The sequence below is a fragment of the Marinomonas sp. BSi20584 genome, from assembly GCF_002792415.1.
GTDB classification, from domain to species: Bacteria; Pseudomonadota; Gammaproteobacteria; order Pseudomonadales; family Marinomonadaceae; genus Marinomonas; species Marinomonas polaris.
In genome coordinates this window covers 1-57,671 of record NZ_KZ454881.1, presented here as the reverse complement: position 1 = coordinate 57,671, position 57,671 = coordinate 1, and the positions used below count along the sequence as shown (strand labels likewise).

The 57,671-nt window shown below is 42.2% G+C and carries 57 protein-coding genes and 1 pseudogene (1 of these 58 running past the window's edge); 21 read left to right on the top strand and 37 right to left on the bottom strand.

The window, feature by feature from the left end; translation table 11 throughout:
• The 4 genes from TY87_RS13195 to TY87_RS13180 all read left to right on the top strand — a co-directional run.
• Window positions 1–705 carry the 3' portion of a response regulator gene (locus TY87_RS13195; protein WP_100187427.1) on the top strand. It extends 546 nt beyond the left edge of the window, so only the last 705 of its 1,251 coding nucleotides appear in the window; its start codon lies beyond the left edge, outside the window; the stop codon is at window positions 703–705.
• A 281-nt stretch (window positions 706–986) separates the two neighbouring features.
• Window positions 987–2,252, top strand: a complete 1,266-nt coding sequence (locus tag TY87_RS13190; protein WP_100187426.1) for a response regulator — start codon at window positions 987–989, stop codon at window positions 2,250–2,252.
• Window positions 2,253–2,343: 91 nt separating this feature from the next.
• Window positions 2,344–3,345 carry a serine/threonine protein kinase gene (locus TY87_RS13185; protein ID WP_100187425.1) on the top strand — a complete coding sequence of 334 codons (1,002 nt, stop codon included), beginning with the start codon at window positions 2,344–2,346 and terminating at the stop codon, window positions 3,343–3,345.
• Complete coding sequence (locus TY87_RS13180; protein WP_100187424.1) at window positions 3,342–5,297, top strand: RecQ family ATP-dependent DNA helicase; 1,956 nt, start codon at window positions 3,342–3,344, stop codon at window positions 5,295–5,297. The genes TY87_RS13185 and TY87_RS13180 overlap by 4 nt, the downstream gene beginning before the upstream one ends.
• 47 nt (window positions 5,298–5,344) lie before the next feature.
• Here the strand turns inward: TY87_RS13180 and TY87_RS13175 are convergent, their stop codons facing one another.
• The 5 genes from TY87_RS13175 to TY87_RS13155 all read right to left on the bottom strand — a co-directional run bounded on the left by TY87_RS13175 (window position 5,345) and on the right by TY87_RS13155 (window position 8,236).
• Window positions 5,345–6,469, bottom strand: a complete 1,125-nt coding sequence (locus TY87_RS13175; RefSeq protein ID WP_100187423.1) for a glycosyltransferase family 4 protein — start codon at window positions 6,467–6,469, stop codon at window positions 5,345–5,347.
• A gap of 130 nt (window positions 6,470–6,599) precedes the next feature.
• Window positions 6,600–6,980: a VOC family protein gene (locus TY87_RS13170; RefSeq protein ID WP_100187422.1), complete on the bottom strand. Its 381-nt coding sequence runs from the start codon at window positions 6,978–6,980 to the stop codon at window positions 6,600–6,602.
• A gap of 83 nt (window positions 6,981–7,063) precedes the next feature.
• Window positions 7,064–7,402, bottom strand: a complete 339-nt coding sequence (locus TY87_RS13165) for a GIY-YIG nuclease family protein (RefSeq protein WP_100187421.1) — start codon at window positions 7,400–7,402, stop codon at window positions 7,064–7,066.
• A 22-nt stretch (window positions 7,403–7,424) separates the two neighbouring features.
• Window positions 7,425–8,033 (bottom strand): LysE family translocator, encoded by a 609-nt coding sequence (locus TY87_RS13160; protein ID WP_012069165.1) that lies wholly within the window; start codon window positions 8,031–8,033, stop codon window positions 7,425–7,427.
• Window positions 8,030–8,236, bottom strand: coding sequence for a hypothetical protein (locus TY87_RS13155; protein WP_100187420.1), 207 nt, complete (start codon window positions 8,234–8,236; stop codon window positions 8,030–8,032). The genes TY87_RS13160 and TY87_RS13155 overlap by 4 nt, the downstream gene beginning before the upstream one ends.
• Window positions 8,237–8,482: 246 nt before the next feature.
• Between TY87_RS13155 and TY87_RS13150 the strand changes: the two genes are divergently transcribed.
• From TY87_RS13150 to TY87_RS13135, 4 genes are all read left to right on the top strand, one after another.
• Complete coding sequence (locus TY87_RS13150) at window positions 8,483–9,907, top strand: aminotransferase-like domain-containing protein (RefSeq protein WP_072837788.1); 1,425 nt, start codon at window positions 8,483–8,485, stop codon at window positions 9,905–9,907.
• A 226-nt stretch (window positions 9,908–10,133) separates the two neighbouring features.
• Complete coding sequence (locus TY87_RS13145) at window positions 10,134–11,510, top strand: TolC family protein (protein ID WP_100187419.1); 1,377 nt, start codon at window positions 10,134–10,136, stop codon at window positions 11,508–11,510.
• Window positions 11,510–12,700 (top strand): efflux RND transporter periplasmic adaptor subunit, encoded by a 1,191-nt coding sequence (locus TY87_RS13140; protein WP_100187418.1) that lies wholly within the window; start codon window positions 11,510–11,512, stop codon window positions 12,698–12,700. Before TY87_RS13145 ends, TY87_RS13140 begins: the two co-directional genes overlap by 1 nt.
• Window positions 12,697–15,951: an efflux RND transporter permease subunit gene (locus TY87_RS13135; RefSeq protein WP_100187417.1), complete on the top strand. Its 3,255-nt coding sequence runs from the start codon at window positions 12,697–12,699 to the stop codon at window positions 15,949–15,951. The genes TY87_RS13140 and TY87_RS13135 overlap by 4 nt, the downstream gene beginning before the upstream one ends.
• 63 nt (window positions 15,952–16,014) lie before the next feature.
• Here TY87_RS13135 and TY87_RS13130 read toward each other — a convergent pair whose 3' ends face one another.
• The 3 genes from TY87_RS13130 to TY87_RS13120 form a co-directional block, all read right to left on the bottom strand.
• Complete coding sequence (locus TY87_RS13130; RefSeq protein WP_100187416.1) at window positions 16,015–16,509, bottom strand: DUF1993 family protein; 495 nt, start codon at window positions 16,507–16,509, stop codon at window positions 16,015–16,017.
• 177 nt (window positions 16,510–16,686) lie between these two features.
• Window positions 16,687–17,898: a zinc metallochaperone GTPase ZigA gene (gene zigA, locus TY87_RS13125; RefSeq protein ID WP_100187415.1), complete on the bottom strand. Its 1,212-nt coding sequence runs from the start codon at window positions 17,896–17,898 to the stop codon at window positions 16,687–16,689.
• A 182-nt stretch (window positions 17,899–18,080) separates the two neighbouring features.
• The gene (locus TY87_RS13120) at window positions 18,081–18,947 is read right to left on the bottom strand and encodes a delta-class carbonic anhydrase (protein WP_100187414.1); all 867 of its coding nucleotides are present in this window, start codon (window positions 18,945–18,947) and stop codon (window positions 18,081–18,083) included.
• Window positions 18,948–19,267: 320 nt separating this feature from the next.
• Here TY87_RS13120 and TY87_RS13115 point away from each other — a divergent pair, with 320 nt between their 5' ends.
• Together TY87_RS13115 and TY87_RS13110 are read left to right on the top strand one after the other, a co-directional pair.
• Window positions 19,268–19,738: an Lrp/AsnC family transcriptional regulator gene (locus TY87_RS13115; RefSeq protein WP_100187413.1), complete on the top strand. Its 471-nt coding sequence runs from the start codon at window positions 19,268–19,270 to the stop codon at window positions 19,736–19,738.
• A gap of 46 nt (window positions 19,739–19,784) precedes the next feature.
• Window positions 19,785–21,503: an aminotransferase class V-fold PLP-dependent enzyme gene (locus TY87_RS13110; protein ID WP_100187412.1), complete on the top strand. Its 1,719-nt coding sequence runs from the start codon at window positions 19,785–19,787 to the stop codon at window positions 21,501–21,503.
• A 52-nt stretch (window positions 21,504–21,555) separates the two neighbouring features.
• On the opposite strand, the gene TY87_RS13105 is transcribed toward TY87_RS13110, so the two are convergent.
• The 3 genes and pseudogenes from TY87_RS13105 to TY87_RS22610 form a co-directional block, all read right to left on the bottom strand.
• Window positions 21,556–22,023 carry an MOSC domain-containing protein gene (locus TY87_RS13105; protein WP_100187411.1) on the bottom strand — a complete coding sequence of 156 codons (468 nt, stop codon included), beginning with the start codon at window positions 22,021–22,023 and terminating at the stop codon, window positions 21,556–21,558.
• 125 nt (window positions 22,024–22,148) lie between these two features.
• Window positions 22,149–22,601, bottom strand: a complete 453-nt coding sequence (locus TY87_RS13100) for a VOC family protein (protein WP_100187482.1) — start codon at window positions 22,599–22,601, stop codon at window positions 22,149–22,151.
• Window positions 22,602–22,607: 6 nt separating this feature from the next.
• Window positions 22,608–22,844 (bottom strand): annotated as a pseudogene (locus TY87_RS22610) (DUF6500 family protein); the annotation flags it as partial.
• A gap of 110 nt (window positions 22,845–22,954) precedes the next feature.
• On the opposite strand from TY87_RS22610, the gene TY87_RS13095 reads away from it, so the two are divergent.
• From TY87_RS13095 to bluB, 4 genes are all read left to right on the top strand, one after another.
• The gene (locus tag TY87_RS13095) at window positions 22,955–23,215 is read left to right on the top strand and encodes a DUF4212 domain-containing protein (RefSeq protein ID WP_100187410.1); all 261 of its coding nucleotides are present in this window, start codon (window positions 22,955–22,957) and stop codon (window positions 23,213–23,215) included.
• Window positions 23,216–23,220: 5 nt separating this feature from the next.
• Complete coding sequence (locus TY87_RS13090) at window positions 23,221–24,987, top strand: sodium:solute symporter family protein (protein WP_100187409.1); 1,767 nt, start codon at window positions 23,221–23,223, stop codon at window positions 24,985–24,987.
• 102 nt (window positions 24,988–25,089) lie between these two features.
• On the top strand, window positions 25,090–25,617 hold the full coding sequence (locus TY87_RS13085; protein ID WP_100187408.1) for a hypothetical protein: 528 nt from the start codon (window positions 25,090–25,092) through the stop codon (window positions 25,615–25,617).
• A gap of 91 nt (window positions 25,618–25,708) precedes the next feature.
• The gene (gene bluB / locus TY87_RS13080) at window positions 25,709–26,365 is read left to right on the top strand and encodes a 5,6-dimethylbenzimidazole synthase (RefSeq protein ID WP_100187407.1); all 657 of its coding nucleotides are present in this window, start codon (window positions 25,709–25,711) and stop codon (window positions 26,363–26,365) included.
• A 52-nt stretch (window positions 26,366–26,417) separates the two neighbouring features.
• Here the strand turns inward: bluB and TY87_RS13075 are convergent, their stop codons facing one another.
• Window positions 26,418–27,653, bottom strand: a complete 1,236-nt coding sequence (locus TY87_RS13075; RefSeq protein WP_100187406.1) for an aminotransferase class V-fold PLP-dependent enzyme — start codon at window positions 27,651–27,653, stop codon at window positions 26,418–26,420.
• Window positions 27,654–27,805: 152 nt separating this feature from the next.
• Here TY87_RS13075 and TY87_RS13070 point away from each other — a divergent pair, with 152 nt between their 5' ends.
• Together TY87_RS13070 and TY87_RS13065 are read left to right on the top strand one after the other, a co-directional pair.
• Window positions 27,806–28,279, top strand: a complete 474-nt coding sequence (locus TY87_RS13070; protein WP_100187405.1) for an Lrp/AsnC family transcriptional regulator — start codon at window positions 27,806–27,808, stop codon at window positions 28,277–28,279.
• 193 nt (window positions 28,280–28,472) lie between these two features.
• Window positions 28,473–28,676: an RSP_7527 family protein gene (locus tag TY87_RS13065; RefSeq protein WP_072838057.1), complete on the top strand. Its 204-nt coding sequence runs from the start codon at window positions 28,473–28,475 to the stop codon at window positions 28,674–28,676.
• Window positions 28,677–28,862: 186 nt separating this feature from the next.
• Here the strand turns inward: TY87_RS13065 and TY87_RS13060 are convergent, their stop codons facing one another.
• From TY87_RS13060 to TY87_RS13050, 3 genes are all read right to left on the bottom strand, one after another.
• On the bottom strand, window positions 28,863–29,381 hold the full coding sequence (locus TY87_RS13060; RefSeq protein ID WP_100187403.1) for an Mpo1 family 2-hydroxy fatty acid dioxygenase: 519 nt from the start codon (window positions 29,379–29,381) through the stop codon (window positions 28,863–28,865).
• A gap of 97 nt (window positions 29,382–29,478) precedes the next feature.
• Window positions 29,479–29,727, bottom strand: a complete 249-nt coding sequence (locus tag TY87_RS13055; RefSeq protein WP_100187402.1) for a hypothetical protein — start codon at window positions 29,725–29,727, stop codon at window positions 29,479–29,481.
• Window positions 29,724–30,530, bottom strand: coding sequence for a PhzF family phenazine biosynthesis protein (locus TY87_RS13050; protein ID WP_100187401.1), 807 nt, complete (start codon window positions 30,528–30,530; stop codon window positions 29,724–29,726). Before TY87_RS13050 ends, TY87_RS13055 begins: the two co-directional genes overlap by 4 nt.
• A 159-nt stretch (window positions 30,531–30,689) precedes the next feature.
• Between TY87_RS13050 and TY87_RS13045 the strand changes: the two genes are divergently transcribed.
• Window positions 30,690–31,157 carry a GNAT family N-acetyltransferase gene (locus TY87_RS13045; RefSeq protein WP_100187400.1) on the top strand — a complete coding sequence of 156 codons (468 nt, stop codon included), beginning with the start codon at window positions 30,690–30,692 and terminating at the stop codon, window positions 31,155–31,157.
• Here the strand turns inward: TY87_RS13045 and TY87_RS13040 are convergent.
• The 5 genes from TY87_RS13040 to TY87_RS13020 form a co-directional block, all read right to left on the bottom strand.
• Window positions 31,126–31,752, bottom strand: a complete 627-nt coding sequence (locus TY87_RS13040) for a uracil-DNA glycosylase family protein (protein WP_100187399.1) — start codon at window positions 31,750–31,752, stop codon at window positions 31,126–31,128. The two genes, TY87_RS13045 and TY87_RS13040, sit on opposite strands and share 32 nt — an antisense overlap.
• Before the next feature lie 60 nt (window positions 31,753–31,812).
• Window positions 31,813–32,601 (bottom strand): hypothetical protein, encoded by a 789-nt coding sequence (locus tag TY87_RS13035; RefSeq protein WP_100187398.1) that lies wholly within the window; start codon window positions 32,599–32,601, stop codon window positions 31,813–31,815.
• Window positions 32,602–32,813: 212 nt separating this feature from the next.
• On the bottom strand, window positions 32,814–33,296 hold the full coding sequence (locus TY87_RS13030; protein WP_012069141.1) for an FKBP-type peptidyl-prolyl cis-trans isomerase: 483 nt from the start codon (window positions 33,294–33,296) through the stop codon (window positions 32,814–32,816).
• 300 nt (window positions 33,297–33,596) lie between these two features.
• A complete protein-coding gene (locus TY87_RS13025) occupies window positions 33,597–34,019 on the bottom strand; it encodes a GNAT family N-acetyltransferase (protein WP_100187397.1) in 423 nt (140 codons plus the stop codon).
• A 41-nt stretch (window positions 34,020–34,060) separates the two neighbouring features.
• A complete protein-coding gene (locus TY87_RS13020) occupies window positions 34,061–34,423 on the bottom strand; it encodes a DOPA 4,5-dioxygenase family protein (RefSeq protein ID WP_100187396.1) in 363 nt (120 codons plus the stop codon).
• 263 nt (window positions 34,424–34,686) lie between these two features.
• On the opposite strand from TY87_RS13020, the gene TY87_RS13015 reads away from it, so the two are divergent.
• Complete coding sequence (locus TY87_RS13015; RefSeq protein WP_100187395.1) at window positions 34,687–38,145, top strand: hybrid sensor histidine kinase/response regulator; 3,459 nt, start codon at window positions 34,687–34,689, stop codon at window positions 38,143–38,145.
• A 6-nt stretch (window positions 38,146–38,151) separates the two neighbouring features.
• On the opposite strand, the gene TY87_RS13010 is transcribed toward TY87_RS13015, so the two are convergent.
• The 4 genes from TY87_RS13010 to TY87_RS12995 form a co-directional block, all read right to left on the bottom strand.
• Complete coding sequence (locus TY87_RS13010; RefSeq protein WP_100187394.1) at window positions 38,152–38,781, bottom strand: TetR family transcriptional regulator C-terminal domain-containing protein; 630 nt, start codon at window positions 38,779–38,781, stop codon at window positions 38,152–38,154.
• A gap of 133 nt (window positions 38,782–38,914) precedes the next feature.
• Window positions 38,915–39,283 carry a DUF2750 domain-containing protein gene (locus TY87_RS13005; RefSeq protein WP_100187393.1) on the bottom strand — a complete coding sequence of 123 codons (369 nt, stop codon included), beginning with the start codon at window positions 39,281–39,283 and terminating at the stop codon, window positions 38,915–38,917.
• A gap of 25 nt (window positions 39,284–39,308) precedes the next feature.
• Window positions 39,309–39,998 carry a pseudouridine synthase gene (locus TY87_RS13000; protein WP_100187392.1) on the bottom strand — a complete coding sequence of 230 codons (690 nt, stop codon included), beginning with the start codon at window positions 39,996–39,998 and terminating at the stop codon, window positions 39,309–39,311.
• A 30-nt stretch (window positions 39,999–40,028) separates the two neighbouring features.
• Window positions 40,029–40,559: a GNAT family N-acetyltransferase gene (locus tag TY87_RS12995; protein ID WP_072837761.1), complete on the bottom strand. Its 531-nt coding sequence runs from the start codon at window positions 40,557–40,559 to the stop codon at window positions 40,029–40,031.
• 437 nt (window positions 40,560–40,996) lie between these two features.
• On the opposite strand from TY87_RS12995, the gene TY87_RS12990 reads away from it, so the two are divergent.
• The gene (locus TY87_RS12990) at window positions 40,997–42,301 is read left to right on the top strand and encodes a short-chain fatty acid transporter (RefSeq protein WP_100187391.1); all 1,305 of its coding nucleotides are present in this window, start codon (window positions 40,997–40,999) and stop codon (window positions 42,299–42,301) included.
• Between the two features lie 257 nt (window positions 42,302–42,558).
• On the top strand, window positions 42,559–43,614 hold the full coding sequence (locus TY87_RS12985) for a maleylacetate reductase (protein WP_012069132.1): 1,056 nt from the start codon (window positions 42,559–42,561) through the stop codon (window positions 43,612–43,614).
• A gap of 164 nt (window positions 43,615–43,778) precedes the next feature.
• Here the strand turns inward: TY87_RS12985 and TY87_RS12980 are convergent, their stop codons facing one another.
• The 13 genes from TY87_RS12980 to TY87_RS12920 form a co-directional block, all read right to left on the bottom strand.
• A complete protein-coding gene (locus TY87_RS12980) occupies window positions 43,779–44,399 on the bottom strand; it encodes a YitT family protein (protein ID WP_072837758.1) in 621 nt (206 codons plus the stop codon).
• 138 nt (window positions 44,400–44,537) lie between these two features.
• Window positions 44,538–44,822, bottom strand: coding sequence for a S24/S26 family peptidase (locus TY87_RS12975; protein WP_048813955.1), 285 nt, complete (start codon window positions 44,820–44,822; stop codon window positions 44,538–44,540).
• A 54-nt stretch (window positions 44,823–44,876) separates the two neighbouring features.
• A complete protein-coding gene (sodN, locus tag TY87_RS12970; protein WP_100187390.1) occupies window positions 44,877–45,380 on the bottom strand; it encodes a superoxide dismutase, Ni in 504 nt (167 codons plus the stop codon).
• On the bottom strand, window positions 45,370–45,591 hold the full coding sequence (locus TY87_RS12965) for a hypothetical protein (protein ID WP_072837756.1): 222 nt from the start codon (window positions 45,589–45,591) through the stop codon (window positions 45,370–45,372). The genes sodN and TY87_RS12965 overlap by 11 nt, the downstream gene beginning before the upstream one ends.
• A gap of 30 nt (window positions 45,592–45,621) precedes the next feature.
• Window positions 45,622–46,065: a hypothetical protein gene (locus TY87_RS12960; RefSeq protein WP_072837755.1), complete on the bottom strand. Its 444-nt coding sequence runs from the start codon at window positions 46,063–46,065 to the stop codon at window positions 45,622–45,624.
• 214 nt (window positions 46,066–46,279) lie between these two features.
• Complete coding sequence (cobO, locus tag TY87_RS12955) at window positions 46,280–46,918, bottom strand: cob(I)yrinic acid a,c-diamide adenosyltransferase (RefSeq protein ID WP_100187389.1); 639 nt, start codon at window positions 46,916–46,918, stop codon at window positions 46,280–46,282.
• Window positions 46,919–46,978: 60 nt separating this feature from the next.
• Window positions 46,979–47,593: a trimeric intracellular cation channel family protein gene (locus tag TY87_RS12950; protein ID WP_072837753.1), complete on the bottom strand. Its 615-nt coding sequence runs from the start codon at window positions 47,591–47,593 to the stop codon at window positions 46,979–46,981.
• A gap of 69 nt (window positions 47,594–47,662) precedes the next feature.
• Window positions 47,663–48,256, bottom strand: coding sequence for a histidine phosphatase family protein (locus TY87_RS12945; RefSeq protein ID WP_072838055.1), 594 nt, complete (start codon window positions 48,254–48,256; stop codon window positions 47,663–47,665).
• Window positions 48,253–49,038: an adenosylcobinamide-GDP ribazoletransferase gene (locus TY87_RS12940; RefSeq protein WP_100187388.1), complete on the bottom strand. Its 786-nt coding sequence runs from the start codon at window positions 49,036–49,038 to the stop codon at window positions 48,253–48,255. The genes TY87_RS12945 and TY87_RS12940 overlap by 4 nt, the downstream gene beginning before the upstream one ends.
• Window positions 49,039–49,097: 59 nt before the next feature.
• Window positions 49,098–50,159, bottom strand: coding sequence for a nicotinate-nucleotide--dimethylbenzimidazole phosphoribosyltransferase (gene cobT / locus TY87_RS12935; protein ID WP_100187387.1), 1,062 nt, complete (start codon window positions 50,157–50,159; stop codon window positions 49,098–49,100).
• 13 nt (window positions 50,160–50,172) lie between these two features.
• Window positions 50,173–50,940: a 23S rRNA (guanosine(2251)-2'-O)-methyltransferase RlmB gene (gene rlmB, locus TY87_RS12930; protein WP_100187386.1), complete on the bottom strand. Its 768-nt coding sequence runs from the start codon at window positions 50,938–50,940 to the stop codon at window positions 50,173–50,175.
• 88 nt (window positions 50,941–51,028) lie between these two features.
• Window positions 51,029–53,563 carry a ribonuclease R gene (rnr, locus tag TY87_RS12925; protein WP_442919212.1) on the bottom strand — a complete coding sequence of 845 codons (2,535 nt, stop codon included), beginning with the start codon at window positions 53,561–53,563 and terminating at the stop codon, window positions 51,029–51,031.
• Between the two features lie 450 nt (window positions 53,564–54,013).
• Window positions 54,014–54,853, bottom strand: a complete 840-nt coding sequence (locus TY87_RS12920) for a pyruvate, water dikinase regulatory protein (RefSeq protein ID WP_269777513.1) — start codon at window positions 54,851–54,853, stop codon at window positions 54,014–54,016.
• Window positions 54,854–55,056: 203 nt separating this feature from the next.
• Between TY87_RS12920 and ppsA the strand changes: the two genes are divergently transcribed.
• Window positions 55,057–57,453, top strand: a complete 2,397-nt coding sequence (ppsA, locus tag TY87_RS12915; protein WP_100187384.1) for a phosphoenolpyruvate synthase — start codon at window positions 55,057–55,059, stop codon at window positions 57,451–57,453.
• The last annotated feature ends 218 nt before the right edge of the window (window positions 57,454–57,671 follow it).

Genomic DNA, 57,671 nt, shown 5'->3' with positions numbered 1-57,671 from the left:
GTTATTGGCGAATCATTGCTATCCAGAAAAGAATACAAAGCAGCAAAGATACATTACATGCGAGTACTCAAACACAATCAGGAGACATCTTGGGCTCACTTCGGGATTGCCCAGTGTGATTTAGGCTTAGAACAACCATTATCTGCAGTGAAAAGCTTAGAAAAAACGATCAGCATCACCCGTCATTTTTTACCTGCGTATGACACTCTTGCTAATACACAAGAAAGGCTAGGCAACTTAAAAGAAGCTCAAAAAGCAATGATAGCAAGCCTAGAGATAACTCCTAGATCTCTAGCAAGAACAAAAAAACTTGGAAAGATTAGCGTTCGACTAAAAGATTGGAAAATGGCAGAGCAAGCTTATTCACGAGTCATTCGTTTAACCAAAGACACTCAACATGAGAAAATAGAATATTATTATGAGCATTTAAAATGCCTCATTGCGATACAAGAAAATGACGATCAAGCACCACAAACTGCTGAAAAGCTTAAACGCTCATTGACAAGATTACGTATGTTAGGAAAAGACGACCCTATTGTTGTCTCAAACTCCTTTCGTGTGGAAGTTCAGCAACATCTTCATCGTGAGCGTAAAAATGATGCTATTAAATCATGGAAGCAATGGAAACAATTAATACTATCAGGGAAAGCCTCATCGATTTCGCATGATCAAGAACTCACTTTGAAAAGAAAGCTTGGCCTATAAATAATTGGCGTAAGAAGCTACTGTCGTTTCTTACGCCAACTCTGATGATCACAGAAAAGTTCAATTTCCCAAAAAAGTCTTATTATTAGATAAATGCCCCTTATAAATTACATTCTGTAACAAATCTAAATATCTCTTACCCCATTGATATTAAATAAAAAAAAACGAAAATCTCCAGACTTGAGCTATAAAATTACGATCACTATAAGTTTTTTCGTTTTTCAAGTGATATAAATAAGGCATTAGACTTATTGCAAGTTCATTAAAGTCAGGTAGTACCTTTGACAGATGTAATCGCCCTTGGCGTTGAAAACACAAACGATATCCATCAAGGACTTATCGACCTATCAAAAAAGCGTGTTTTGATCATCGAAGATATCGGTGAGATGCGACTCATGCTGAAGTCCTTAATGACGTCAATGGGCTATTCTAATATAGACGTGGAACCTTCTGGACAATCTGCTATCAAGCGAATTCTAGAAAGACCTTATGATGTCGTGTTGTCAGACTATAATCTTGGCGGCAGCATTGACGGCCAGCAAATTTTAGAGACATCTCGTAAGAACTACTCCCAAGACCATTCTACTATTTTTATCATGATTACTGCCGACACAGCATATGAAAGTGTTGTCAGCGTGCTGGAATATCAACCAGATAGCTATCTTGTTAAACCCTTCCCACCAGCGGCTTTTTTTCGTCGTTTCGAGCGAGTACAAAAACAAAAGAAAACTTTCGAAAGCATTAATACTGCTAGAAAGGAAAATGATTTTGAAAAAATGGAAGCGCAAGCCAAAGCAGTCATGCTGCAATACCCTCATTTTGCTAGTCAATGTTTAAAAATCATTGGCGAATCACTCTATGCTAGAGGTCGATACAAAGATGCCAAAAGCCACTACATGCTTATCATTCAAAAAAGCAAAAACCTAGCTTGGGCACATTACGGCATTGCATTATGTGAACTCAAACTCGGCACAGTTGCTGCCGCTATAAAAAAGCTAGAACACACGATTGCTTTAAGCCGTCATTATTTATCCGCTTATGATTTACTTGCCGACGCACACGAAGATTTAGGCAATCTAGAAGATGCTCAAGCGGCTATGATCAGCGTTTTAGAAGTCTCTCCACGCTCTACAGAACGCGCTCTTCGACTTGCTCAAATCAGTATGCAATTAAACGATTGGCCTACTGCTGAACAAGCGTATTCAAAAGTCATTCGATTAACTCGTGAAACCAGCCATGAAAAGGTCGAATACTATTATGAGTATTTAAAGTGCCTAACTAATATAATGGCAAACAGCTCGGACAACTCAAAGCTAGCAGAGAAGTTTAAACGCACACTTATCCGGCTGCGAACCTTTGGAAAAGCCAACCCTGCAGCGATATCCAACTCTTTTCGTGTAGAAATCCAGCAATACCTTACCCGGGACCATGTTGGTGAAGCTATAAAGTCATGGAAACAATGGAATCGTTTGATTAAATCAGGACAAGCTACGCCCCTTACTGACGCTCAAAAACACACACTTAAAAAACGCCTCGGCTTGCTATAATCCCCCCACACCGTTATGGTCATGCGCTAATTTAAAAATTGACGTTATCGTCACTTACACACGTTTATCCTTTAATATCAGAGCATCCTTTATGACGGCTACTCATTCCTTTTCGTCCCTTATTCCAGATGTCATTTTAGATGCCGTAGAGTCCACTGGTTTGTGGAGCGATTCTCGTATTTACCCTTTAAATAGTTACGAAAATCGGGTCTATCAGATTGGTATTGAAGAGGCATCACCTGTCATTGCAAAATTTTACCGCCCAGAACGCTGGAACGAAGCGCAGATTCGAGAAGAGCACCAAACATTATTAAAGCTCAAAGCGGCGGGCGTTCCCGTTGTCGCTCCATTAGAATTTAATGGTGAGAGTTTGCTTCGCCATAACGACATGTATTTTTGCTTGTCTCCACGTCTAGTTGGGCAACATCCTGAAGCAGACAACCTTGATCAGCTTTATCAAATTGGCGAACTCATTGGCCAGCTACACAAAACACTGCCACCCTTTAAAGAGCGCATCAGTGTCTCTCCTTTATCACAAATGGATGATGCAGCTAATCAGATTTTGACGGGGCGTACTTTATTTGGACAATCAGAACTAGCAGAAGAATTACAGCTGCCTGAAAAGCTCAAGCCTATTTATATAAGACAAATCGCTACGCTGCGAGATATGTGCGAGACCAGCATTAAGAGTTATTGGCCAACTCAGTTGCGCCCGATTCATGGAGACAGCCACCGCAGTAACTTGATGTTGCACGACGACCAATTTCATTTATTAGATTTTGATGATTGCCAAAATGGTGTTGCCGTTCAAGATTTATGGTTACACATTACTCAAACAGAAAATCCAAGACAACAATTAAGCGAAATCATTGAAGGTTACGAGACCTATTTGCCTTTTGAAACTCGTGAATTGGATTTAGTCGATGTTTTTAAATGTGTGCGTGTCATTAGTTACACTGCATGGCTACAAAGCCGTTGGCATGACCCTGCTTTTACCAAAGCTTTTGCTTGGTTTGGCAGTGAAGACTACTGGATAAATCACTTAAACGAGCTAAAAAACTGCGAATTAGAATGGGGACAAATTTCACGATGATGCCTTCAAATACAGCACCATTAGAACACTCGCTTCATTCTTTGTTCGGTTTCAACGAGTTCCGTGAAGGTCAACAGCAAACTATTGAACAGCTTCTGACTGGATACTCATCGCTCGCGGTTTTCCCAACGGGTTCTGGTAAATCATTGTGTTACCAATTCACCGCCACTCAACTCCCTAATTTGACGTTGGTGATCTCACCATTGATTGCCTTGATGCATGATCAATTAGCGTTTTTAACCGCAAAAGACATTCCCGCTGCTTGCTTAGATTCCAGTCAAAGCAAAGATGAAAGCCAAGCTGTTATGTCTGGAGTACAGAGTGGCGCTATTAAGATTTTAATGATCTCGGTTGAACGCTTTAAAAATGAGCGTTTTCGTCGTTTTATCAAGCGCGTTCCGATTTCTATGTTAGTAGTCGACGAAGCTCACTGTATTTCCGAGTGGGGCCATAACTTTAGACCAGACTATCTAAAACTACCCTCTTACCAACAAGAATTAGCCATTCCATTAGTCTTGCTGTTAACCGCCACGGCAACACGTCGAGTACAAAGAGATATGGCACAAAAGTTTGCTATTTACCCTGAACATATAGTGCAAACTGGCTTTTATCGACACAACTTAGATATTGATCTTATACCCGTACAAAGCTATCAAAAGCTAAACGTCTTAAAAAATATTTTCAATGAAATCCAAGGCGCGAGTATCGTTTATGTTACTCAGCAGAAAACGGCCGAAGATGTCGCTCGCGCCCTACAAGCCGATGGCTACTCAGCTGTCGCCTACCATGCAGGCTTAAATAGCGATATTCGCAGCGCTATTCAAGCCGACTTTATGAATAGTAAAACACGCATTATCGTTGCGACCATTGCGTTTGGCATGGGCATCGACAAATCTGATATTCGTTTAGTCGTGCATTTTGATTTACCCAAATCAATCGAAAACTACAGCCAAGAAATTGGCCGTGCGGGGCGAGATAACCAACCAAGCCGATGTGTAATGCTCGCCAGTTTGGAAGGTTTAAGTACCCTAGAAAACTTTGTTTATGGTGACACACCTGAGCCGCAAGACATCGACACTTTACTACGTTGCATTACCGAGCAAACAGTTGAATACGAATGGGAAACACAACTGTACGGATTATCCAATCTCACTAACATTCGCTCTTTACCGCTCAAAACCTTATTGGTGCAGCTCGAATTATTCGGTGCGCTCACGCCAAAATACAGTTTTTACGCGGATATCAAAATTAAATGGGAAGGCGATAGAGTCGCTTTTGCCAACCAAATCCCAACCGAGTGGCAAGCTGCCTACCAAGTGATCCTAAAAGGCATTCAATACAAGAAAATCTGGGGCACACCTGATTTTGATAAGCTATTTAACGAAGCGGGCTTATCACGAGGCGACGTATTACAAGTTTTGGAATTCGCAGCAGATCACAATGTTCTGACGCTAGAAAGCAAAGGCCTGACTGAAGTGTATCAAGTCCATACCGAGCATTTTCACCATCAGACACTAGCAAACCAATTGCATCAATATGTGGAAGAAAAACAAAGTGCTGAAGTTGCACGAATCGCTACCATGATTCGCTTCTTCCAATTGGATCGCTGCTTAAATAATAATTTAGCACGATATTTTGGTGATCAGAATTCACCAGAACATTGTGGTCACTGCTCGGTTTGTCGAGGAAAGGTTCTGGTCTTTTCACAGCAAGCAGACATAGATAGTGATGTGACGTGGCAGGATAATTTAGCAGAGTACGCTCGAGAATTCGCTCAACATGTTGGAAACAAAAGCCCAGCGACTCAAGTCACAGCGATATTGATTACGCGCTTCTTAACGGGTTTAACACAACCCATTTTCACAAAAATAAAAGCCCGCCAACTTAGCGGGTTTGGTGCGTATGAAGAAAAAAGTTATTTGTCAGTTCTAAAAGCGATACAAGACTTATAAACTAGCAAAGATACAGTGCATTAACAAAATGCACTGTATCTTAAAATTCAACGAAGATAAGCATTAAAAACAGCATTAAATTTTTCATCTAATGCAGATTCATATACATCTTTAGCAGACTCTTGGTTTTCCAAAGATACTCGGTCACGCAGCGCCTTATCACTTAGCAAAGCATCCATTAGATTAGCTAATACTTGATTACTTTCTCCATCGTAGATAAAGCCAGCCGATTCATTTTTCATAAGTTCACTTGCACCAACCCATTTGGTCGTAATCACAGGTGCGCCACAAGCCATAGCTTCAGCAACAACGCGCCCGAATTCTTCTATTCTCGCCGGTAAAACAAAGATGTCTAGAGCATTAAAATATTCTTCGACATTATTAATAATAGGAAGTTGGCGCACTCTATTTTTGTAGGGAGAACGGTCTAAAATCGCCTGAAACTCTTGAGTCAATTGATCTTTTCCGACGAAAACAAAGTGAGTTTTGTTAGCAATCTCTTCTGGCAAGAGACTAATGGCGTCAAAAAAGCGGTCAATACCACGTTTTTTAAAATTACCTGAGGTAACCAAACCAACTAAAAGCTCATCTTCTTTTACATCTAGGTCTTTTCGAATTCTAGCCTTAACCTCGTTAGACAAAATCTTAAACTGACTTTCATCTATGGCAGGATAAATAACCGATATATCTTTTTCAGGTACAGAGAAACGTGCAATTAGCTCATTTTTTGTCAAATAAGAGTTCGCCACAATATGCTTAAACTGATGATTTTGAAAAATAGGCGTATGGGTTAAATACATTTCATCATTTTTAGATAGTGGCTTATTATGAATTTTTTCTGCTGCTAAATGTACGCAGTTATGAATAAAATGAACATCTGGATGCTGTAAATCCCCATGACCTATAAGCAAATCCGCTTTGATTTTTTTAGCTAACTTTAAAGTTTCATTACTAAATTGAATTCTACGCTTAAACTTTTTCTGCCAGAAAAAACGCTTTGATTTATGTGAAATGCCTCCGCTCTTTTTTATATCTTCTACATTGGCATTTTCAGAAATAGTATGTACTTCACACCCAACTGAAGAAAAATACTTGATCTCTTCATGAACACTACGACAAGCGCCTGAATAGGTTTTCTCAAGATTCTGTTTCGCTATTAATACAGTTTTCATAGTCTTGCTGGGAGTCCCTTCAATAAATAAAAAATAAAAAATTCATGATAACAAGAAGTACTAAAAAAAGCGGCGTATTAACAAAAAATAGTGCCTGCCTTACTGACTCTTAGATGGTTTTATTAAACGGTTACTCTGTGATTTCTGAATAAACACTGACTTCTATTAGATTATTGTCTGGATCATTAAAATAGACAGATTGGATTGGCCCTAGTGCGCCAGATTTCGTCACTGGGCCTTCTAAGATAGTCACCTTACAAGCTTTCAAATGAGTGACAACTTCGTCAATGGTCCAGCTGGTAATCAGGCATAAATCGCCAGATCCTTCCATTGCATGATTTCGCAGCTCTTGCCCCAGCAATTGGAAGTTGATCTTTTGTTGACCAAAACGCATCGCTTTGCGTCCGTTAGCAAACGTTATAGGCTCCATTTTTAGCACGGTTTCGTAAAAAGACACGGCTTTGTCGATATTTGCCACGGTCAAAACAATGTGGTCAAAATGACTTATCATAGCTCCTGCCTCCCAGAGCAAGCATCACAAAATATATGACATGCTACGAATGATCGACAGGAAAAACAAGCTTATATTATCTATTAGAGGCTAGTCTCTTTTCGAGATGATTGGCTTAATGCTGTTAAGTCTATTCCGCCTTCTATAAGGCTCAGTTTTTGGCGTCGATTCAATTTTTTTACTTTATGCTCCAATACTAAGGCGTCACTCTTTGAACCAACAGATTGATGCCATACTAGTTCAAGCGGCCCTTTGCCCTTCAGATAGCGAGCTCCTCGCTTACTTACGCCGGAATGCTCTTTAAAGCGTCGATCAACATCGATACTAATGCCAGTATAAAGCGTATTCAAGCGAGTCTTTATCATATAAAGGCTCCACTCGTGATCCTTAGAGACACTTTGCCCTTCCTGTTTATCTGTCACTTGATGCTCCTCTTCCGGGCGTTTAATTACCAATAATCAGTAATAATGTAGAGGCTGTGGCAATCCCCATACAAAAATTAAAGATTCGTTGGCGTTTTTGATCAGTTAACCAACGTCGAATACTCACTCCAGCCCACGCCCAAATTGAAATTGCAGGAAACCCCATCGCAGCAAACAATACGATCATCCAAAAACCAGACTGAACATATAAATCTCCAGCAATTGCGAACGAGCTAACACAACCAATCGCCATCATCCAAGCTTTTGGATTAACATACTGAAAAAGCAAAGCCTGCCACCAATTCATTGGTGAAGATGGCGCTTTTTTAGTTTCTAAATTTCCCACTGGAGCACTGCCAATTTTCCATGCTAACCAAAGTAAGTAGGCACAACCAACCCATTTTAAAACGCTGTATAGAGGCGGATACCAGGTAAACAAAGCACCTAGCCCCATTAAAGTAGACAACAACAAACTTGCGACACCAAGTACAATCCCTAGCATATGCGGTAAGGTTCGACGAAAACCAAACTGCGCCCCTGACGCCAATAACATAATGTTATTCGGGCCCGGTGTCACGGAAGTTACAAAAGCGAACATGGCAAGCGCTAAGAAAAAAGATACATCTATCATGACATCTGCCCTTTATTTTTAATAAGGAGCATTACATCTCGCATAAGTCCAACAATAGTCGCTTGTGACAGCTCAGCCTGATGGCGTTCTTTTGTCATGCCTATGTCAATCATCTGCTGAGGAGTTAGAAATGCCAATTTTTTACGAGTTTGAAAACGCTCTATACTTTGTTGAATACAAACAAATAAGCTGACAACTAACATAACCCTCTCCTTTTAGACTACTTGTAAACTGCACTAATTAGGGCTTAACAAGCACTATGTGTATGAGTAACTACTTTAAGAGAAGACAGGAATACGATACAGATTCAAAAAATCACTTTATTAAACATACAGTGAGAGGTTTTTTTGCACTGTATGGCCAAATAAATCTGAATCTGTATGGTCATACATGGCAAATACACACCTTATAATCAATACAGATACCAAGAAGGCTTTAAGGGAGATGCTATGACACTTTATCAAAAACTTGCCAACCGCTTACGTGAACACATACAGCATGACTTTTATAAGTCTGGCGACAAGCTGCCTTCTGTACGCCAATTAGCCCAAGAACATGGTGTCAGCATTTCAACTGTACAAGAAGCTTATAGGCAACTTGAGCAAGAACTACTGGTAGAAGCTCGACCAAAATCAGGCTACTTTGTTTGCTCACGCAAAAAGGACAATCTGCCCAGCATCTCAAGACCACCACAGCGCCCTTTGGAAGTTTCCCAATGGGAAGAAGTGCTCAATATGTTGATGAATCGCAGTGGTAACAAAGGCGTACAGTTACAGCACGCTATGCCAGATATGAAAGCGACAACCTTGAAGCCTTTACTCAAAACCCTGTCAGACCTTACCAAGCAAAAACCAGAATTAGGATTAGGTTACGCTGATATTCGTGGTACGGAAGAATTACGCACACAACTTTGTCGTCTAGCCGTAGCGTCCGGTTGCCAGTTACACCCAGACGATTTAGTCGTTACCTCAGGTTGCCAAGAAGCGCTATCTGTTTGCTTACGAGCGGTGACAGAACCTGGCGATATTATTGCCATCGAGTCTCCAAGTTTCTACGGCTCCATGCAAGCGATCAAAGCGGCGAACCTTAAAGCGATGGAAATTCCAACCCATCCCGAAACTGGTATCAGTTTAGAGGCATTAGAGTTAGCGTTAGACCAATGGCCAATTAAGGCGATTTTTGTCACACCAACATGCAATAACCCGCTGGGTTACACCATGCCAGAAGACAAAAAAGAGCAGCTCTATCGACTCGCGCAAAGCTATGATATTGCCATAATAGAAGACGACATCTACGGTGATATCTCGTATCAATTCCCACGCCCTAAAACCATCAAATCCTTTGATGAAGATGGCAGAGTTCTGCTGTGTTCGTCTTTTTCCAAAACTATTGCGCCTGGCATGCGGGTTGGCTGGATTGCACCGGGGCGTTATCGAGACAAAGTTACTCACATCAAGTACGTAAGTAGTTCTATGTGTCCTGTTCTTCCCCAGCTTGCGATTGCGAAGTTTATTCGCTTAGGAGGCTACGCTAAGCACATCCGCAAAATGAGACAAGACTACGAGCAACAGCGAGACCATTTACTTAGCGTGATAAAAAACTATTTACCCAGTGACACCAGAGTTAGCTACCCTGTCGGTAGTTTTATCTTATGGGTAGAGCTTCATCCCAGTATTGACAGCATGAAGCTAATTGAACGCTGCCGCGAAGAAGGTGTAGGCTTTGCACCCGGCCCGCTTTTTTCAGCAACGGGTAAGTATCGTAATTGCTTTAGACTTAACTTCAGTGAGCAAAGTATGGAAAGGCGCGAGTGGGCAATCAAAACCTTAGCAATGATTTTGCAAAATTTCGAACAACGGGCAAAAGCAGGGTGAACCAAATAATCTTATCATGACGTAAAAAATACAGATAAAGCAGTCTAATAAGTAATTGCTTTATCTGTAATTGCTCTCAGCTAGATAGGTAAACTGTAAAGAAACGCAAATACACTTAAAGCCTTGATCCAAAAACGTAATAATCCAAAGACTTACTTTTCTTATATTAAAAATATAGCGTGTAAAAAAACGTCACTGATTCAGCTCTTTTACTAGGACATATTAAATGCTCAACCGGCCTTTTTTAAATATAGGGTTGCTCTGCCTCAGTCTGGTATTAGCGGCCTGTAGTAATACAGAGAAACGCAAAGACTACGCTGAATTAGCGCAACAGGAACTAGATTCGACGAGCAAGACTAAAACTTCCCAATGGCAAACAATGGACAACGTCGTTCCTGCAAGCTATTTAACGGATTTGATACAAGATGAGCAACTAAATAGCCTAATTACCCAAGCTCTAGAAGCGAATCCTAGTTTGCAAAAAACGCAGCTGACTCTACAAGCCAGTTTATGGAGCTTAAAAAGCCAACAGGGCGATTCTCTACCTAGCGTCGAGGCAGGCTTTTCTGGTAACAAATCAGAGGGCAGCGATACTGACTACAAAGCCAGTTTAAGCATTAGTTGGGAGGCCGATTTATGGCAAAAACTCGCTCAAGCAGAACAAGCTTCGGCCAAAACGCTTGCCAGTGACGAGGCCTTATATCAAGCCAGCCGTGACACCTTAGTTGCTAATGTAGTTAAAACTTGGCTGGCTATTACTGCGAAACAACATGCCATTGATATTGAGCAGAAACGCCTAAAACTGTTAGAAGCAAACGAGCAGTTAATTCTAAAACGTTTTAAAAATGGACTTGGCAACTTAGAAGAACTAGACGAATCTCGTACTTCCACTTCTCAATCTAAAGCTGACCTAGTGGAATACAAAGAAAACCTAGCTATTGAAATACGCAACCTGCAACTTTACTTAGGCAAAACAGATAGTTTGAGTTTCATTACCAACCAAAACTACCCCGATGTCAGCCTTACATTAAGCGACCTACCACAACAAAACTTACAACGCAGACCGGATTTAAAAGCTGCGTATTTGACTATTGAAGCCGCCGATTTAAATACCTCTGTAGCCTATAAAGACATGCTTCCCAGCATCAGCCTAAGCGCAACACTAAGCGAAACAGCAGCATCGCCAAGAGCGGCTTTGTTTGGTTCGCCTATTTGGTCTTTGCTAGCACAAATAACTCAGCCACTCTATCAAGGTGGACAACTCAAAGCCGCTGCAGAAATCGCCAAACTCAAAACTGCTCAAGCCTATCAAGATTACCGTGACACACTACTCACTGCCGTCAACGAAGTAGAAAATACCTTGGGGCAAGAACGCGTCCTATCACAGCAAGTCCGCCACATTAATGAAGCACTTTTTAGCGCCAAAAAGAACCTCACTCAATATGAGAAAAAATATCGCACAGGTTTGGTCGAACTGAATGACTTAATCAATGCGCAAACCACTGCTTTTGACTTAGAAGCACAATTGGACAATTTAATTTATCAGCACCTATCAAACAGAGTTGATTTGGGGCTCGCACTCGGGCTTGGAGTAAAACCTTAATGAAATATCTTTCTCAATGGATAACCTTATTGTTGGCTGGTGCTGCAATAGCAGGTGTCTACTTTTATGTTATCCATGCTATTGAAACACAGCAAAATCGATTGCAAACACCGCGCCCTGAGACGCCAGCGCAAGCACTAGAATTATCAACAATCACCGCCAACACTGGTAGCTATGCGGCCACTATTAAGGCATCAGGTGTAGTTAAGCCAAGGTATTCTCTGACAATGACAAGCCAAGTAAGCGGCGAAGTTATTAGCATTTCAAATCAATTTGAGTCTGGCCAAGTCATCAAGAAAGGTCATCTTTTAGGCCAATTACAAAACAGCGAACTAAACAGTGCAGTAGCCAGTGCCAAAAACACTCTAGCAACCGCAGAGCTTGCGCTCAAAGAGGAAGCTCGCCAAGGTGAGCAAGCCAGAGCAGAATGGGCCGCCGCTGGATTTAAAGGTGATCCAGATTCAGACCTAGTATTACGAGAGCCACAATTAGCAGCCGCTAAAGCTGATGTTGAAGCTGCTAAGGCTGAACTTAGCAACGCAACAACCAGATTAAAGCATACCCAACTAACCTCACCTTTTGACGCTTTAATAGTCACTCGTAATGTTTCACTTGGCTCATATCTAAGCGCAGGAAGCGAGATAGGCATACTATACAGCGTCGATCGAGCCGAAATTAAAATCGATTTATCCAACAGTGATTGGCTAAAGCTCCCCGATACTAAAACGCTACTAAAAGACAACTGGCCAGCGTTAATCTCAAGCATTGATAACAATGACTCTTGGCAAGGTAAAATTTTAAGTGTCAACCAACACATCGACGAAACGACTCGCATGCGCAGCTTGTTGGTTAGCTTAGACCGCCCACTTGATCAAACTCCAGCGTTAATTCCTGGCGCTTTTGTTCAAGTATCGATTCAAGGCCAGCATCTAGATAACCTTTGGAAACTACCTAACACGGCCTTAAGTCAAAAGAGCGAAATCTGGTACATAGATCAAGATAGTCGGCTAGCTGCCTTTGAAACCACTCCTCGTTTTGTTGACTCTCAATACGTTTATATTCAAGTGCCAACATCCATGCTAAACAAACCCTATCAAGTGCTTGTACAACCTTATAACAGTTATTTAAAAGGCACTCTTGTTAAGTCATTAAATACCTCGACATCAGATGATAAGAGCGTGAAACCATGAGTCCGACTGATCAGCCGAAAGGCATTATTCCATGGTTTGCCAATAATCCAGTGGCTGCGAATTTATTGCTAATTCTGGTTATCAGCTTAGGCGTTTTGAACATGGGCTCGCTGAATAAAGAGGCCTTCCCAAGCTTAACGCCAAACCGCGTGGCTATTTCTGTTAGCAATGACAGCGGCTCAGCCAAAGAAAACGAAGAAGGTATTGCCATTCCGTTAGAGGAAGCCTTACAAGGTGTCTCTGGCATCAAGACCATTACGACTTCATCAACCGCAAAATCAACCAGCACCACTGTCGAAATGCTGGATGGTTATGACATAGATACGCTCCTAAACGATGTCAAAGATAAGGTTGATCAGATTTCTTCTTTTCCTGATGAAGCCGATCCGCCAGTCGTATCTAAAGCCACTCGCGAAGAACATTCAATTTGGATTCAACTCTATGGTGATGCAGATCGACGTACCCTACAAAAGCTTACTGATGAATTAGAATCTGATTTATTGGCAAACGAAAACATCAGTGCGACTTCAGTATCTGGTTGGCTAGACCCAACCATTATGATCGACATTGATAAAAACAAACTTGAAGCTTACGGGCTCACCTTGTCCGATATTGCCACTGCAATCAATGCCGAATCATCTCCAGCTCAAGTCGCGACGTTGCGGGACGAAAACATTTACTTAACCATCAGCGCATCTGAGCAAGCCTACATAAAAAGTGAGTTTGCTCGAATTCCCGTTATTTCCAACCTATCTGGAGGGAAAGTTCTACTGGGCGATATCGCTAACATACGCGACACATTTGACGAAGATGATTATGTTTTATCGCGTTTTAATCGCCAAAATAGTTTAGGCATTCAAGTTCTAACTACAGGCACCAGCGATATTTCCAACTCCGTGATCGGAGCAAAAGCTGTCATTCAAGATTGGCAGGACAGCGGACGCTTACCAGCTAATGTCGAACTCGGCACTTGGTATGATCGTAGTGAATCGATTAATCAACGCTTAGAATTGATGATAGGAAACGCCATTACAGGCGTATTACTCGTCTTTATCTTGCTAGCGATATTCTTGAACGTCACTGTGGCATTTTGGGTAGCCATGGGGTTGCCGTTTATTTTCTTTGGCACCTTATTTTTTATGGGTACGGAAAGCATCGGCCTGACATTGAACATGTTTACAACCTTTGGTTTTATCATGGCCTTAGGGATTGTGGTTGATGATGCCGTTGTGGTTGGTGAGAGCGTCTATACCGTCAGGTCTAAAGAAGGCGACACCATAGGCAACACGATTAAAGGCACCATGTTAGTTGCCATTCCGACACTATTTGGCGTTTTCACTACTGTCGCAGCATTCTGGGCTCTATCAAATATTGAAGGGCGTTTAGGGCAACTGTATTCTCAATTTGCTACTGTCGTGGCTATTTGTTTAATTCTATCGGTAATCGAATCTAAAATTATCCTACCAGCTCACCTTGCCCACATAAATACACAAAAATCGACTCGCACCAATCCAATATCTAAAGCATGGGCTATGGTTCAACAAGGTGCAGATTTTGGTTTACAGTGTTTCAGCGAGCGTATTTACCGACCGACAATTGATCTAGCGCTTAATCATAGGTACGCTGTTTGCTTGTTTTTCATCGCTATTTTTGTACTGGTTATTTCCATGCCATTTACAGGCGCTATCAGGATGAGTTTTTTCCCTCAAATTCCAGGAGATACAGTGCGTGGCACACTCACCATGTACAACGATGTCAGCTACGGACAAACCAACAAAGTTTTATTTGAGTTAGAGCAAAAAGCGTATCAAGCCGACATAGCATTACGCACCGATGGCGGCGAACACCGACGTCCACCAGCTAACAGCGCGGAGCAATCAGACAAAAAGCCAAAAGACTCGGCAAAACCTAAAGAAGCTCCTAAACCGAAAGGCGATGTCGCCATCAAAAACATCCAAGTCACGGCAAGTGATGATCAATCTGGCAACATACGCATAGAGCTAGACGAGAATAGACCTTATACCTCAGCGCAATTTGCTAGCAAATGGCAGCAACTTTCAGGCATGCCAGAAGGTGTAAAAAACCTACGAATTCGTAGTGCTCGTGAAACAGTTGACGCGTTAAGAGTTGAACTGCGCGGTAATGACACAAGTGTTCTTAACGGTGCAATGGAAGAACTATTAAAGCAATTAGCCACACTACCAGCGGTGACAGGAATAGAGCAAAACAATGAGCCTACCGAGTCTCGACTCACCCTAAAACTAACCGATCAGGGTCGACTATTAGGATTATCCACCAGCAATTTAGCCACTCAAGTCGCCCGTAATTTTGATGGTCAGGTAGTACAAAAATACCAGCGAGACAACTCGGAAGTCGAAGTACGCTTAGGTTATCCAAGCGAACAAAAAGAATCACCAGCCGCCGTAATGAATACCAAAATCGTTTTAGACGACGGTACCCGCGTACCACTTTCAACTGTTGCTACGCTGTCTCAAGAAGATGCAGAGACTCGTATTATTCGCATTGATGGCAAACGCTCTTTGTATCTGTCTGCCGAAGTTGATAAAGACGCCATGTCATCAACAGAAGTCGTCGAATATTTACAAAAAGCCGTCGTACCACAGATGAAGCGTCAGTTTGCCGGAGTTTCGATCTATTTCTCTGGGGAAGCAGAGCAAAGAGAAAAAACTCAGTCATCTATGTCGGAGATGTTCCTCATCGCTCTCTTGATCATTTATGGACTTTTGGCGATACCTCTAAAATCTTACTCGCAGCCGCTTATCATCATGATGGCGATTCCATTCGGAATCATTGGTGCATTGCTTGGTCATTGGATGAACAATTTAGCGTTGGGGATTTTCTCTCTGAACGGCATACTTGCGCTCAGCGGTGTTGTGGTAAATGACAGTCTGTTGCTCGTGTCTCGCTTCAACGACCTTCGTCATGAAACCAGCCACGTCAAAAAAGCCATCAGTCTCGCTTGCCGCAGCCGCTTGCGTGCGGTATTGCTGACGTCTTTCACCACTTTTGCTGGCTTAATTCCGATTCTTTGGGAAACCTCAAGACAAGCACAAATGCTCATTCCTGCGGCCGTGTCCCTCGCCTACGGCATCATGTTTGCCACAGTGATAACATTAATTTTGATCCCTGTTTTACTGATGATAAAAGAAGACATTCATTTATTAATGAATAGATTAAAAAATAAAACTGTGGAAGTGCTAGAACCAATTAACGAAGGAGAACAGAAGTAATTAGAGGCAATTTAGCCTCTTTTGAAAAACAAAAGAGGCTACAGTTCAGTTCATTTGATTCCTTTAAGGCTTTAACCAACTAAAACCGACTGGATAGCTGTGATAACCATCAAAATCTGCCTTCCCTAAGTCGACACCAACCGATTTCGCAATGGCGTAAACCATACTGATATGAAAGAAAAAATTAGGCATTATATAATGATGTAAAAACTCAGGTTGTGGCAGGTTCAGTTCAGTAAATCCCGCCTTCTCACTAAGCAACACATCTTTATTCAAGGTCTCTACTGCAGGTAGCCCTTCAAGATAATCTAAAGTAGCGGAAATTTGTTCCCGTACTGCGTTTTGATCATCGTTCCCTAGATCAAAAGAAACCGTTTTAACACCAACAAGCGGGCAATATCCACGCAAAGCAAAATTAGCCGCTATCCGAGCATTACCCGCAAGAGAAAACATGTTATCTGACAGCGAAGCTGAAAAGCTTTCCTCTGGAATTTGTTCCAACATATTATCAAGTTGACGAAGGTAATGTGTGAGTAATACCTTTAAATCAATATCCATATTTCTCCAGCCCAGATAGAGTTTTATATTTGCATAATACTGCAAATATAAAAAAAGTTGGAACAGATACAAGATTGAAATAACTTCCTAATACAAGCTTAGTGAGCGTTATAATCCATCAAAGTACTCAGAGTTTTAACCAAGCATTGGGGGGAAAGCAACAGAGCAAGAGTAAGCTTAAGCAACCTCTTGCCATTCAGGAAATGGATCGGGCAATGTGGCCCATACTGCTTTTCCTGCCAGCAATTCTTGATCGCTTAACAAGCAAGCATCCAACGCTTCTATCACAGCCTCTTTTTTCAGATTTTGGCCGATAAACACCAACTCCTGACGCATGTCGCCGAAAGGCTCTACCCATTGATCTGCTATTGATTCAAGATATTCTGGATCTTGTGGCCATTTATCCTTAGGTACCGCTTTCCAAAACATGCCTGCAAAACCATGATGCGCAATACCGCCCGCCTGACTCCATTGACCAGCAAACTCTGGACGAGTCGCTAACCAAAAATAGCCTTTCGAGCGCAGCAATTTCCCAAACGCCTCAGTGTTATGAAGGAAATCAAAAAAACGCTGCGGATGAAAAGGTCGTCGCGCTAAATATGAAAAGCTCCCAATTCCATATTCTTCCGTTTCTGGCACATGCTCTCCACGCATTTCTTTTAACCAGCCAGCTGCTTGTTGTGCTCGCTCAAAGCTAAACTTGCCGGTTCCCAACAATCGTTTAGGCTCTATTTTGCCTTGATGAATTGGGATAATCTCCGCTTCAGTATTAAAGCTACGAAGGATGGATTCTAATTGTCGTAATTCCGCTTCATTCACCAAATCGGTTTTACTGATCAAAATGATGTCGGCAAATTCAACTTGATCAATCAACAGATCCGCCACGCTACGCTCATCTTCTTCACCAAGGGATTCACCGGTTTCTCGCAAGGATATTGCAGCGTCATAATCCTTCATAAAATTCACCGCATCCACGACAGTGACCATGGTATCTAGGCGAGCGATATCAGATAGACTCACACCGTCTTCATCCGCAAAAGTAAAGGTCTCTGCTACGGGCAAGGGCTCAGAAATACCGGTTGATTCAATCACTAAATAATCAAAACAATTGTCTTCCGCAAGCTTTCGTACCTCAATAAGCAAATCTTCACGTAAGGTGCAGCAGATACAGCCGTTGCTCATTTCTACTAATTTTTCTTCACTACGATTCAACGACACTTCTTGCTTAATCGTCGTCGCATCAATATTGATTTCACTCATATCATTAACAATCACCGCAACTTTTAAACCATCACGGTTATTCAATATATGGCTTAAAACCGTTGTTTTACCTGCACCTAAAAAGCCTGATAAAACTGTAACTGGCAATTTGCCTAGCATACTTTCCATAACTCTCTCCTACAGAACAAAATGTTATGATATAACATTATATAAAATCGAGATAGACGCTTTTTAAAGAAAACCTGATAGAAAGAAAATAAGCTTTACAAAAGAACAAAAAAGCCCTCTAAAAAGAGGGCCTTATGCGAAAACTAGAAAGTAACTGGAACGTGAATTTATGCTGTTTTTGCTTAATTAGCATCGGTAACCTTTGATAGCAAATCTGGATTGGTAATCAGGTTTCTTACACCATGAGCGTGATCTTCTTGGTAGATATTTTGACTATCGCACCAGTCTCCTACTGATTGAATATCAACCTTTGCCACGTTAGGGCGGACATTCCAAGTCACTTGGTACGGTGACGCTTTTTCATTGTAACTGGGGCCTGTTGTAGAACCTGCATAAGTCACTGGTGTGCCTGTGTTATTAGGAATGTGTGTCGCTTGATAAAGACCATTACGAAGATCGTGAGCCGTCAACGCTTTGAAGTTAAGCGCATTGTTATCATTCACAGTCACATAAACTTGAGTTTCTACACGAAGTTGAGGGCTTGCTTGTCCCTTGATAATACAGGCTCCTAAGGTTGGACCTGGTTCAACTTTTGCAGTGGAATACACGTAATGTACTTCAATGGTATCGCCAGAAAATAGTTCGCTATGCTTACTTTTACAGACAGCACCGCCCTTCAATGGCTCTAACTCTTGCTGACTCAATTGACCAGAATAAACATAACCAGTTTGAAATCCCTGTCCGTCGCCGTTACCGGCATACTTGGTAAACTCACCGCCTTTATGTTCAGCATTTTTATGAAAGTGTATATTGCAGAGGTTCATATTGCTCGAGACTGGTGCTTGTGCAAAGGTTTGAATATTACGGCCAAACTTTATATCGATGTCTCGCGGTGATTGAGGTCCAACGCCTTGCCCCTTTGTACTTTCTTGTAGCGCTTGACGCTGCTTTAATATCACGTCATCCGACACTGCAACTTGATTAGCGGCGAACGCTGCGCTCGAAAGCAAACTTAAACCAACAAAACGAATTGTGTTACGCAATATCATTGATTACTCCTGTAATATTTAACCGTCCAAATTTGTATTAATGTGCTGTCAATCTTACTCACATAAGGCAGTCTCTTAATTATATGACGACAGTCTAAAGGAAGAACGTCAGATAAAAAATCTTTATAAAACCCTTTCACTAGAGCACTTAATATCCTCATTTTTTAAAAAATATCTGTCTTTTTGAGCGTTTTTTTTTCCATCAAATGAAAAATTAAATTCCTCTATTAAACAAGGTCAAGGAACCGAGTTGCAGCAAGCGAAAAAAAACACGACAATAAGAAACTAAAATCTAAAAAACAAACAAAAAAGAGAACGAAATGCACTTAGATGAGATAGATTTGCAACTACTTGCCTTAATTCAAAGTGATGATAGTATTTCAACAGAGGCTATGGCCCAGCAAGTTGGCTTATCAAAAACGCCCTGCTGGCGACGAGTTCAAAAACTAGAAAACGCAGGATTTATCAAGCGTCGTGTCGCGCTTTTAGACGCAGACAAACTAGGACTTGGCGTATCGGTTTTTGTACAAGTTAAAACCAATCAGCATGACGCAAATTGGGCCGATGAGTTTGCTCGCGTTGTGGCCGAGTTCCCTGAAGTGGTGGAATTTTACCGCATGGCAGGTGAATACGATTACTTACTTCGTGTGTTGGTAAAAGACATTCCAGCCTACGACAAATTTTATAAACGATTAATTAGTGCCACCGCATTAACCGACGTCACCTCAAACTTCGCCATGGAGCAAATCAAGTGGACAACTCAGTTGCCCTTGCCCAGCATGAAAGATTGAGTGATAACTGGTTTATTAATGCGGCAAGCCAAATGAGGAAAGAAACATGTCCATTGCTGCCGCAGAAAGCACTCTAAATCAAAGTGAGACAAACCAACGCACAGAAAACCACGGCACAAAAGAACTATCTAATGAAGAGGCTTTGTTTGCCCGCATTCGCGACGGTATCATCGGCAAGAACACACAAATAAACACACCCTTTGGCGCAAGAACCTTGACCTACGCAGACTACACCGCCTCTGGCCGCAGTCTAGACTTTATCGAAGACGCTATTCGCCACAGCGTCTTACCGCTTTACGCCAATACTCATACCGAAGCCAACGCCACCGGCCAACAAACTACCGCTTTTCGTGAACAAGCTCGCCAGCAAATTCGAGAAGCCGTCAACGCATCAGAAGAAGACTTGGTGATATTTTGTGGCAGCGGCGCCACTAGCGCGATTAATACCTTAATTAGTCAATTAGGCTTACGTCAATTGAGTGAATCTGACAAATCAGATGTATGCGTTTTTATTGGACCGTATGAACATCACTCCAACGAATTGCCTTGGCGAGAGCTGGGCATTGAAGTAATCAGAATCCCAGAGTCAAAAGACGGTGGCGTTTGTTTAATCTCCTTAGAAGAGCAATTACAGGCAAAACAAAATAAATGCCTCATCGGTAGTTTCAGCGCGGCATCCAACGTCACAGGGATTTTATGCAATCAAGACGCAATCACGACCTTGCTGCATCGCTATAATGCCCTCGCTTTTTGGGATTTTGCCGCGGCCGCGCCTTATGTTGCGCTAGATATGAACCCAAGCAAAGACCAAGCACTTGCCAAAGATGCGATCTTTTTCTCTACCCATAAATTTATCGGCGGCCCGGGTACTTCAGGTATTTTGGTCGTTAAAAAAGTCATCATAACTAACCAAAAACCAAGCCTTATTGGCGGTGGCACGGTGTCTTTTGTGACACCTGAAGATCACACATTTTTACCGATTGGCGAGCGTCGAGAAGAAGGCGGTACACCGGGAATTCTAGAATCCATTCGTGCCGGTTTGGTATTTCAGCTCAAACAAGCTGTTGGTGACAAAACGATCGAAGCCCGTGAACACGAACTCGTACAATTGATCGACAAGCATTGGCATGACCACCCAAACATTGAACGCTTAGGTCATGCTGACGCAGCGCGTTTGTCGATTACCGCTTTTCGCATTAAAACCGACTTTGGTTACTTACATCACGGTTTTGTCACCGCTGTACTGAATGATGTGTTTGGCATCCAAGTTCGAGGCGGTTGCTCTTGTGCTGGGCCTTATGGCCATCAGCTTTTAGGTATCGACAAAACTGAATCGGAACGTATTCAAGAAGCACTGAGAAAAGGTGAGAAACTGGTAAAACCGGGCTGGGTTCGTTTCAATTTGAATTATTTCTTAGACAATGCAGAAGCGGTGTTTATTTTAGACGCTATCGATTTCGTCGCGAAACACGGCACGACCCTATTGCCTTATTACGCTTATGACCAAGGCACTGATTTATGGCGTTTCCAAGGTGAATCAACCAAAGCTAAGTCGCTTAATGAGCTATTGTTGTTGCAACCAAAAGTGCAGCATCCAAAAGCTGAACCAAAGCCAAGTCAAACGGAAGATAGAAACACTTATCTAACGCGTGCTGAAGAGATTGTAAAAGACTGCCTAGCAGGTAAATACACACCGCAATCACAGCCTTTTAATAAAGAGTTTAACGACATTAAACGCTTTGTTTTGGCTGAGGATCTTGTTTAATTAAACGATCCAGAAAGGTGCTATTACTTACTTTTTACTGCTTAGCCTTTTTCTAATTAGTACCATTCTGGATCAAATTAAACTGCATGCCAGTACGCAAAATACCGGTGCTCAATACGTTAGCTCTTAAACCACCGCGATGAAGCCAAGCTCTCACGACTTGTGGTGATGATATCGAATCATTGGCTAGGGATTTTCCTAGCGAGCCACAAGGTTCACACAGTTCGACTCCGTAAAAACGTACATTACCAATAGAGAACTCTTGACCAACTAATTGGTTAAGTCGCACGCCTTGGGTCACTATGTTTCTTCTGGTCGCAGAAAGACCAATACTTTGTCCAAAATTAGCATTAAAAGCTGCGATTTCTTCACTTTCGACAAAGGTAATATTTGGGCCGTCTGTGCCCTTTTTTCCGTAATATCTGTCGCCTACGATGCCTTTACCCGCATCAACTTTGACGGCATCAATCCCTATCTGGGATTGTTTGGATTTTTTCGACACGTAAATTGCTTGAATCACCCTTTGTCTCCTAAGACAAGTCTGTCACTGGTCGATTATGACATACGCACTTATTAAAAACCTCCACCAAAAGATCAGTTATTAAGAAGGCTATTCTTCTTTAGTAGGACTGATATGGTACAGATTTAATTTAACCACTCCAATCCGTCATAAGGTTTAGCTTTTAAAGACTTAAGACGCGTAGCAAGGGAACCTGAATGCAGTTCTAACTTATGGCCATCAAGGTCTTCAATATATAAAGAATCCCCTTCACTGCTATTTACTTGCCATTGCTTCACTGCTTGAAAAGCATTTTTTTGCTGAATACGAGACATGGCTGATGAGTCAAAACTAAAAGCAAAATGCGTGTAATCCCGACTAGGTTTGGCTTCACCCAGTGATAAACAAAGCCAACAATTCCCGTATGACAAATAGGCACCCGTATTCCAACGTACTTCTGCTTTAAAACCGAGCAGGTGACAATAAAATTCGAGAGAGGAATCGAGATTCGTCACACTCAACGTCAGATGATTAAGGCCTTTACCTTGTTCAGCATAAGATGATTGAAATACTGATGAGTCATCAAGCGATGCCACCATGGCGTAAATCTTAGTGGCTTTTTCGAAGTGATTCAGTTGCTGTTCTTCAATCCACCAGCGAGCAACAGCCATCAAGGTGATTGGATCATGGTTTTTATTGGCAAAAAAAGCATAAAACGATACCTGAACGCCGTCGCCTTTTTGTTTTATTTTTTCAGCACAAACCGAAAGAATCTTTTGCTTAATCTTAGTATTCACTTCTCTTACTCTCTTTCGAAAGGCAATATTGCGTAAATCCCACATGAGCATATATTGATTAAAAAGCACTCTATGCGACTAAAGTCTGACTTCTTATTAGACAACTGCCTGCTAAATTAATAAGGCGTATAACAATAATTATAAGGAGATCTACCGTGTCAGATCATAATATTAATGCAGAAAAATACTGGCAAGCAAACCTCAGGCTGATACTAGGCAGTTTAGTGGTTTGGGCATTAGCATCTTACGGTTGTGCCATTCTACTTCGTCCCATGCTCTCAGGCATTATGATTGGAGGCGCTGATTTAGGCTTCTGGTTCGCTCAGCAAGGTTCCATTCTCGTATTCATCATCTTGACCTTCTTCTATGCTTGGAGAATGAACAAGCTTGATGAAGAATTTGGCCTTCAGGAGTAAGTCGCATGGATCAATTTACTATCAATTTACTTTTCGTCGGCGGCTCTTTTGCGCTTTACTTCGGTATCGCATTTTGGGCACGAGCTGGTTCGACAAAAGAATTCTACGTTGCAGGCGGCGGTGTCCATCCAGTACTTAATGGTATGGCAACAGCTGCTGACTGGATGTCTGCAGCGTCTTTCATCTCCATGGCGGGTTTGATCGCAGCAGGCGGTTACGCTAACTCAACTTACCTAATGGGTTGGACTGGTGGTTATGTATTACTGGCTATGTTGCTTGCACCTTACTTACGTAAATTTGGTAAGTTTACCGTGCCAGACTTCATCGGTGATCGCTTCTACAGCAATACAGCTAGATTAGTAGCTGTCGCCTGTTTGATCATTGCTTCAGTTACTTATGTAATCGGTCAAATGACTGGTGCAGGCGTGGCATTCTCTCGCTTCTTGGAAGTAGATAACAACACAGGTCTTATGATCGCTGCGGTTGTTGTATTCTTCTACGCAGTATTGGGCGGCATGAAAGGCATCACTTATACGCAGGTTGCGCAATATGTGGTACTAATCATTGCTTATACCATCCCTGCCGTTTTCATCTCCTTACAGCTAACGGATACGTTTATCCCTGCTATCGGTCTTTTCTCTAATCACACTGAATCTGGCATGCCTTTGCTACAAAAATTAGATGAAGTGGTGAGAGAGCTTGGCTTTAGAGATTACACTGCCGATGTTGATAACAAACTGAATATGGTTCTGTTTACACTATCTTTGATGATAGGTACAGCGGGTCTGCCACACGTTATCATTCGTTTTTTCACTGTTCCTAAAGTAGCCGATGCTCGTTGGTCTGCTGGTTGGGCGTTAGTATTCATTGCTTTGTTATATCTAACAGCACCTGCTGTTGCGTCTATGGCTCGTTTGAATCTATTGACCACTATCTATCCTTCTGGCCCAACGGCGGCACCTATTGAGTACGCTGAGCGTCCTGATTGGGTTCAAACATGGGAAACTACCGGTCTTATCAAGTTCGATGATAAAAACGGCGATGGCCGTGTACAGTTCTACAACGATGTTCCTGCCTTTAAAGACGAAGCAACAGCTCGTGGTTGGGCTGGCAATGAGTTAACGGTTAACGGTGACATTCTTGTATTGGCTAACCCAGAAATTGCAAACTTGCCAGGTTGGGTCGTTGGACTGATTGCTGCGGGTGGTTTAGCGGCTGCACTATCAACTGCTGCTGGTTTACTATTGGCGATTTCGTCTGCGATAAGTCATGACTTAATAAAAGGATCGATAAACCCCAATATTAGTGACAAAGGAGAACTCAGGGTTGCAAGGATATCCATGTTCGTTGCCATTGTTGTGGCAACCTATCTAGGCATGAACCCACCGGGCTTCGCGGCTCAGGTAGTAGCATTAGCATTTGGTATTGCTGCAGCCTCTATCTTCCCTGCTCTAATGATGGGTATCTTCTCTAAACGTGTGAATAGCACAGGTGCTGTCGCTGGTATGCTAGCGGGTCTGATTTCTACCTTGGTTTATATCTTCTTATTCCTTGGCTGGTTCTTCGTCCCAGGTACAGCATCGTTCGCCAATACTCCTGATAATTGGTGGTTCGGTGTATCACCATTGTCATTCGGTGCCATTGGTGCGGTGATTAACTTTGTGGTCGCATTCACTGTATCTTCGATGACAGCGCCACCACCAAAAGAAATCCAAGACCTTGTTGAAAGTGTTCGTTACCCTCAAGGTGCAGGCGGTGCAGTTGACCACTAAGGTTTAACAACAAAAAGCACTTCTAACCATTGGGCCTCACTTCTTTGTGAGGCCCAATTTCCCTATAATAAGAATCCACACAAACCAAAAAAGAGAGCGCTTATGTTTTGGGAACTCATTGCTACCGTTTTTGCCGGTATTGGCGGCGCAGGTATTGCTCTGTTGTTAAGAAAGATAACCAAACAAACTGCGCCGAAATGGCTGGTTCCTGTGTTTGCTGGTGCCACCATGCTTGGTTTTCAAATTCAAGGTGAGTACGATTGGTATGATCATCAAACGAGCTTACTGCCAGAAGGCGTTGTCGTTGTAAAAGCTGTTCAAGAAGAAGCCCCTTGGCGTCCTTGGAGCTACGTATTCCCACAAACTCTTCGTTTTATCGCTGCCGACATAGAGAATTCTGCAAAAAATAAAATTGATCCGAACCTTGTTCTAGTCGACTTGTACTTTTTTGAACGTCGCCACATGGCGAAACGTGTTCCACAAATAGTCGATTGCGTACAAGGCGCCAGAACAGATTTCACTCAATCTTTCACAGCTTCCCCAGATTCAAAACAGCCATCAACTTCAACTTGGTACCCACTTGAAAGCGATGATTTATTACTAAAAGCGGTTTGTAGCGATCAAGTTTAGAAAAACTCTCTTTAACCTAAGCTTTCCTCATTGGCATAAAACATCATAACTCCTCATAATATCGATCTATCCAATTGCGAAAGTCGATATTATGAACATCACTCCAGAAGAGCGCGACGCGGTTTACAAAACCATATTTTCTCGTCGTGATGTACGACGAGAGTTCAAACCCGATCCTATTCCGAACGATGTTTTAGAGCGCATATTATTGGCTGCACATCATGCGCCAAGCGTCGGTTTTATGCAGCCTTGGGACTTCATTCTTGTCACCAAAGCAAAATCCAAGACTCAAATTAAACAAGGTTTTTTACAAGCTCATGCCGAAGCGGCCGAACTGTTTGAAGGCGAGCGTAAAGAGCAATACAAAAGCTTCAAATTAGAAGGCATTGAAGAAGCGCCATTGGGTATTTGTGTGACATGCGATCGCAACCGGACGGGCTCTGTTGTACTAGGACGAACCGCGAAGCCAGAAATGGATTTATTCAGTTCTGTGTGCGCGGTACAAAATCTATGGTTAGCTGCGAGAGCGGAAAACCTTGGTGTTGGCTGGGTCAGTATTGTTCATGACAAGGTGATACGCGATACGCTAAATATTCCTGAATCCATCGATATCATTGCCTATTTGTGCGTGGGTTATGTGGACATATTTCATGACACGCCAGACCTAGAAAGGGCTGGCTGGTTACCAAGACGAGATGCTAGCTCTGCAATTCATTATGATTCTTGGCCAGAACCAACTAAAGAATAATTCACGTAAAAAAATAGCGAGTGCAGAGACAAAATCTACCCTCGCTCTAGTCCTATGAAAGCGCCTTATCTAAAGCCTCGATCAACTGATCCATTTCTTCGTCATTCGTATAATGAACAAATGACAAGCGAACCACGCCCGTACTTGTGTCCACCCCCATCGCTTCTAGCAAACGCACGGCATAGAAGTGCCCTGCTCCACAAATAATGCCTTGATCAACTAATTTCTGCGCCAGTTCCTGAGGTGTTTGTCCTTTGGGAATAATCGACACCGTGGCGGCTCTCTTCGCAGGATCTGCCGTTCCAAGTAAGGTCAACTTAGGATGTTGATCGACAAAGCGAAGCAACTTGGCCAACAAGACTTGTTCGGCATCATGGAACAAATTTCTCACGCGCAGGGCTTTTTCAGCACCAGAGTCCGTTGCATCGAAATGATGATCGTGCAAGGCATCAAAATAGTCCAACACTCCACGGCTTGCCGCCACTTGAGCATGATCTGGTCCAGCAGGCACAAACCATTTTTGACGATAAGCTTTGTTAAAATAATGCGCCTGATTACCCAATTTATCAGCCATGGCATCGCGAATGACCATCACACCAAGATGCGTTCCATACGCTTTATAAAGCGAGAATAGATAAATATCCGCACCTAATGCATCCACATCTGGCAAACCATGACCGGCAAAAGATACACCATCAACCACAGTCGCAATTCCCGCCACTTTCGCTCGTGCGCAAATATCCGCTACTGGATTGATTTCAGCGACAATATTTGAGCAATGAGTAAAGGCTAAGAGCTTGGTTCGTTCAGTAAAAAGCGTTTCTAAATCATTAATATCTAACGACCCTGTCTGTGCATCCACTTGCCATTCTTTAATCACGATTCCACGCGCTTCTAATGCACGCCAAACACCAATGTTTGCTTCATGATCTTGATTGGTCACTATGATCTCGTCGCCCGCTTTTAGAATCTTGCCAAAAGCTTGCGCCAGTACATAAGTATTCTGAGAAGTAGAAGGTCCAAGATGAACTTCACTGGCCTTCACATTCAAATAAGATGCTAAACGCTCGTGAGATAAATCCATCTGGGCACCGGCTTTTTGTGCCGCAGGATGAAGATGATAAGGCTGCAGTTTGGTTTCTCGATAATATTGATCTAAATGATCAATCACCGCCTGACAAGCATAAGAACCACCTGCATTATCAAAAAACGCCTGACCCGCTAAAGAAGGTTCTTTAAAAGCTGGGAATTGAGAACGAACGAACATCAAATCTAACCTAGGTGCCATAACCTTATCCTCCTATCGGGTGCAATCTAAAGTTTGTCATCAACAACAAACTTATATGATAAAAGTATAAATAATATGCCACACAAGTTGTTTGCTATTTACAGGGAGAATCACTAACGTAATACAAGATTTTTGTTTAAATTGAGCCTTTTATGAAAGAAATCACCCTAGACCGTACCGATTACAAAATAATCCAAGCATTAGAAAAAGATGGCCGCCTTAGCAATACACAATTAGCTGAAAGTATTAACCTATCGCAATCTCAGTGTTTAAGGCGCTTACGCCAGTTAGAAGAAATGGACATTATTAGTGGTTATCGGGCGCAGGTGAATTACCAAAAACTCGGCTACAGCGTCATGGCTTGGACATTAGTCACCGTCAGTAAAGATGTTCCCAATGCACGAGATAATGTGATGAATTTTCTGCAACAACAAAGCGCTGCTATTAGCGTACATGGTGTCACTGGAGACGTAGATTTGATGGTAGAAATTTGTGCTAAAGACATGACGCAATTCACTGACTTAGTAGTCAAACAACTTTATTCCCATGCAGACGTCGTGAGCACAAAATCCTACATACGTTTAGACACAGCAAAGCAAAATGGTAGCCCTTTGGGCAGTATATAAATAAGCTGAAAGCCTTTATATATATTGCTTTCACTCACTTACATAATGATTAACTGTCCGATTGATTAGTTTTTTTCAGGTATAGGCGTATTTTTTATCGTTTGTCTTATTTACCCATAGTTTCTACTATATAAGCATCAAAACGGAATAAGTTTTGACGCTTTTTGAAACAACCATAAACGAGGAATACATCATGAAAAACACTAAATCTGTTGCTGAGCTATTAGAGAACGTAAACACTTCTTATCTTACTGATGCTGAAAAATACGAAGCTATCGCTCGTGCAGAACGCGCTGAATATATCATTGCTGGTATCTCTTCTGCTGTTCAAGCCGTTAAAAATGTAGCAATCAAATTGAAATCAGCACTTGTATCTTCTTCTGCTCAACACGCTTAATAGATCAATACGCTGTAACAGTTAAGTTCACTAGAAAGTTATTGGGTAAGCATCTGTTCTCAAAACAGATATTTTGGCTTACTCCAACAGGCTTGTAAGGAAATGGCGCTAGAATAAAAACATTAAGCGCTTCCTGTTCCTACCTTATCTATCTAATCGCTCCAAGCAATTCTACTTCAATCTTAATTATTTTTTATTCACAGCTTTATTTTGTTTTTCGCAAGAACGTTCTATTGTTTGTTGCCAATCCCGTTTTAGCCCTAGTAAAAACAACAGTTCAACAAAGACAAACAAAGGTCCAATAATCAACCCAGTTATATCGTCCAAAAATGCCGGCTTCTTACCTTCAAAGTAATGCCCTACGAATTGAAATATCCAACCTACGACAAACAAACTAATCCCCGTGATTAACCATACGAATGTGCTTTGAACTGCTACAAACTCGGCGAACCCAATTATCAAAGCCAACAATATTGTCATTACAATGCCAATCATTTTGTTTAAGCGGACATAAAAAACACTACTGGCAAGGGCAATGATGAGAGCGGGCGTGAACACTATGTCGAGCAAGGTAAAATGTGGACGAGACATTAAAACAGCAATTCCAACAACTATCATCGGAATACCAACAAAATGCGTTGCAACATTACGACGATCTTGGTGGTAAAAAGCGTATTGGGACAAGTGTTCAAGCATGGTTTTCATTTTACAGACCTCTATTTTTATTATTTTATTGATATCAGTAAAACGCATTTCTAATGAATATTGAAGAAAATAATTGATATATCTTTAAAGGAAAAATTCATTTACTTAAAAAGAACCGTGCCTGCAAATCACAAACAACCTCTTCACTTCCGAATAGTGCCCACTCAAACCAATTATTCCATTCAAGCACTATCGTTTCCTTGCCCAACACCAACTCATAGCAGTCATAGTCGATACCTTTATCAAAGGCAAAAGGACTGTATTGTGATTTCAACTTCCAGCCTTCCTGCTTTAGCCTATCGATAAAGATATTACCTTTTTCTGTTTCTATATTTTCGAGAATCATTCGCTAATACACATTTTCCCTTTCAATGTCGTTACCGCTGAACCAATCAGTTTCACTCGATTGTTTGCTAAAAGCTCAACTTCTACAAAACCACCACGAGTCGACGCCTGGTAACCTTTAAGCTTATTTTTGTTAAGTCTTCCCTGCCAATATACCGCTAAGGCACAATGCGCTGAACCTGTCACAGGATCTTCGTTCACACCTACCCAAGGAGCAAAGTAACGAGAAACAAAATCCACTTCATTGGATGGTGACTTTGCTGTAACAATAACACCACGACCCGGTAATGCTTTTAAGCCATCAAAATTGGGGGTTAAATCTAATAACCTATCGTTGCTGTCAATTTCGATAATAAATTTTTCATCAAAGCGACCAAAGAACACAACGTTATTTGGATTAATTCCAAGATGCTCTAAGAGCATTACATGATCATCGACAATAGTGCTAAGAGTCGCTGCCGGAAAGTCCATTTCAATAATTTCATTTTGTACTGTAACCGATAACGCACCTGACAAGGTATCAAACACCAATGTTTCACCGCTCAAAACAAAGCCATTCTCCTTTAAAATATGTGCAACCGCTAAGGTTCCATGGCCACACAAGCTGACTTCTACCTTAGGTGTAAACCATCTTAATCGCATGTTACTTAAAGATAAAAATGCCGTTTCGGAAACAGCCATTTCTTCAGCAATGGAAAACATCAGGCTTTCATCAAGTGCATTTTCTGTTATGCACACGCCCGCGGGGTTACCTTTAAAAGGAACAGAGGTGAATGAATCGACTTGATATATATCTAGTTCCAAAATTGCATCCTTATATTGAACGATGAGGTTATTGAGTATCTAAATGACAATACAAAAAACAGACTGTCAGAGGAAGCCATTTCTTTCATATTCATGATGTGACTTCCTAGGCATAATATTGACCAGTAAAATTGAACAGATTCGAATAGGAAAAAAGAAATGATCACATGGCACTGTCAGGCATTTAGCGAGCTATCCAATTACACCTTATATGACCTACTGAAGCTTCGAAGTGATGTGTTCGTGGTAGAACAAAACTGCATTTTTCCTGATATGGATAATTTGGATACACTGCCTAATACGAGACACTTGTTTGCCTTACAAGATAACAAAGTGGTCGCTTATGTAAGGCTTTTGGCAAAAGGTGATTGTTATCCAGATCATAGCAGCATAGGTCGAGTGGTAGTCGCAGAAGAAAGCCGTAAAGATAAATTAGGTCACGTGCTAATGACGAATGCGATTAAAGAAACCCTTAACCTTTGGCCAGACAGTCCGATTAAAATTGGCGCACAATCTCACCTTAAACGCTTTTATCAATCCCACGGTTTTATTACAGTATCCGAACCCTACATGGAAGACGGCATAGAGCATTATGTTATGACGAGGGAAACTGAAGTAAGCCTTTAATCCGCAATCTCAGCTCAGGCAAAACGTCAGCCTCAAACCAAGGATTTTGCTTGAGCCAGCGATTGTTTCTTGGACTGGGGTGAGGCAATACTAATTTGCCTTGCTCTAGCCAATAACGCCATTGTTTTACTTGCTCAGTCACATTACCAGACTGACCTAAATGGTAGGCTTGCGCATAAGCGCCTAAAACAATCGTTAACTCAATATTAGTCAGCTGATTAAGCACAGCTTCTCGCCATTTGATCGAGCATTCAGGGCGTGGCGGTAAATCACCTGACTTCTTTCCTGCTGACGGTCCGCTTTTATGAATACTATTCCCCGGAAAACAAAACCCCATTGGGACGATAGCGACTTGCTGCTCATCGTAAAATTCATCAACAGATAACCCGAGCCATTCACGTAAGCGTTCGCCACTTAGGTCATCAAATGGCCGACCAATATCATGCGTCTTTTGCCCTGGCGCTTGACCAGCGATTAATAGTTTTGCATTAGGGTGTATTTGCAGAATCGGCTTGGGGGGATAAAGCAGAACATCAGCGCAATGCTGACAGGAAAGAACCGCGTCTTTTAGTACAAAAAATGCATCATGAGACATAAAAATTACCGTATAGAAAAGCACTGCTCGTGCGCAGTGCTTTTCTGATTTGAAAGGCGATTACATGTTGTTTAAGTAAGCCTCGATAAACTGACCTTGATTTGGTGCTTTAGGTGCGGTTTTAAAATTCAATACTTGATCATTAAGCCGTAACTTAAGCTCATCGGTAAAGTCACAGCTAATCGCTTTAAAATCTTTCGCTGTTTCTTTGAAGGCTGGTTTTGCCGCACATTGATCAGCGACTTTTGATGATACTTGCGCGCAATAAGCGGCAATGGCATAAGTACCCAAATCACTGTCAGAGATTTTATTCCAATCTACTTTGGTTGGTATCTCTGTACCACACTGCTTAGCCACATTGTCATCGGCTTCTTGTATTTTGTTTTTTTGATACGCTAAATGTTTTTCACGATTAAACATCGCCAATTTTTCTTGCACGCCTTGCTTTAATTGCTGATCATAAAGTGCAGAAATGGCTTGAACGGTATCCGCTTTCGCTTCATCTTTTTTGCCAAGGTAAATACCATCTTTGGTGTCTGGTAAATACAAGGTATAAGAACAGCAACCGTAGTTATTAGCGATATAAATCAACGATCTTTTTGAGCCGTCAAAGGTGTATTTGAGCCTTTGATCATCGCCCTGTTTGTTAATTTCGGTAAGAAAAACCACGCCATCAATTTCGTGATTCACGCCAGTTACTTTCACCAAAGCCTGTTTATTGTCAGTGGTCGGCGCAATGACGACGTTTACACCTTCGCCAGAAGTTAATTCCGTTGGATATTTAGCCAAGTCTAACGCGAAAACGGAATGGCTTAAAAAAAGCAAAAACACAGATAACGTCTTTTTCATCTCAAGTCCCTTTTAGATTGCGGTGCATTATTAAAAAAGTAGCAAAATCGCCACAATGTAGATTTGGGCGATATTTAAACACTTATCTTTCTGCCTTTCTAGGAATTTGGCAAAGTAGAGACTTCGCAAAGTTAACTATCAAATTATTAAATGCAAAAAAAAAACGGCTTCTGAAACATAAGTCAGAAGCCGCTTAATTATTTATTTAGTGCTTAGTGGTGATGACCACCAGCGCCGTGAACATGCCCATGCTCTAGTTCTTCAGCCAACGCCTCACGAACTTCAATGATTTCAACATCAAAGTTCAATGTTTTACCCGCCAAAGGATGGTTACCATCTAGCATCACGCCATCGTCTTCTACTGCGATAACGGTTACTGGCTGTTGGCCACCTGGAGTTTGTGCCATGAATTGCATGCCAACTTGGATTTCATCTACACCTTGGAAATTTTCAGTCGGTACTTTTTGAATCAATTCTTCATGAACAGCACCGTAGCCGTCTTCAGGAGCAACAGAAACAGCAAGCTTGTCGCCAGCAGCTTTGCCTTGAAGCGCTTTATCTAGACCATCAATGATGTTTTGAGCGCCACTTAGAAACACTAAAGGCTCTTGACCAACAGAAGAATCTAGTTCTTGGCCTTGTTCGTCAGTCAACGTGTAGTGCATGCTAACAACGGTGTTTTCTGTGATTTGCATTGTATTCTCCTAATGAACCAATAATAAATAATGAGGGAACGAGCGCTTGATACAAGCAAATCTTACATTTCAACAATAAGCGTTACACCGCCACAACACGAACCCAAACAATAGTTTGTGGCATTATGATAACGTCCCATAAGCTCAATAACTACCGTATAACCCTAGAAGTTTGGTACGTTCGACGATTTTTAAAGGGATATTTGACAAATATTTTAAAAAAACGCAAAAAAAATCCGAGCTGATCAAATTTAAAGCGAAATTTGATCAGCGAGTTAATCCTAAAATTGCAGGCCAATCCTAAAGTTGAAAGACAGATTGAATTTTTGTAGTCGTAAAACCTAACGAGGTATAAAACTTTTTCGCGCCATCGCGTGTGTCATTGGTACGAACTCGTAATACTATCTTCTCATCTAAAGCCCATTCTTTTGCTTTTTCGACCAAAGCTCGCCCCGCGCCTTTTAATCTTGCTTGATCCGCAACGGACAAACCTAGGATTTCTATAAAGTCCGCAGAAGCCGCTCGAAAGGCATGCTGAGCATGTAGCCAACCAATCAGTTGCCCATTGAATTCAGCGACCCAGACTTTATCATTGCTAGATAAAAGCAATCGCTCAAGACGCTTTATAGCAAGATTTTCTGAAACCTTATTTTGGTAACCTAATGCCGAAGCGACATCGGCAATGGCATTGGCGTCTTGTAAATTAGCTAATCGGATTTCCATTACTTCTTAGCACTCCATTTATTCATCAGTTTGCACAAAACTCATACACTCGGCGGCATGAACTGAGAAGTATCAAGCACATAAGACTTACCTAACCAACTAACCCCTTGAGTATGATCAACATAGTCATTACCTGTTAGTGGGTGGACGAAAACATCTAATGATTGGCGATTTAACATCAACCATGGAATGATCTTACCAAAGGTTTCTGCAGCGAATGAAAGCTGACAGCTCCAAACAGGATGCGGCCCTACTGGCTTTTGATGGAAACGCCCAACACGAATTTCGAACAGCTCACTAGCTTGCTCAGCTACTATTTTGGCCAGTTCAACACCCGCTTCGTCACAGTAATAAAGATGCGCATGAAACGCTTTGATATCGTCATTTAAAGGAAGTTGGATCATCGTACCGCCTAACGTTAATAAGTAGTCAACTGAAGAAAAACAAGTTTAGCATTAGTTTCCACTCACCAAGAATCTCTTACTAAATAAACAGTATTTCTTGATGTGAAATAATCTCTCACTAAAACAACCTTCCTTATGAATTACGCGACCTAAGTCGTAGAGGATTGTTGTATCGGCTGTGTTACATTTATATAAAAATAAGACCCAAAAGTCTTAAGACAAACAATAATGACGTATCAGCCTAAGTTCAGGTGATTTATTCAATGACTGTTTTCTGGATTCTGTTAGCCATTCTGTATGTTCTCGGTCTATTCTGGATCGCCATTTGGGGCGACAAAGAAAGTCCAACAGCAAAAAAACTGACTCGTCATCCGTTGGTCTACAGCTTATCACTGGCTATATACTGTACAGCATGGACGTTTTACGGTTCGATTGGTGAGGCTTCACGGTCGGGCTGGAGTTATTTACCCATTCTTCTTGGCCCAATTTTACTGTATTTATTTGCCTTTCCTGTACTCAGAAAGATGATTACGGTCAGCCGTAAACAAAACATCACTTCTATTGCTGACTTTATCTCTTCTCGATATGGCAAACGCCCAATGACCGCACCTTTGGTCATACTGATTAGTATGCTCGCGGTAATTCCTTACATTGCCTTACAGCTAAAAGCCATCGGCTCAAACTTTGCACTTTTTGTCAATCAGGATGAGTCTTCAACCAGTTTTGTTGTCTTAGTGGCGACTATTTTAATTGGTATTTTCGCCATGCTATTTGGCACTCGAAAAGTCGAAGTTACTGAATATCGTTCAGGTATGATGCTAGCGATTGGTGCTGAATCCTTATTTAAACTTATCTCTATTGTTGCAGTGGGTATTGTTGCGGTTCTTATGACTCAAGAGTTTGATATAAACAAACTCAGCAAAAATGTCGATTTCACGGTATGGAACCCTGAGCAGTTTTTGTCCTTCACATTTCTAATGCAAACCTTCATGTCGGCGGCGGCGGTGATTTGCTTGCCTCGCCAGTTCCATGTCACCGTAGTTGACCATCAAAATAATCGTCAATCCAACATGGCGCGTTGGTTATTCCCTTTATATTTACTGATTTTTGCAGTCCTCATTCCACCAATAGCCATTGCAGGTCAGAATCTTTTCTCTGCTGATATAAACCCTGATACTTATGTCATTCAGTTCGCCTTAACGTCTGATAACCTTCCTTTGCAAATGTTAATTTTCCTAGGTGGAATGTCGGCTACTACTGCGATGATTATCATCGCTACTTTTGCCCTAAGCATCATGATCAGTAACGACGTAATCTTACCTCTGATGTTGGCTAGAGCCAGCGCGCAGCAACAAGCCTTGCCTCTATATCGTCGTCGGATATTGCTAATTCGCCGCTTAGCCATGATGGGGATATTGCTGTTATCGTTTTTGTATTATCAAAAAATGGCCAATGCTGAGTCATTAGCAAACACAGGCATATTGGCTTTCTCTCTCGTGTTACAGCTTATGCCTGCCGTACTAGGTGGTCTTTATTGGAAACGCGCCCATGCCCATGGCGTTTATACAGGCTTAACCTTCGGTTTCTTGTGTTGGGTATTGCTCATGATGCTGCCTCTAACAGGTAATATGGATTGGGACTTAGAAAATGCCCAGTCGCGCTCAGAACTTATTAGCTACGGCGCTTTTATCAGCTTACTAGCGAATATTTTTGGCTATGTGGTTGGCTCTTTATTATCCACCGAGCGCTTGATAGACCGTATCCAAGCCACCGCTTTTGTTAGCCCAACCACAGAGCTGGAAAAAGGCTTCTTCAAACCCAAGAGCAAGGCTACTAATGGCGATTTTTTTGTTTTGCTGGAAACTTTTTTGGGCAAACAAAAGAGCCAGCAAGTTCTGTCGAATTTTGAACAAGATTACAGCCAAACCATCCCACCAAATGCTTCTCCAAATCGTTTATTTGTTGACTACTGCGAACGCATTTTAGGTGGTGTGTTAGGTGGTTCTTCGGCTCGTACCATCATTAATTCCATCTTGATTGATAAACAAATCAAGGTAGAAGAAATGGTGACTTACTTGGATGAAACTACCCAAGCCATTCAGTTTAGCCAAAACTTACTCTTCGTTTCCATGGATAATTTAGACCAAGGCATTAGTGTGGTCGATAAAGACCTACGTATTGTCGCTTGGAACAAAACCTACCTATCTCTTTATCCTTATCCTGAAGGTATGTTGACTGTTGGGTTGCCAGTGGAAGAGCTAATCCGCTTTAATGCTGAACGCGGCGAGTGTGGTGTAGGTGACATAGAAGAACTGGTTAACAAGCGTTTAGAGCATCTTAAAAAAGGTAGCACGCACCGATTCTTACGTCGTCGAGCCAGTGGTCGAGTCATCGAAATGGTGGGTAATCCTCTGCCTGACGGAGGCTTTGTAACCAGCTTTACCGATGTCACTGAACACATTGAAAGCCAGCAAGCCTTAAAAGAAGCCAACATAGACTTAGAAAAGCGTGTCGAAGCTCGTACGGTAGAAGTGCAAGGCGTTAACCACGAACTCATGCAAGAGATAGAACGACGTAATCAGGCTGAAAAAGCTCTGATCAGCGCCAAAGCAGAAGCCGAGCAAGCCAATGCGTCAAAGACAGAGTTCCTCGCCTTAGCCAGCCATGACATTTTACAGCCATTAAACGCCGCCAAGCTCTATATGGGGATTTTGCAATCCACAGAGTTGCCAGACAACACCAACCAAGTCATTGAAAAATTATCCGATTCATTAGAATCAACCGAAGCACTTATATCAACCCTACTTGAGATCGCCCGCCTAGACCAAGGTGCCATTCAACCCAAGTTAGTGGATTGTAATCTGCAAGATATTCTCGCTCCTATTGTTGCTGAATTTGGAGTTATCGCAGACAGTAAAAACATCCGTTTAACTACACATTTAAGGCCTTTTAGAGTTCATACAGATCCTATTTACTTACGCCGAATCATTCAAAATTTTGTCTCTAACGCGGTGAAGTACACGCAAAAAGGACGCGTATTAATAAGTGTAAGACCACGTGCTGGCGTCGTGTATTTACAAGTATGGGACACGGGTGTTGGCATACCAGCCACCGAGCAAAAGAAAATATTTGATGACTTCTATCGCTGGGAAAATACCCAAGAGCCCGGCATGGGATTAGGACTAGGGTTAGTTCGTCGGATGCAGAAACAACTAGGCTTAGGTACCGAAATACATTCTATACCTGGCAAAGGTAGCTGCTTTAGCATCGGTATTCCTTTGGCTCAAAGTGATCACATTATTGATTTTTCAACCTCTCAAGCCACAATTACACCACAAGAAAAACTGGCTCATTGCTATGTTTGGTGTATTGATGACGAAAAAAATAACCTCATCGCCATGAATACGCTGTTAACTCATTGGCAATGTGATTGTCGCACCTTTAACCGCTTTAATGATGCCTTAGATGCAGAAGGAGAAGCAGAGTTACTATTAGTGGATTATCATCTTGATGATAATAAAGATGGCTTGTCTTTGATTAAAGCACTTCGAGCCCGTGCTGGAAAAAGCATTCCAGCAGTGTTGATCACCGCCTTACGCGATCCTGAATTAGTTGAGCAATGTAAGCAACAGAACATTACCTACATGGCAAAACCAGCAAAGCCCGCAAAATTACGGGCTTTGGTTCAACATATCCATCAATTGAGAGAAGACGCGAAATAACAGATATTAATTCGTTTTAGGCAGACTTAAACCACAACCTGCGAGAATAATACCGCTCACAGTATCACCGATACGCTGTAAATTTTCATCTCCCAAGGATTCAATTCCGCTTAAGGCTAGCACTTGCGCCTCAAAATCTGCGTAATGCTGAGTGGTTGCCCAAATCATGTAGATGACACTAGCAGGGTCGCATTGACGCATTTTTCCTGCATCCATCCAAGATTGAAGTAAGGCTACGCGAGATTTAAACCATGGCTGTAACTCTTCTTTTAGGTAGTCGCCAATGTGCAGTGCTCCACCAATCACTTCCATAGCGAACAAACGAGAAGCAACCCCTTTATCAAAGCTTTGCTTAAGTTTAACGCGGATAAAACTGTCCAATACAGCGGCTGGATCATCGTTGATAGTCGCCTTATCAAACAAATCATTCCAACCCATCAAGGTCTGATCAAGTACTTGCTTGTACAAGTTAGCTTTAGATTGAAAGTAATAAATAATATTTGGCTTGGGTAAACCTGCGCGTTCAGCTATGTGCTGAAGGCTGGCACCGTTATAGCCTTTTAAGCCGAATTCAATTTCAGCGGCTTCTAATATTTTAACAAAGACTTCTTCACGGTGGTTTTGACGTTTGCTCATGGGGGAGTTAAGTCCTTATTTGTATTGTCCCGTTACTATAAAAATATCTATAACACTTTAATAAAAACTAAACCGCTCCTCATGACGAAAAACCAATAAGAAAGCGGCTAATTATAAATACTTATTTCCAAGATCAAGCCAACAGCGCAGTCAACTCTTCCGCTGTCGATAGCTTACCCTCGTCTTCAATATTCGGAAAAACGGCTACAGTAATCTTGTCTGCCACAAGGCTTGGTAGCCATTCAGTTTTAAACGTCTCAAGGGAAACAGACACAGGCTCACAGTCGTCCCAATCTTCAATAGCCCACTGGCTGGCAAATTCTGCATCTGGCCAAACCATCACACAATCGCCATCGTCAGCTTCAACCATGACGAAACCTTCTTCGTTACTCAAACTCCAGACTAGCTCTGTGGCTTTTACTTGCTCAACAAAATACGCTAAGCGTTCGCTGTCAGGCGCAACTAAAAGTTGAACGCGTTCTTCCATCGATAATTCTTTCATTTTTCAATCTCTCTTAAAGCTTTGTTTAAAAGTAAAGCACTTCATCTTCTGTTAACGCACGGAACTCGCCAGCCGGCATGTCGGCATCCAGTGACAACGGACCAATTTGATCGCGATGAAGCTCTTCAACTTTATTGCCTACTGCTGCCAACATGCGTTTTACTTGATGATATTTACCTTCTTGAATCGTCAGGTAAATATCACAATCGCTAATACGCTCAGCTACCGCAGGTAATGTTGGTTGTGACTCTCCGTTCAACATCACACCTGCTTCTAATTGTTTCAAATCTTCATCACTAATTGGATCAGCCAACATCATACGATATCGTTTGTTACAAGCATTACGTGGTGAGGTAATTCGATGCAGCCATTGACCGTCTGTGGTTAGCAGCAATAAGCCAGTAGTGTCTTTGTCTAGACGACCAACAATTTTTAACTCTTGCCCTAGATGAGAAGGCAAAAGATCCAGCACCGTTGGGTGGTCTGGATCTTGAGTAGCACACACATAACCAGCAGGTTTATGCAGTAAATAGTATCCCTCAGATGGCCATGCCAAAAGGGTATCATCAAGGCAAATTTGATCCCCCTCTTGTACGGTGTAATTGGCTTTTTTAACCACTTCACCATTTACAGTTACACGGCCTTTTGATGCTGCAATTTTTGCAGCTTTACGTGCCAACTCGGTCACGTGGGATAAATAAAAATCAAGTCTCAAGGGTATCGCCTATGGCTTTGTTAATTAAATTTAAGAGAATACTTCGTGGGTGGTTTCAATTTCTTTGTAGAAAAACGTCGCGTTATGCAACATGCCGTTCGCACTACGAGAGTAACCAGGCACTTCACCAAACGGAATATAGCCCATATTGACATACATGTCGTGAGCGATGTCATCACTTCTAACTTCAAGCATTAGTAGCTGTCGTTGCATCGATGCCGCAACGCGCTCAACACCTTGCATCAGCATACCGCCCAAGCCATGTTCTCTCGCTTGAGTATGAACCATTAGCTTTTCCACATCACAACGATGTAATGCATTGGCTTTTGGTGACATGGCAATTTGCACACTGCCAACTACTTTATCGTCTTCACGGATCAATAAAACTTGGCGGGAGTTGGCTTGCAAATCATCGTTAATAGACAACCAATAAGCTTTCGCTTCGGATTCACTCATTGGCGGTAAAAAACCAATTGGCGCACCTGAATCGACGGCATCGCATAACAATTCGACAAGATCATCTAGGTAGGGGTTAAGGTTGTCTACTTTGAGTAATTCCAAACTCTTTTCCTCTGTCTTTTTGATTAGCGTAATAATACCTGAGCGAGGCTCAGTTAGGAAACGCCAGCATGAGTTAAGCAACCAGAAGACACAAAAATGATAAAAATACAGAACTTTAACTATTAGTTTCGACTGTGATAGTCCCTTAAGAACAACCGGTGAAGCAAAAAGTAAGCTCAAAGGCTGAGCTTACTCATTCTTATTACCTTAAGACATCATAAAACAAGGGCGCTTTCATACAAAAAAACAAGAAATACAACCGAAGTGAGCTACTAACAAAAAGTTATTTTAAATTAATTTGCTTTTAACCTTGATCAAAACCGTTACATTGATTAAATTTGTTCGCATAACAAAGATAAATTCGCAATGCGAACACAAATAACTGTAGCCATCACTTTTATTGATACATAACCATCTAATAAAAAGAGAATAATATTATGGAAGCAATAACCAATTTTTCCGTGCGTATTGTACAGCGATACTTGCCAAGTGCTTTTGTACTCGCTGTCATACTCACAGCCATCACCTTCGTATTAGGAATTGCTATTGCTGGCCAAAGCCCCATGGCTATGGTTGGTTATTGGGGAGATGGATTTTCCAAATTATTTACCTTCGGGATGCAAATGGTCCTAGTCTTATTGACTGGCTATGTTCTAGCAATGACACCAATTGTAAAAAATGCACTCAATGCTTTGGCAAAACAGGCCAGCACGCCCAAACAAGCGTTAGCCCTTACCATCTTAGTTAGCTTCGTTTGCTATTACCTAAACTGGGGCTTTGGTATGGTGGCGGGCGCCATTTTAGCAAGAGCAATGGGGCGTAGTGTAAAAGTACATTTCCCTCTCATTGTCGCCGCAGCTTATGGCGGCGAGTTAGTACGTGGCCCTTCTTCTTCCATCCCTTTGGTTATTGCAACTCCTGGCCACTTTATGGAGAAATCAATCGGGATTGTACCTGTATCACAAACACTATATTCAAGCTGGAATATAGCGCTAACCATCGTCCTTTTGGTCTTATTGATTGCCTTTTTTATGCTACAAAAGCAACCAAAAGAAATCATTTTGCTAGACGATAAGGAAGATGACGATATTGAAGTAAAAGCATTTGAGGGAAAAATGTGCTTTTCTGACTGGATCGAGCACAGCCGACTACCCACTTTGTTTTTAGGATTATTAGCCGCAAGTTATTTAATCGCTAAGATCATCAACGGCAGCTTTAGTCTTGATCTAAATAGCATGATTTTAATCTTTCTGGCGCTTGGATTAATACTTCATAGAAACTCCGCATCTTACCTTCATGCTGCTGAGTTAGCGGTAAAAGCTGGGCGAGGCATCATCGTTCAGTTCCCACTTTATGCAGGCATAGCAGGCATGATGACCAAAGCTGGATTAGTCACCATTTTTTCCAATGCCATTATATCGGTCGCAACAGTCAAGACATTTCCAGTACTTACCTTCTTATGCGCAGGTATTGTGAACTTCTTTATTCCATCAGGTGGTGGCCAATGGGCGATTCAAGGTCCAATTATGATGCAAGCGGCCTATGAATTGGGAGCTGATCCGGCCCTAACCATTATGGCCTTTACTTGGGGAGACGGTTGGACAAATCAAATTCAACCATTTTGGGCGTTACCATTATTAGGTGTAGCAGGGCTTTCTGCACGTGACATAATGGGGTATTTAGTTATTTGGCTAGGGATTTCCGGTATTGCGATTGCTGGAACCTTTATGATACTGATGTAAGTATTTTCTTGATAAAAAAGTGCCTAACTTTATGGGGTCACTTCTGCCGCTTCATAAATAGGCACTTTTTTATTTATTCATTAAATACTTTTTGCCCCATTACGGTTTCAATTAAGTCCTTACCGGTTGAACCTTCAAATTTTTTCCATATCAGAGGCAATGCCCCAAATAGATAGACTAGAAGACCAAGCATTAGATTTAGAGCAATAAGAGTAGTCTCTCCTGACTTATTTCAACTATATAGAGATATATAATTCATGAAACCTTTTGTTTACAACGCTCTTCCATCACGCGTGATTTTTGGCTCCAATACTTTATATCAAATTAAAGACGAACTAAGACTGCTAGGAAAAAATCGCGGACTAGTCTTATCTACAGCAGGCCAACATAAGGCAGCCAGTCAAGTTTCTAATCTACTAGGAGAGTTTTCCGTAGGTTGCTTTAATGGTGCAGCGATGCACACTCCTACCACAGTAACAAATGACGCACTGAAAATAGTAATGGAAACTAAAGCCGATTGTATAATTGCCATCGGTGGCGGTTCCACTATAGGTTTAGCAAAGGCAATAGCTCTTCATACAAACCTACCACAAATAGTTATTCCAACGACCTACGCAGGTTCAGAGGCGACTCCAATCATTGGTCAAACTGAAAATGGAGTGAAAACAACTCAGCGCACCCTTAAGGTATTACCTGAAGTCATTATCTATGATGTAGAGTTAACTAAAACGCTACCGGTACCTATAACAATCACATCAGCAATGAATGCGATAGCTCATGCTATCGAAGCCCTTTATTCTAAAGACGCCAATCCTCTTATCTCTATGTTAGCCGAACAAGGAATAGAAGCTTTGGCACATGCAATTCCGGTTATCTACCACTCTCCACTAGATAACTCAGCTCGCTCTGATGCTTTATTCGGTGCATGGGCTTGTGGTACGTGTCTTGGGGCAGTAGGTATGTCTATTCATCATAAGCTTTGTCATACACTAGGCGGTAGTTTTGGCCTTCCTCATGCCGAAACGCACACTGTAATTCTTCCCCATGCTGTAGCCTACAACGAAAGCGCTACAACTGAAGTAATGGCAAAAGTCGCCAAAGCATTAGGGGTTAGTAATGCTGCACAAGGTCTTTACGATCTAGCAGCTCAACATGGCGCTCCAACATCTCTCAAAGAAATAGGAATGAATGCTTCTGATATAAATTTAGCTGTCGAAATAGCCTGCGCCTCGCCTTATTGGAATCCTCGACCTATAGAAGCAAATGCTATACATAATCTACTAAGTAATGCCTTCTACGGTAAACGTCCTTGAAAAACACACAGTCAGCAATAGCATTAATACACTACCAACTCTTTGAAAAAAAAGAAGGTAGTTTTGCCAAGTTGCATTATACAAAGCGATGGCCAGTTTTACTTGACCACTACACTATGCCACTACAATAAAAACTACTCTTAAATAGATGTTTATGAAACGGCTTAAACATTCCCCATGTAACGCCCTGGTTTATGGTTTACTGCGATAATCATATTTAAAGCAATGGCACCAACAAACGAGATAATGATTAAGGTGTAATCCACCACAAAAACAGACAACAGCACAATCATACAATCAACAGCCATCTGGAATTTCCCCATGGAAATACCATATTTTTCAGCTAAATAACGTGCCAAAATATTCATACCACCCAAGCTAGCGTTGTGGCGGAATAGCATTAAAAAGCCCACCCCCATCAAAAAACCACCCGCAATACTGGCATAAAATGGATTAACCTTATCGAAGGTAACCAGCATAGGCGTGATATCAGCAAAAACCGACAAACAAAATACTGAAAGGAAAGTTTTGATGGTGAATTCCCAACCAAAATGCAGAATCGCCAAAATATAGAAAGGAAGGTTGATCAAGAAAAACGCCTGACCAAAAGTCAAAGGAGTTGAATACTTCATCAAAAAAGCTAATCCAGCAGAACCACCCGTTAACAAACCTGCATGAGTAAAAAGGTTCACACCCAATGCAATTATCAAGGTGCCAAGAATTACTGCTTGAACATCCTCAAGACGAGTATGTTTTTTCATTTTTGGTAGTTCTGCTGTCGACATGAATTTCTCTTCGGATAAATCAATTATTGGTATTACAGGGGCGTGGATTTTAGAGAAAAACAGGCCTAAGACCAATATCAAAGCAGAAAGCAATTTTTAGCTAGTTTTTTAAAAGTGTCTTATTTTATGTACACCCAATTATGTAGCACAAATTCGATGAATGACTTTTCCCACAACACGCCTTGGAGACACCCACCCAATTCGTTCGGACTGCAGACTTTTATTACTTTCACCCCCCAACCAAAGCTGACCATCTGGGGCAATGTGCAATACTTTTTTGATAATAAATCCGTACAAAGCATGATCAACTACGACAAGATGGCCTATTTTGAGTTTTTTATGCCAACGGCTGGTAAACACAAAGTCCCCATCATTTAAAAATGGAGCCATACTTTCGCCTTGCACCTTAATTAAATGAAGCATGACCACTCCTTTATGCAATCTCTTTACTAAATTAATTTTTTTGAAACACGGCTTTTAATTTTTTAGATCTGGATAAACCACATCTAACATAGGTGGATAAGGACAAGGTGCTCGATAAGTTAGAACATCTTTCGTAAACCAAAAGGCTTCTGCAAAGTTATTCACTAAAGCAACCAACTTCTCCCCTTCTGCACGATCAATTCCCTGTTTGCACTTTGAAGCTTGCAACATGATGGAATGAACTAAGTCATGGACATTAGGAACTTGCTCAAATTGCGGCGCTTTAAAATAATCACCCCAAATAATCCGAACAGCTTCTTTCACTTCCGTACAAGCTGACTCTTTTTCGCTAACCAAACGAGAGATCTGAGCAAAATCAGTCACACCTAATGACTCTTTTTCCTCTACTTCTTTAATCAAGTCCATGAGGCGAACACTGCTCAGCGCCGCTAGTTGAGCGGTATAAGGATCATAAATTTTACACGGGATGTCACAATGAGCCTGTGCCGTTTTAAAGCCGATCACTTTATCTAATGTTTTTATCACACTATGCATCATGACTAATCTCCTCTCGCTCAAGTTGTTTACGGCGACGTAGTAACAGCTTATAAACAAAGCCGCCAACAATAATACTTCCCACAGCCAATACGGTTAAAACATGAATAAGATCACTCGCCCAATGTGAATCATCATGACCAGGATGTGCCTGAATCACTTGGCTCATGACAATAAAAACACTGAACAACATGACTCTAATAATGAATTTCATATCATCATTCCTTTCATTAACACCTGACAATTAATGACGCATCACAGCAGTTGATATAGACACTGCATTAGTCAACGACTGCATCAAGGCTCTACTTTGCGCAGAAACCTCCTTACTATAACTCTGAGTAAACAGCTCCCATTCAAAACGAATATGAGTTGCCGTTCTCATAATGAGATCACGCTGTTCATCATCCATATCAGGTCGGGCAATAATGGTTTGTAAGAAATTTACCGCACTTTCAAATTGAGTGTTGGCGGAAATAAAGTCACCCAAGGCAGTATAAGATTCGGCAATATTCAAAAAACTCACGGCAGCAGCTGCCACAGCAGATTCAGCATCTCGATAAAAATCTTCATCGAATGAACGCTCTGCTTGCATCAATGCCTGTCGATTTAAATCCACAGCATCAGTAAAAGCATGATTTGAATAAGCCCGGTTAGCTTGTCTCGTTAAACGCTCCCAGTCTTGCATTGTTTCCTCCACGATATGTTATGATACTAAATAGAACTTAATGAGAATCATTATCGTAAAAGAATTTTAAAAAATCCAGCTAATTTGAGAATAAATCTCATTTGAACGCATTTTTTACATTATGAAGGATCAGGTTAGATCAAAGTCGTAGACAAAAAAGAAAGGTAAAGAGAGGGAAATAAAATGAATCAGAAAAAGTAGCTCGCAATGCGAACTACCATTCAATTCCAACTTGAGCTTTTACGCCATTTGCAAAAGCGTGACGTTCATTGGCAATTTTACTGTGCGTATCAACACTGTCTAACAAAACACGTGGTGCTGTACGACCTGTCATCATTACGTTTTGATGAGCTGGACGAGAATTCAATGCGGCAATCAAATCGTCTTCGTTTAAATAGCCATATTTATACATGTAGGTGATTTCATCCAACAAAACAAAATGCACACTGGGATCAGACAAAACACTCTTAGCCAAGGCCCACGCTTGTTCAGCAGCTTCTTTTTCCAACTCTGGATTACGTGTTTCCCACGTAAAACCATGCCCCATGACATGAAAATCAACTAATGGATGAGAGCCAAAGAACAATTGTTCGCCAGTCGCCTTGCGCCCTTTTATAAACTGAATCACCGCACTTTTTTGCCCATGACCCAAAGCACGAGCCATGGTACCAAAGGCGCTAGAGCTTTTACCTTTGCCATTACCGGTTAATAAAATGGTTACGCCACGCTCTTCCGTTGCCGCAGCAATACGTTGATCAACAACTGCCTTTTTCTTCAACAAGCGCGCTTCGTTCTTTTCTGCTTGTTCTACATGTTGCTCTGTGACTTTTTGTTCAGGAGAAGGATCCGTCATAATTTGTCTCTTTAATGTCATTTTTTTGTACTGTTTTTTCTTGTACTGTTTTTTCTTGTACTACTTTTTCTTGTACAACAACCAACTTGGGTAATACAAATCTTTATGTATCGCGAACACCCTTAGTATAAAGACTAAAGCTACCGCGTAAATCGAGTTAAACTCATGTGTCGGTACGTTTTTTTCAAGTAGTACTAATAACAAAGCACCTAAAAATGCTGGGGTTGCGTAAAACTCTCGTCCTAAAACCAAAGGCGGACGATGACTCAAAACATCGCGAATAATGCCGCCAGCCACACCAGTGATAATACCCATAGTAATAGCAATGGTTGGCGGGAAACCTAGGTTCAGCACTTTTTCCGTTGCAACAACTGTAAAAAGAGCCAAACCAAATGAATCAGCATAATGAAAAACGGTTTGTCTATCTTCGATGAATCGAACCGTAAAAAACGCCAAGGTTGAAGACAAAAACGCCACCCATAAGTAAGACGTGTCTTTTACCCAATAAACCGTTTCAACAGATAGCACCGTGTCTCGAATCGTACCACCACCCAAGGATGTCACCATACCAAGGAATACCACGCTAAAAAGATCCATGTCTTTTTTACCGGACGAAATAACCCCTGTGATTGCAAACGCAGCAATCCCAAACATACCCAAAAGATATAGCAACATTTTTTATTTTTTCTCAATCGAACCTAAGACGATTTGGCGAATACCAAATCCAACATTAAAAAGCACCCGTTATTGACTAGATACCCAGTCACCAGCACCCAAACGCTTTAACATAACCAAATCTCCCTGAATGAAAAACTCCGTCAAACTACTGAAGCCCACATCTATTCGGTGACATTGATCCAAAGGCCACTGACAGAGCATGCTGACAAATACCTTGATGACACCAGAATGGGCAACCAATACACAATTCTCCATCGGCATATCTTTCACCGATAGCCACCATCGCCAAACGCGATCAGCTACAACTTGCAGCGATTCACCATTATAAGGCGCGGAGAGCACAATGTCGTCAGCCCACAGATCTATTTCTTGCTTTGGAATATCTTGCCAACACAATCCTTCCCAATCACCAAAATCTAGTTCTTTTAGTGCTTCAACAACTTGTGATTTGCCATCACCAATATGTTCAGCTAATCGTGCTGCTCGGCTTAATGGACTGTGAAAACATACATTCGACTCACCATCAAATTCAATCGACAAAGCATTTTTTAATGCTTGTGCTCCCTCTTCCCAACCATCGGCAAGTGGTACATCCATATCACCGTAACACAGACCTTTCTTAACCTCTGGCCTTGGATGTCGAATCAAATAAAGCTTCATGAATAAGATACCAACAGACATAAGACAACAAATATTTCACCTATCTGTTCACTCGCACCTAAGGTATCACCATTAAAGCCATCAATTTTTTTACGTAAATACAGGCGCATCAAAAAGACTAAAACGGCGGCAAAAATAAAGGTAAGAATCAAATCGAACAAATTAAACGCCAACACACCAACCAGCAAACATGGCGCCAATGCCACTAACCACTGACTAGGATTCAACTTAGCAATCATACTAGATGCTTTGCTTTGTCCCATGGTCACATAATCAAGCGTATTCATTAACACCAGAGGTATGAATCTAGCAACAATATGCACAACACACCAACCACTTAAGGTATAAACAAAACCTAGAAACGAGTCTGGAATCACCTGCAATAATTCACTCAACAATAACCATTTGAGTGTCAAAGAAAACCAAATAGACAAGGCAGCATAACTGCCAATGCGCGAATCTTTCATGATCGACAAGCGTTGCTCTTTATTCCAGCCGCCAACCAAACCATCGCAACTGTCCATCAAACCATCTTCATGAAATCCACCGGTTAATAACACAGCACTCAACAACATCACCAACGCTTGCAAAGAGGTCGACCAATCAAACCATAATGGCCAAGCGCTCAGTAGACCAACAACCAAACCGATCCATGGTAAAAAGCACACCGCGGGGATGTGCTTTATATCATCACTCCAATCCACTTTCAGAGGGATTCGAGTATAGGTGACAAGGCTACGTTTAAAGCCTTGCCAATAAGGGCCAATAATCATGCCTTTCATTTTATTTCTGCTTATCTAGTTATTTGTTTCTATTGACCAGTAGTCTATTCGAACGAAATCTATTTAGAATCACTCACGCCTGCACTTTCAAAGCTCGCCATCTTATTCAAAAACAGACACGCGCTGTTGATTAATGGATAAGCTAAAATAGCACCAGAACCTTCACCCAAACGCAGATCTAATGACAAAATAGGTTTCGCATTCAAATGATCGAGCAGCATCTTGTGGGCTTTTTCATTCGATTGATGAGCAAAAATAGCATATTCACGCACATTCGGAGCGACTTTTTGTGCAAACAGCAAAGCCACTGAACAGATAAAACCATCCACCACAAAGGCCGTTTGACGCTGAGCCGATTGCAACATCGCACCCGCCATGGCCAAAATCTCAAAACCACCGACTTGCTCTGCAAGAGTTTGTGCACTCCAGTCAGGTATCATTTGGCCTGTATCTTGTTCAGCACGTTTTAATGATTGCACAATAACCTGCGCTTTATGGGAAACCCCGGCAAGATCCAATCCAGTACCACGTCCAGTGCTGTCTGTCGCACTAACACCAATTAACGCCGTCATCATGCAAGAAGACACGCAAGTGTTACCGATGCCCATTTCACCAAACATCAACAAGTTTACGCCGTCATCAATGGCAAGGTTCGCTTCGTCAACACCCGCTTGAATCGCTTTTTCTAACTGCTGCGTTGTCATTGCGGCTTGTTGACTAAAGTCCTGAGATGAAAATGCTACTTTGCGCGCACCTAATAAAGGATGCGCAGCTAATTCTGCATTAACACCCACATCAACGATTCGCAACGGTACCTTATGTTGATCGCAGAAAACACTCACGGCGGCACCACCCATCAAGAAGTTCATCACCATTTGCGGTGTCACTTCTTGAGGAAACAAACTAATGCCCTGAGCGACAACACCATGATCAGCGGCAAAGATGATCATCTTAGGTTTTGACGTATCAGGCGTTAACGTTTGCTGAATCTTCCCAAGCTGAAAAGCAATGCTTTCCAACTCTCCTAGCGCGCCTAACGGCTTAGTTTTGTTATCAATTTTGTGTTGTAACTGTTCGGCAATAATTGCCGAAGGAGCCGGAATACTAAATTGCTTAAACAAGGCTTGATGCCCCTTAACCTTTGGCCTTAACAGCGCGCTGACGCACTACTTCGTAGAGACAAACACCTGTCGCTACAGACACATTCAAACTAGAAACCACACCAGCCATAGGCAGTTTCACTAGATAATCACATTGCTCACGAGTCAAACGACGCATGCCATCACCTTCCGCGCCCATAACAATGGCTGTCGGAATGGTTAAGTCTTGCTCATAAATGGTTTGTGTCGCTTCGCCAGCCGTGCCAAAGATCCAGACACCTTGGTCTTGCAACTTCTTCATGGTGCGAGCAAGGTTGGTCACCGCATAAACAGGAATACTTTCTGCAGCACCGCAAGCTACTTTACTTACCGTTGCATTCAATGGCGCAGAATTGTCTTTTGGCATGACAACCGCATGAGCACCAGCTGCGTCAGCACTACGCAAACAAGCGCCCAAATTATGAGGATCTGTCACGCCGTCTAGAATAATGATCAGCGGTGTTTCATCTAAACCCGCGATTAACGTATGCAAGTCGGCTTCATTACCTGCTTTGTTCATCGTGGTATAAGCGACAACACCTTGGTGAACCACACGATCTTTATTTGAGGTAAACAACTGATCGAGATCGCGGCGGGCAACAACGCTATGACGCACTTTATTGGCTTTACAAAGCTGCATTAAACGCTGAGTTTTCTTATCGTCACGGCCTTCTTGAAAACGTACTTCTTTAATACGTTCTGGCTGTTGGTTCAACGCATTTTCCACGGCATGTATGCCGTATATCCATTCTAAATCTGACATCTTTTACTCTATTAATTTGGGGGCATACGCCCCCCTTTTACTCATCTAGAAAGTTATTCATCTATAAAGCTCAGTTCACAGCTTCAGATCAGTCTTTTGCTTTTGGCTTAGCATTATTCTTTTTCGGCTTTTTTGGCTTCTTCGGCTTTTTCGCTACTGCAGAAGCTGGTTTACCGCTCGCTGCCGCGGCAGAAGACGATTTCTTCTGTCTAATGCGTTTGCCTTTTGAAACGGGTGGACGACGTTTTTTCTTTGCCTTGCCATCCGACTCTTTGCCATCTTTAGACTTATCGCCTTCCACTTTTGCAGCGGACTTCGGCTTAGGACGACCACCCAACTCAATAGGCGGCAACTGAGCCAATTGCATTTCAAGTTCGGTCATTTCATTACGTTCCACTTTTTTACGTGGTTGACGCGCAGCACTTTCATCCAAACTCAGATCAATCTTACGTTGCTCCAAGTTCACACTGGATACTCGAACTTTCAACGTATCGCCAAGGCGGAATACACGACCAGTTCGTTCACCAATAATCGCCTGATGCTCCATGTCGTGAACAAAGTAATCTTGTCCAAGCCCTGAAATATGCACCAAACCATCGACAAACAAACCTTGCAGTTCAACGAACAAACCAAACGAAGTCACTGCGGTAACGACACCTTCAAACGGTTCGCCCAAGTGCTGTTCAACATACTGGCATTTCAACCAAGCTTCTACATCACGAGTTGCTTCGTCAGCGCGACGTTCAGTCAAGGAACAAGAATCCCCTAAACCATCCATATCCGCATGAGTGTAACCGTAGATTTTACGTTCTTTTAGTTCTGGGCTGCCTGCCACACGATGCGCCTGACGCACAGTTGGACGGCCTTCACCACGAATTAAATAACGAATCGCGCGGTGAACCAACAAATCTGGGTAACGACGAATTGGCGACGTAAAGTGAGTATAAGCTTCGTAATTCAAACCAAAGTGGCCCAAGTTATCCGCTTGATACACTGCCTGAGACATAGAACGCAGCATCATTGTTTGAATACTGCGAACGTCTGCACGCTCTTTAATGCTTTCAGATAATGCCGCGTAATCTGCTGGTGTTGGCTTAGTGCCACCAGTTAGCTCTAAACCCAGCAAACCAAGGTAAGTACGCAAGGTTAACAAACGGTCGTCTTTTGGCCCTTCGTGAACACGGAACAAGGCTGGCAAATCTGCACTAATCAACAACTCTGCTGCCGCCACATTGGCGCACAACATACATTCTTCAATCAGCTTATGAGCGTCGTTACGTTCAACCGGAATAATGTGTTCAATCTTAGAATTTTCGTCAAACACCATGCGAGTTTCGATCGTATCGAATTCCATCGCACCACGTTCATCACGAGACCCCTTCAAGACATGATACAAACCTTTTAAGTCATCGATATGCGACACAATAGACGCATAACGTTCACGTAGCTCAATACCTTGCTCTTCTGGTTCATCGTCGATCATTTTCGCGACTTTGCTGTAGGTTAGACGAGCATGAGAACGGATAATGCCTTCATAAAACTTGAAGCCGCGCATCTTGCCTTTCGTAGTCAAGGATACTTCGGCTACCATCGCCAAACGATCTACGTCTGGGTTGAGTGAACACAAACCATTCGACAAGACTTCCGGCAACATAGGTATAACGCGACCTGGGAAATAGACCGAGTTACCACGTACGATGGCTTCTTCATCTAATGCAGTGTCTTTCTTCACATAATGAGAAACGTCGGCAATGGCAACAAACAGCTTCCAACCACCCGGTGTTTTTTCACAATACACCGCGTCATCAAAGTCACGTGCATCTTCGCCATCGATAGTAACAAAAGGCGTATCACGTAAATCAACACGATGTTCTTTGTCTTCGTCAGCGACTTCTGTTTTGAAATTTTTGATTTGCTTTTCGACTGCTGCTGGCCACTCGTTAGGAATTTCATAACGGTGCATCGCCACTTCGATCTCAACGCCTGGCGCCATAAAGTCGCCAAGAACTTTTTTAACTAAACCTTGAGCTGGTTTGCCGCGCTCAGCGTAGGTAACGATTTCTGCTAATACATATTGACCATGTGTTGGTGTTAAACCAGATTCTGTGGTGATCAAGATATCTTGGGCAATACGTGGATTTTCTGGTGTAACGAAAGCAGTGCGGCTTTCTTCATAGTAGCGGCCAACCAATTGGCTGTGCTTTCGCTCTATGACTTCAACAACCACACCATCTAAGCGACCTTTAACACTACGTCCAGAAAGACGTACTTTTACTTTATCGCCATCCATCACGTTCTGCATTTGACGGGCAGATAGGAAAATATCGTCATCACTTTGACGCAACAAGAAACCATGACCTTCTTTATTGCCTTGAACGTAACCTTCAATTAGGTCACTTTCTAAAATCGGCGAGTATTCGTCATTTTGGTTGCTAGTCATTTGATTGTCTCGACACATAGCGATGAGACGACGACGGAGGGCTTCGATTTCGTCTTCGCCAGTCAGCGAAAACTCTTTGCATAAATCTAAATGACCCATGCTTTTATTTTGGGTGGCAAGAAACTCTAGAATGAATTCACGGCTTGGTACGGGGTTATCGTACTTAGACGCTTCTCGCTGCATGTGTGGATCGTTAATTTTTTTATTACTCAATGTATTTTTATCCTTGGTTTTTTCAATAAGACGCCCTTTTATAAAATAGAAATATGAACATCTCACTATTTAGAACATTTGCAGTACTCGCTATCACTTCTGATAAGCCATTTCTGACAAGTCACTTCTAATAAGCCACTTTTGCCGAGTCACTGTCGCGCTCAATTAATCGTCATTATAGAGCATATTCACCAAATACTCTCGAAGTTAGCGTAGCTCTTAGCATTATCTGCACACTCTCTTCGAGTTAATTTGGTAATTACACAACAAATAGCCCTTATGACTCGATATTTGTCTGTCTTTTACAAGCATTTGTAATGCCATTTTAGCCTAAGCGAAATATTTTCATTACTTAATTGTCTAAATTTCAAGCAAAAACGATGAACCCATCGAATTATCTGATCATTCCGCCAAGCATTTTTATTGCCTATGACGCACCAAATTCATTTCAGCCATCACTTTGGTGGAAATTTCTTCCACAGACAGTTTTGTCGAATTCAAAAAAGGAATGCGTTCTTGGCGATATAAAGACTCCACTTCGTCTACTTCATAGCGACATTGACGAGCCGAGGCATACTTACTTGCCGCCATTCGACCAGTACGAATCTCATGTAAGCGCTGAGCTTCTATGGTTAAACCAAACAGCTTCTTCTTATGATCCTTTAACACCTTAGGCAAACCGGGCGTGGAAAAATCATCTTCAGTGATCGGATAGTTTGCTGCCTTGATACCGTACTGCATCGCCAAATACAAACTGGTTGGCGTTTTGCCAGAGCGAGACACTCCCAGCAAGATAATATCTGCCTCGGCAAAATTCTTCACTGAAGCCCCGTCATCATTCGCCAAAGCATAGTTAATAGCGTCTATTCGACCATCGTAAACGCCCTCTTTCATACCATGAGCTTTTTGTGCTGTCGGCTGAGCCTTGACACCTAAGGCTTGCTCAATCGGCGACAACAAATCACCAAACAAATTGTAACAATGGCAATTACAAGAATCGATAATCTCGCGGATTGCCACATCGGAAATAGTATAAAATACCAGCAAAGCAACACCTTGCTGCACTTCCAAATTGATCTGTTGCTTCAAGCCTTCTGCCTGATCTTTGGTGCCCAAGAAAGGCACACTTTTGGTCTCTACCGCCACATCAAAAAACGACAACATTGCTGACCCAAATACCTCAGCCGTGATCGCTGTCCCGTCTGATACAAAATACACTTTCATGCGTTTTTTCCCATTTTTGTTGTTATCTAACGACATTCGTTTTTTCGATTGAAATAAAACTACATCGAATAATCGATTTTATTCAAAGCAACTACCCTACATACAATGAACTCAGACCAAGCGCTTTGACAAGAGCACACAGCAATTTGATGAGCGTCTGAAGTCCACTTGGCAAACCAGCCATCTTTTGGCCAACCAGCCAAATTCTTTTAATAAGAAAAAAATAATTGGAGTCTCTTGTGAGCAAATTTATTAAGTGGTTTAAAGATCTTCATATGGAAGATGTCGGTGAAGTTGGCGGGAAAAACGCCTCTTTAGGTGAAATGATTTCCAACCTGACAGACCTTGGTATTCAAGTACCTAACGGTTTCGCAACTACTTCCTATGCTTATCAAAGCTTCATCACAGAAAGCGGCCTTGACGAAAAAATCCATCAAGCACTAGACGCATTGGATGTGGACGATGTTCACGCCCTTGCTGAAACTGGCGTAAAGATTCGCCAATGGATTGAAGACGCCACTTTCTCAGCAGAATTTGACCAAGAAATCGAAGCAGCTTTCGCAACACTTTGTGACGACAACGCAGACGATACATCATTTGCAGTGCGCTCTTCTGCTACAGCAGAAGATTTGCCAGATGCGTCTTTTGCAGGCCAACAAGAAACTTTCCTAAACGTGAAAGGCTTGGCAGACATCAAAGCCTCTATCAAACGCGTTTTTGCTTCCCTATTTAACGACCGTGCGATTTCTTACCGCGTTCACCAAGGCTTTGAACACCAAGGCGTGTCTTTGTCCGCAGGTATTCAAAAAATGGTACGCAGTGACATCGGCGCTTCTGGCGTGCTGTTCACTCTAGACACGGAATCTGGCTTTGACGAAGTGGTTTTCATAACTGCCGCTTATGGTCTTGGTGAAATGGTTGTACAAGGCACCGTCAACCCTGATGAATACTACGTACACAAACCAACACTGGCTGCAAACCGCCCTTCTGTTGTGCGTAAGAGCCTAGGCAGCAAAGCACAAAAAATGGAATACGCCGAAGCGGGCAGCGAAGAATTCGTTAAAATCGTTCCAGTCGCTTTGGATGACCAAAACCGTTTTGCACTGACTAACGACGAGATTCAAGATCTTGCTCGCCAAGCCTGCATCATTGAAAAACACTACAAACGTCCTATGGACATTGAGTGGGCGAAAGACGGCATCGACGGCAAAATCTATATTGTTCAAGCGCGTCCAGAAACCGTTCGTAGCCAAGCCAATGCCCAAAGCATGGAACGTTACAATCTAAAGAAAACCTCTCAGGTCATGATCACCGGCCGCGCCATTGGTCACAAAATCGGCACAGGCGCAGTGAAAGTATTGTCCTCTATTACCGAAATGGATCGCATCCAACCGGGCGACGTTCTGGTTACCGACATTACCGATCCAGATTGGGAACCTATCATGAAGCGCGCTTCTGCTATTGTGACCAACCGTGGTGGCCGTACTTGTCACGCAGCGATCATCGCACGTGAACTAGGTATTCCAGCAGTCGTTGGTTGTGGCGACGCAACAGATGTATTGAAAGATGGCCAAATCGTCACAGTCTCTTGCTCGCAAGGCGACATGGGCTTTGTTTACCAAGGCGAACTGCCATTCGACATCATCACCTCTGAAGTAGGCAACATGCCTGAATTGCCAGTAAAAATCATGATGAACGTGGGTAACCCAAACCGCGCCTTCGACTTTGCCATGCTACCAAACGCAGGTATTGGCTTGGCGCGATTAGAATTCATCATCAACCGCATGATCGGCATTCACCCGAAAGCCTTGCTGAACTACGCAGAAATGACACCAGCACTGCAAGAAGAGATCAACCACCGCATCGCCGGCTACAATGGCCCAGTGGAATTCTACGTCGACAAACTGGTCGAAGGCGTCGCAACACTGGCTTGTTCTTTCTCTAAAAAACCAGTCATCGTGCGCTTGTCCGACTTTAAATCAAACGAATACCACAACCTTGTTGGTGGTCCGTTGTTTGAACCAGACGAAGAAAACCCAATGCTTGGCTTCCGTGGCGCCGCGCGTTACATCGACGCCTCGTTCCGCGATTGCTTCGCTCTAGAATGTGAAGCCATCCGCCGCGTTCGTAACGAAATGGGCTTAACCAACGTACAAATTATGATCCCATTTGTTCGTACCTTGGAAGAAGCGCAACAAGTTACCGAACTGCTTGCGGAACAAGGCTTAGCTCGCGGTGAAAACGGCCTAAAAGTCATCATGATGTGCGAACTTCCGTCTAACGCCCTACTGGCAGACGAGTTCCTACAATACTTCGACGGCTTCTCAATCGGTTCAAACGATTTAACCCAACTAACACTTGGACTTGACCGCGACTCAGGATTAATCGCAGACAAATTCGACGAACGCAATCCAGCAGTCAAAAAACTGCTAAAAATGGCGATCACCGCCTGTCGCGAACAAGGTAAATACGTTGGTATCTGTGGCCAAGGCCCATCTGACCACGCCGACTTCGCCGACTGGCTTGTAGCGCAAGGTATCGAAAGCATGTCTCTTAACCCAGACACTGTCATCGAAACTTGGTTACACCTTGATGAAGTATTGAAAAATACCGAATTGAACAACAAAGCCATTTAAAGAAATCTTCCCGTTACATCGCAGTAATACCAGACATGGCGTAACGGGAAAACAGTCTGCGTTTGGTGTTGTGTTTCTTAATGCAGCGCCAGATCAGAATGCTGTGTAAAAGCAGCACGTGACCTTATCGAAGTCACTCCCTAGTTTTATAGCCCCGCCCTGCGGGGCTTTTTTTTGTTTTCTTTGATTCCATTCAAACGCTTTGTATTCCCAACCTT

Coding starts and splice junctions, on each gene's coding strand:
- TY87_RS13100 (WP_100187482.1), bottom strand. CDS start 22,601: ATGGTGGCATCGCTTGATGACTCATCAGTATTTCAATCATCTTATGCT.
- TY87_RS12960 (WP_072837755.1), bottom strand. CDS start 46,065: ATGCAAGACTGGGAGCGTTTAACGAGACAAGCTAACCGGGCTTATTCA.
- TY87_RS12975 (WP_048813955.1), bottom strand. CDS start 44,822: ATGCTTCATTTAATTAAGGTGCAAGGCGAAAGTATGGCTCCATTTTTA.
- TY87_RS13020 (WP_100187396.1), bottom strand. CDS start 34,423: ATGATCCAACTTCCTTTAAATGACGATATCAAAGCGTTTCATGCGCAT.
- TY87_RS12940 (WP_100187388.1), bottom strand. CDS start 49,038: ATGAAAGGCATGATTATTGGCCCTTATTGGCAAGGCTTTAAACGTAGC.
- TY87_RS13135 (WP_100187417.1), top strand. CDS start 12,697: ATGAGTCCGACTGATCAGCCGAAAGGCATTATTCCATGGTTTGCCAAT.
- TY87_RS13010 (WP_100187394.1), bottom strand. CDS start 38,781: ATGAGCAAACGTCAAAACCACCGTGAAGAAGTCTTTGTTAAAATATTA.
- rnr (WP_442919212.1), bottom strand. CDS start 53,563: ATGCAGCGAGAAGCGTCTAAGTACGATAACCCCGTACCAAGCCGTGAA.
- TY87_RS12965 (WP_072837756.1), bottom strand. CDS start 45,591: ATGAAATTCATTATTAGAGTCATGTTGTTCAGTGTTTTTATTGTCATG.
- TY87_RS13015 (WP_100187395.1), top strand. CDS start 34,687: ATGACTGTTTTCTGGATTCTGTTAGCCATTCTGTATGTTCTCGGTCTA.
- TY87_RS13170 (WP_100187422.1), bottom strand. CDS start 6,980: ATGATAAGTCATTTTGACCACATTGTTTTGACCGTGGCAAATATCGAC.
- TY87_RS13115 (WP_100187413.1), top strand. CDS start 19,268: ATGCACTTAGATGAGATAGATTTGCAACTACTTGCCTTAATTCAAAGT.
- TY87_RS12990 (WP_100187391.1), top strand. CDS start 40,997: ATGGAAGCAATAACCAATTTTTCCGTGCGTATTGTACAGCGATACTTG.
- TY87_RS13060 (WP_100187403.1), bottom strand. CDS start 29,381: ATGAAAACCATGCTTGAACACTTGTCCCAATACGCTTTTTACCACCAA.
- TY87_RS13070 (WP_100187405.1), top strand. CDS start 27,806: ATGAAAGAAATCACCCTAGACCGTACCGATTACAAAATAATCCAAGCA.
- TY87_RS13110 (WP_100187412.1), top strand. CDS start 19,785: ATGTCCATTGCTGCCGCAGAAAGCACTCTAAATCAAAGTGAGACAAAC.
- zigA (WP_100187415.1), bottom strand. CDS start 17,898: ATGGAAAGTATGCTAGGCAAATTGCCAGTTACAGTTTTATCAGGCTTT.
- TY87_RS13175 (WP_100187423.1), bottom strand. CDS start 6,469: ATGAAAACTGTATTAATAGCGAAACAGAATCTTGAGAAAACCTATTCA.
- TY87_RS13075 (WP_100187406.1), bottom strand. CDS start 27,653: ATGGCACCTAGGTTAGATTTGATGTTCGTTCGTTCTCAATTCCCAGCT.
- TY87_RS12920 (WP_269777513.1), bottom strand. CDS start 54,853: ATGTCGTTAGATAACAACAAAAATGGGAAAAAACGCATGAAAGTGTAT.
- rlmB (WP_100187386.1), bottom strand. CDS start 50,940: ATGTCAGATTTAGAATGGATATACGGCATACATGCCGTGGAAAATGCG.
- TY87_RS13155 (WP_100187420.1), bottom strand. CDS start 8,236: ATGTTAGTTGTCAGCTTATTTGTTTGTATTCAACAAAGTATAGAGCGT.
- TY87_RS13030 (WP_012069141.1), bottom strand. CDS start 33,296: ATGCAAATCACAGAAAACACCGTTGTTAGCATGCACTACACGTTGACT.
- TY87_RS13145 (WP_100187419.1), top strand. CDS start 10,134: ATGCTCAACCGGCCTTTTTTAAATATAGGGTTGCTCTGCCTCAGTCTG.
- TY87_RS13065 (WP_072838057.1), top strand. CDS start 28,473: ATGAAAAACACTAAATCTGTTGCTGAGCTATTAGAGAACGTAAACACT.
- TY87_RS13045 (WP_100187400.1), top strand. CDS start 30,690: ATGATCACATGGCACTGTCAGGCATTTAGCGAGCTATCCAATTACACC.
- TY87_RS13140 (WP_100187418.1), top strand. CDS start 11,510: ATGAAATATCTTTCTCAATGGATAACCTTATTGTTGGCTGGTGCTGCA.
- cobO (WP_100187389.1), bottom strand. CDS start 46,918: ATGACGGATCCTTCTCCTGAACAAAAAGTCACAGAGCAACATGTAGAA.
- TY87_RS13085 (WP_100187408.1), top strand. CDS start 25,090: ATGTTTTGGGAACTCATTGCTACCGTTTTTGCCGGTATTGGCGGCGCA.
- TY87_RS13025 (WP_100187397.1), bottom strand. CDS start 34,019: ATGGAAATCCGATTAGCTAATTTACAAGACGCCAATGCCATTGCCGAT.
- TY87_RS13130 (WP_100187416.1), bottom strand. CDS start 16,509: ATGGATATTGATTTAAAGGTATTACTCACACATTACCTTCGTCAACTT.
- TY87_RS13185 (WP_100187425.1), top strand. CDS start 2,344: ATGACGGCTACTCATTCCTTTTCGTCCCTTATTCCAGATGTCATTTTA.
- TY87_RS13180 (WP_100187424.1), top strand. CDS start 3,342: ATGATGCCTTCAAATACAGCACCATTAGAACACTCGCTTCATTCTTTG.
- TY87_RS12945 (WP_072838055.1), bottom strand. CDS start 48,256: ATGAAGCTTTATTTGATTCGACATCCAAGGCCAGAGGTTAAGAAAGGT.
- TY87_RS12950 (WP_072837753.1), bottom strand. CDS start 47,593: ATGTTGCTATATCTTTTGGGTATGTTTGGGATTGCTGCGTTTGCAATC.
- TY87_RS13120 (WP_100187414.1), bottom strand. CDS start 18,947: ATGATATTGCGTAACACAATTCGTTTTGTTGGTTTAAGTTTGCTTTCG.
- TY87_RS13040 (WP_100187399.1), bottom strand. CDS start 31,752: ATGTCTCATGATGCATTTTTTGTACTAAAAGACGCGGTTCTTTCCTGT.
- TY87_RS13005 (WP_100187393.1), bottom strand. CDS start 39,283: ATGAAAGAATTATCGATGGAAGAACGCGTTCAACTTTTAGTTGCGCCT.
- TY87_RS13055 (WP_100187402.1), bottom strand. CDS start 29,727: ATGATTCTCGAAAATATAGAAACAGAAAAAGGTAATATCTTTATCGAT.
- TY87_RS12980 (WP_072837758.1), bottom strand. CDS start 44,399: ATGTCGACAGCAGAACTACCAAAAATGAAAAAACATACTCGTCTTGAG.
- TY87_RS13035 (WP_100187398.1), bottom strand. CDS start 32,601: ATGAAAAAGACGTTATCTGTGTTTTTGCTTTTTTTAAGCCATTCCGTT.
- TY87_RS13150 (WP_072837788.1), top strand. CDS start 8,483: ATGACACTTTATCAAAAACTTGCCAACCGCTTACGTGAACACATACAG.
- TY87_RS12985 (WP_012069132.1), top strand. CDS start 42,559: ATGAAACCTTTTGTTTACAACGCTCTTCCATCACGCGTGATTTTTGGC.
- TY87_RS13090 (WP_100187409.1), top strand. CDS start 23,221: ATGGATCAATTTACTATCAATTTACTTTTCGTCGGCGGCTCTTTTGCG.
- bluB (WP_100187407.1), top strand. CDS start 25,709: ATGAACATCACTCCAGAAGAGCGCGACGCGGTTTACAAAACCATATTT.
- sodN (WP_100187390.1), bottom strand. CDS start 45,380: ATGATGCATAGTGTGATAAAAACATTAGATAAAGTGATCGGCTTTAAA.
- TY87_RS13160 (WP_012069165.1), bottom strand. CDS start 8,033: ATGATAGATGTATCTTTTTTCTTAGCGCTTGCCATGTTCGCTTTTGTA.